Origin of the sequence: Stenotrophomonas sp. Sm2128 (genome assembly GCF_030985535.1) — a bacterium.
GTDB lineage: Bacteria > Pseudomonadota > Gammaproteobacteria > Xanthomonadales > Xanthomonadaceae > Stenotrophomonas > Stenotrophomonas maltophilia.
This window is the reverse complement of the sequence record NZ_JAPTFQ010000003.1, coordinates 56479-112396: the sequence shown is the minus strand read 5'-3', so window position 1 is coordinate 112396 and position 55918 is coordinate 56479. Positions and strand designations below refer to the sequence as shown.

General features: G+C 67.5%; 54 protein-coding genes and 2 riboswitches (2 of these 56 running past the window's edge). Of the genes, 27 read left to right on the top strand and 27 right to left on the bottom strand.

What is annotated here, in order from left to right; genetic code table 11:
- Nucleotides 1-1027, bottom strand: partial view of an RNA polymerase sigma factor RpoD gene (rpoD, locus tag O0K41_RS02190; protein ID WP_005411179.1) — the 5' portion only. 827 nt of this gene lie to the left of the window's left edge; only the first 1027 of its 1854 coding nucleotides appear in the window; it begins with the start codon at nucleotides 1025-1027; its stop codon lies off the left edge, out of view.
- An 89-nt stretch (nucleotides 1028-1116) separates the two neighbouring features.
- Nucleotides 1117-1557, bottom strand: coding sequence for a D-aminoacyl-tRNA deacylase (dtd, locus tag O0K41_RS02185; RefSeq protein WP_005411180.1), 441 nt, complete (start codon nucleotides 1555-1557; stop codon nucleotides 1117-1119).
- A gap of 61 nt (nucleotides 1558-1618) precedes the next feature.
- Between dtd and O0K41_RS02180 the strand changes: the two genes are divergently transcribed.
- The 4 genes from O0K41_RS02180 (at nucleotide 1619) to O0K41_RS02165 (ending at nucleotide 5852) form a co-directional block, all read left to right on the top strand.
- A complete protein-coding gene (locus tag O0K41_RS02180; protein WP_049450321.1) occupies nucleotides 1619-2539 on the top strand; it encodes a lauroyl acyltransferase in 921 nt (306 codons plus the stop codon).
- Nucleotides 2540-2604: 65 nt separating this feature from the next.
- A complete protein-coding gene (gene ribA, locus O0K41_RS02175) occupies nucleotides 2605-3741 on the top strand; it encodes a GTP cyclohydrolase II RibA (protein ID WP_012481360.1) in 1137 nt (378 codons plus the stop codon).
- A 75-nt stretch (nucleotides 3742-3816) separates the two neighbouring features.
- Nucleotides 3817-4317, top strand: a complete 501-nt coding sequence (locus O0K41_RS02170) for a PH domain-containing protein (RefSeq protein ID WP_164221807.1) — start codon at nucleotides 3817-3819, stop codon at nucleotides 4315-4317.
- Nucleotides 4314-5852 (top strand): PH domain-containing protein, encoded by a 1539-nt coding sequence (locus tag O0K41_RS02165; protein ID WP_308304426.1) that lies wholly within the window; start codon nucleotides 4314-4316, stop codon nucleotides 5850-5852. Before O0K41_RS02170 ends, O0K41_RS02165 begins: the two co-directional genes overlap by 4 nt.
- Nucleotides 5853-5902: 50 nt before the next feature.
- Here O0K41_RS02165 and O0K41_RS02160 read toward each other — a convergent pair whose 3' ends face one another.
- A complete protein-coding gene (locus O0K41_RS02160; protein ID WP_123959088.1) occupies nucleotides 5903-6961 on the bottom strand; it encodes a CDP-glycerol glycerophosphotransferase family protein in 1059 nt (352 codons plus the stop codon).
- On the opposite strand from O0K41_RS02160, the gene O0K41_RS02155 reads away from it, so the two are divergent.
- Together O0K41_RS02155 and O0K41_RS02150 are read left to right on the top strand one after the other, a co-directional pair.
- Nucleotides 6960-7778, top strand: coding sequence for a glycosyltransferase family 2 protein (locus O0K41_RS02155; RefSeq protein ID WP_088435846.1), 819 nt, complete (start codon nucleotides 6960-6962; stop codon nucleotides 7776-7778). The genes O0K41_RS02160 and O0K41_RS02155 overlap by 2 nt on opposite strands.
- 43 nt (nucleotides 7779-7821) lie before the next feature.
- Complete coding sequence (locus O0K41_RS02150) at nucleotides 7822-8943, top strand: glycosyltransferase family 4 protein (RefSeq protein ID WP_049450314.1); 1122 nt, start codon at nucleotides 7822-7824, stop codon at nucleotides 8941-8943.
- Nucleotides 8944-8961: 18 nt separating this feature from the next.
- Here the strand turns inward: O0K41_RS02150 and O0K41_RS02145 are convergent, their stop codons facing one another.
- The 4 genes from O0K41_RS02145 to def form a co-directional block, all read right to left on the bottom strand.
- Nucleotides 8962-10683: a glycosyltransferase family 39 protein gene (locus O0K41_RS02145; protein ID WP_049450312.1), complete on the bottom strand. Its 1722-nt coding sequence runs from the start codon at nucleotides 10681-10683 to the stop codon at nucleotides 8962-8964.
- 25 nt (nucleotides 10684-10708) lie between these two features.
- On the bottom strand, nucleotides 10709-12040 hold the full coding sequence (gene rsmB / locus O0K41_RS02140; RefSeq protein WP_005411190.1) for a 16S rRNA (cytosine(967)-C(5))-methyltransferase RsmB: 1332 nt from the start codon (nucleotides 12038-12040) through the stop codon (nucleotides 10709-10711).
- Between the two features lie 3 nt (nucleotides 12041-12043).
- A complete protein-coding gene (fmt, locus tag O0K41_RS02135) occupies nucleotides 12044-12967 on the bottom strand; it encodes a methionyl-tRNA formyltransferase (RefSeq protein ID WP_043034575.1) in 924 nt (307 codons plus the stop codon).
- 120 nt (nucleotides 12968-13087) lie between these two features.
- A complete protein-coding gene (gene def / locus O0K41_RS02130) occupies nucleotides 13088-13600 on the bottom strand; it encodes a peptide deformylase (RefSeq protein ID WP_005411192.1) in 513 nt (170 codons plus the stop codon).
- Between the two features lie 126 nt (nucleotides 13601-13726).
- Here def and O0K41_RS02125 point away from each other — a divergent pair, with 126 nt between their 5' ends.
- The 9 genes from O0K41_RS02125 to O0K41_RS02085 all read left to right on the top strand — a co-directional run bounded on the left by O0K41_RS02125 (nucleotide 13727) and on the right by O0K41_RS02085 (nucleotide 23315).
- Nucleotides 13727-14860 (top strand): LysM peptidoglycan-binding domain-containing protein, encoded by a 1134-nt coding sequence (locus O0K41_RS02125; protein ID WP_005414604.1) that lies wholly within the window; start codon nucleotides 13727-13729, stop codon nucleotides 14858-14860.
- Nucleotides 14861-15026: 166 nt separating this feature from the next.
- Nucleotides 15027-16154: a DNA-processing protein DprA gene (gene dprA / locus O0K41_RS02120; protein WP_005411194.1), complete on the top strand. Its 1128-nt coding sequence runs from the start codon at nucleotides 15027-15029 to the stop codon at nucleotides 16152-16154.
- Nucleotides 16155-16197: 43 nt separating this feature from the next.
- Nucleotides 16198-16671 carry a DUF494 family protein gene (locus O0K41_RS02115; RefSeq protein WP_005411195.1) on the top strand — a complete coding sequence of 158 codons (474 nt, stop codon included), beginning with the start codon at nucleotides 16198-16200 and terminating at the stop codon, nucleotides 16669-16671.
- Between the two features lie 39 nt (nucleotides 16672-16710).
- Nucleotides 16711-17463, top strand: coding sequence for a pilin (locus O0K41_RS02110; protein WP_099604889.1), 753 nt, complete (start codon nucleotides 16711-16713; stop codon nucleotides 17461-17463).
- A 49-nt stretch (nucleotides 17464-17512) separates the two neighbouring features.
- Complete coding sequence (locus tag O0K41_RS02105; RefSeq protein ID WP_005411197.1) at nucleotides 17513-18445, top strand: RDD family protein; 933 nt, start codon at nucleotides 17513-17515, stop codon at nucleotides 18443-18445.
- Nucleotides 18446-18638: 193 nt separating this feature from the next.
- Nucleotides 18639-21125: a DNA topoisomerase I gene (locus O0K41_RS02100; RefSeq protein ID WP_005414607.1), complete on the top strand. Its 2487-nt coding sequence runs from the start codon at nucleotides 18639-18641 to the stop codon at nucleotides 21123-21125.
- 97 nt (nucleotides 21126-21222) lie between these two features.
- Complete coding sequence (locus tag O0K41_RS02095) at nucleotides 21223-21813, top strand: Sua5/YciO/YrdC/YwlC family protein (RefSeq protein WP_005411199.1); 591 nt, start codon at nucleotides 21223-21225, stop codon at nucleotides 21811-21813.
- A gap of 43 nt (nucleotides 21814-21856) precedes the next feature.
- Nucleotides 21857-22546, top strand: a complete 690-nt coding sequence (locus tag O0K41_RS02090) for a DUF4124 domain-containing protein (protein ID WP_049450303.1) — start codon at nucleotides 21857-21859, stop codon at nucleotides 22544-22546.
- A 22-nt stretch (nucleotides 22547-22568) separates the two neighbouring features.
- Nucleotides 22569-23315, top strand: coding sequence for a hypothetical protein (locus O0K41_RS02085; RefSeq protein WP_308304425.1), 747 nt, complete (start codon nucleotides 22569-22571; stop codon nucleotides 23313-23315).
- 94 nt (nucleotides 23316-23409) lie between these two features.
- Here the strand turns inward: O0K41_RS02085 and O0K41_RS02080 are convergent, their stop codons facing one another.
- A complete protein-coding gene (locus O0K41_RS02080) occupies nucleotides 23410-24186 on the bottom strand; it encodes an SDR family oxidoreductase (protein WP_005411202.1) in 777 nt (258 codons plus the stop codon).
- 111 nt (nucleotides 24187-24297) lie between these two features.
- Between O0K41_RS02080 and O0K41_RS02075 the strand changes: the two genes are divergently transcribed.
- A complete protein-coding gene (locus O0K41_RS02075; protein WP_005414610.1) occupies nucleotides 24298-24510 on the top strand; it encodes a hypothetical protein in 213 nt (70 codons plus the stop codon).
- Nucleotides 24511-24608: 98 nt separating this feature from the next.
- On the opposite strand, the gene sppA is transcribed toward O0K41_RS02075, so the two are convergent.
- From sppA to O0K41_RS02055, 4 genes are all read right to left on the bottom strand, one after another.
- Entirely contained in the window at nucleotides 24609-26531 is a 1923-nt protein-coding gene (gene sppA, locus O0K41_RS02070) for a signal peptide peptidase SppA (RefSeq protein ID WP_049450300.1), read from the bottom strand.
- Between the two features lie 115 nt (nucleotides 26532-26646).
- The gene (locus O0K41_RS02065) at nucleotides 26647-28011 is read right to left on the bottom strand and encodes an MATE family efflux transporter (protein WP_049450298.1); all 1365 of its coding nucleotides are present in this window, start codon (nucleotides 28009-28011) and stop codon (nucleotides 26647-26649) included.
- A gap of 282 nt (nucleotides 28012-28293) precedes the next feature.
- A complete protein-coding gene (locus tag O0K41_RS02060; protein ID WP_164221809.1) occupies nucleotides 28294-28878 on the bottom strand; it encodes a DUF3106 domain-containing protein in 585 nt (194 codons plus the stop codon).
- Entirely contained in the window at nucleotides 28871-29875 is a 1005-nt protein-coding gene (locus tag O0K41_RS02055) for a hypothetical protein (protein WP_099527345.1), read from the bottom strand. The genes O0K41_RS02060 and O0K41_RS02055 overlap by 8 nt, the downstream gene beginning before the upstream one ends.
- Nucleotides 29876-30288: 413 nt before the next feature.
- Here O0K41_RS02055 and O0K41_RS02050 point away from each other — a divergent pair, with 413 nt between their 5' ends.
- Nucleotides 30289-32466: a primosomal protein N' gene (locus O0K41_RS02050; protein ID WP_164221824.1), complete on the top strand. Its 2178-nt coding sequence runs from the start codon at nucleotides 30289-30291 to the stop codon at nucleotides 32464-32466.
- 96 nt (nucleotides 32467-32562) lie between these two features.
- Here O0K41_RS02050 and O0K41_RS02045 read toward each other — a convergent pair whose 3' ends face one another.
- Together O0K41_RS02045 and O0K41_RS02040 are read right to left on the bottom strand one after the other, a co-directional pair.
- Nucleotides 32563-33183 carry a glutathione S-transferase gene (locus O0K41_RS02045; RefSeq protein WP_005414615.1) on the bottom strand — a complete coding sequence of 207 codons (621 nt, stop codon included), beginning with the start codon at nucleotides 33181-33183 and terminating at the stop codon, nucleotides 32563-32565.
- Between the two features lie 143 nt (nucleotides 33184-33326).
- On the bottom strand, nucleotides 33327-34106 hold the full coding sequence (locus O0K41_RS02040) for an NYN domain-containing protein (protein WP_099527346.1): 780 nt from the start codon (nucleotides 34104-34106) through the stop codon (nucleotides 33327-33329).
- Nucleotides 34107-34229: 123 nt separating this feature from the next.
- Here O0K41_RS02040 and O0K41_RS02035 point away from each other — a divergent pair, with 123 nt between their 5' ends.
- A complete protein-coding gene (locus O0K41_RS02035; protein ID WP_164221811.1) occupies nucleotides 34230-35510 on the top strand; it encodes an NAD(P)/FAD-dependent oxidoreductase in 1281 nt (426 codons plus the stop codon).
- Between the two features lie 130 nt (nucleotides 35511-35640).
- On the top strand, nucleotides 35641-36252 hold the full coding sequence (locus O0K41_RS02030) for a hypothetical protein (RefSeq protein ID WP_164221812.1): 612 nt from the start codon (nucleotides 35641-35643) through the stop codon (nucleotides 36250-36252).
- Between the two features lie 16 nt (nucleotides 36253-36268).
- Here O0K41_RS02030 and O0K41_RS02025 read toward each other — a convergent pair whose 3' ends face one another.
- Both O0K41_RS02025 and O0K41_RS02020 read right to left on the bottom strand, forming a co-directional pair.
- Entirely contained in the window at nucleotides 36269-36706 is a 438-nt protein-coding gene (locus tag O0K41_RS02025) for a nuclear transport factor 2 family protein (protein WP_164221814.1), read from the bottom strand.
- Nucleotides 36707-36777: 71 nt separating this feature from the next.
- Nucleotides 36778-37053 (bottom strand): GIY-YIG nuclease family protein, encoded by a 276-nt coding sequence (locus tag O0K41_RS02020; RefSeq protein ID WP_005411214.1) that lies wholly within the window; start codon nucleotides 37051-37053, stop codon nucleotides 36778-36780.
- Nucleotides 37054-37093: 40 nt separating this feature from the next.
- Nucleotides 37094-37183, top strand: a riboswitch (glycine riboswitch).
- 13 nt (nucleotides 37184-37196) lie between these two features.
- Nucleotides 37197-37300: riboswitch (glycine riboswitch) on the top strand.
- Between the two features lie 84 nt (nucleotides 37301-37384).
- On the opposite strand from O0K41_RS02020, the gene O0K41_RS02015 reads away from it, so the two are divergent.
- Entirely contained in the window at nucleotides 37385-38002 is a 618-nt protein-coding gene (locus O0K41_RS02015; protein WP_005411215.1) for a trimeric intracellular cation channel family protein, read from the top strand.
- A gap of 168 nt (nucleotides 38003-38170) precedes the next feature.
- On the opposite strand, the gene O0K41_RS02010 is transcribed toward O0K41_RS02015, so the two are convergent.
- From O0K41_RS02010 to O0K41_RS01975, 8 genes are all read right to left on the bottom strand, one after another.
- The gene (locus O0K41_RS02010; protein WP_057500834.1) at nucleotides 38171-39244 is read right to left on the bottom strand and encodes a 3-deoxy-7-phosphoheptulonate synthase; all 1074 of its coding nucleotides are present in this window, start codon (nucleotides 39242-39244) and stop codon (nucleotides 38171-38173) included.
- A 274-nt stretch (nucleotides 39245-39518) separates the two neighbouring features.
- The gene (locus O0K41_RS02005; protein ID WP_099605092.1) at nucleotides 39519-40361 is read right to left on the bottom strand and encodes a hypothetical protein; all 843 of its coding nucleotides are present in this window, start codon (nucleotides 40359-40361) and stop codon (nucleotides 39519-39521) included.
- Nucleotides 40362-40489: 128 nt separating this feature from the next.
- Nucleotides 40490-40747: a hypothetical protein gene (locus O0K41_RS02000; protein ID WP_099605091.1), complete on the bottom strand. Its 258-nt coding sequence runs from the start codon at nucleotides 40745-40747 to the stop codon at nucleotides 40490-40492.
- Nucleotides 40748-40859: 112 nt separating this feature from the next.
- Nucleotides 40860-41198, bottom strand: a complete 339-nt coding sequence (locus O0K41_RS01995; RefSeq protein WP_005411218.1) for a DUF6616 family protein — start codon at nucleotides 41196-41198, stop codon at nucleotides 40860-40862.
- 47 nt (nucleotides 41199-41245) lie between these two features.
- The gene (locus tag O0K41_RS01990; RefSeq protein WP_099605090.1) at nucleotides 41246-41986 is read right to left on the bottom strand and encodes a DNA alkylation repair protein; all 741 of its coding nucleotides are present in this window, start codon (nucleotides 41984-41986) and stop codon (nucleotides 41246-41248) included.
- Nucleotides 41983-42483 carry a MarR family transcriptional regulator gene (locus O0K41_RS01985; RefSeq protein ID WP_005414623.1) on the bottom strand — a complete coding sequence of 167 codons (501 nt, stop codon included), beginning with the start codon at nucleotides 42481-42483 and terminating at the stop codon, nucleotides 41983-41985. The genes O0K41_RS01990 and O0K41_RS01985 overlap by 4 nt, the downstream gene beginning before the upstream one ends.
- A 72-nt stretch (nucleotides 42484-42555) precedes the next feature.
- Nucleotides 42556-43854, bottom strand: coding sequence for a HAMP domain-containing sensor histidine kinase (locus O0K41_RS01980; RefSeq protein WP_164221826.1), 1299 nt, complete (start codon nucleotides 43852-43854; stop codon nucleotides 42556-42558).
- Between the two features lie 32 nt (nucleotides 43855-43886).
- Nucleotides 43887-44594, bottom strand: coding sequence for a response regulator transcription factor (locus tag O0K41_RS01975; protein ID WP_005411222.1), 708 nt, complete (start codon nucleotides 44592-44594; stop codon nucleotides 43887-43889).
- 106 nt (nucleotides 44595-44700) lie between these two features.
- On the opposite strand from O0K41_RS01975, the gene O0K41_RS01970 reads away from it, so the two are divergent.
- Nucleotides 44701-45630 carry a pepsin/retropepsin-like aspartic protease family protein gene (locus tag O0K41_RS01970; RefSeq protein WP_308304424.1) on the top strand — a complete coding sequence of 310 codons (930 nt, stop codon included), beginning with the start codon at nucleotides 44701-44703 and terminating at the stop codon, nucleotides 45628-45630.
- A gap of 67 nt (nucleotides 45631-45697) precedes the next feature.
- Nucleotides 45698-46861, top strand: a complete 1164-nt coding sequence (locus O0K41_RS01965) for a serine hydrolase domain-containing protein (RefSeq protein WP_164221816.1) — start codon at nucleotides 45698-45700, stop codon at nucleotides 46859-46861.
- A 28-nt stretch (nucleotides 46862-46889) separates the two neighbouring features.
- On the opposite strand, the gene O0K41_RS01960 is transcribed toward O0K41_RS01965, so the two are convergent.
- From O0K41_RS01960 to O0K41_RS01950, 3 genes are all read right to left on the bottom strand, one after another.
- Entirely contained in the window at nucleotides 46890-47501 is a 612-nt protein-coding gene (locus O0K41_RS01960; RefSeq protein WP_005411225.1) for a DUF6445 family protein, read from the bottom strand.
- Nucleotides 47502-47635: 134 nt separating this feature from the next.
- Nucleotides 47636-49285, bottom strand: coding sequence for a chaperonin GroEL (groL, locus tag O0K41_RS01955; protein ID WP_005411226.1), 1650 nt, complete (start codon nucleotides 49283-49285; stop codon nucleotides 47636-47638).
- A gap of 81 nt (nucleotides 49286-49366) precedes the next feature.
- On the bottom strand, nucleotides 49367-49654 hold the full coding sequence (locus tag O0K41_RS01950; RefSeq protein ID WP_005411227.1) for a co-chaperone GroES: 288 nt from the start codon (nucleotides 49652-49654) through the stop codon (nucleotides 49367-49369).
- A gap of 311 nt (nucleotides 49655-49965) precedes the next feature.
- Here O0K41_RS01950 and O0K41_RS01945 point away from each other — a divergent pair, with 311 nt between their 5' ends.
- The 5 genes from O0K41_RS01945 to O0K41_RS01925 form a co-directional block, all read left to right on the top strand.
- Nucleotides 49966-51756, top strand: a complete 1791-nt coding sequence (locus O0K41_RS01945; protein ID WP_005414629.1) for an endonuclease — start codon at nucleotides 49966-49968, stop codon at nucleotides 51754-51756.
- A 65-nt stretch (nucleotides 51757-51821) separates the two neighbouring features.
- Nucleotides 51822-52160, top strand: coding sequence for a divalent-cation tolerance protein CutA (gene cutA / locus O0K41_RS01940; protein WP_049396392.1), 339 nt, complete (start codon nucleotides 51822-51824; stop codon nucleotides 52158-52160).
- A complete protein-coding gene (locus O0K41_RS01935) occupies nucleotides 52157-54529 on the top strand; it encodes a protein-disulfide reductase DsbD (protein WP_088436221.1) in 2373 nt (790 codons plus the stop codon). Before cutA ends, O0K41_RS01935 begins: the two co-directional genes overlap by 4 nt.
- Complete coding sequence (locus tag O0K41_RS01930) at nucleotides 54526-55089, top strand: TlpA disulfide reductase family protein (protein ID WP_164221818.1); 564 nt, start codon at nucleotides 54526-54528, stop codon at nucleotides 55087-55089. Before O0K41_RS01935 ends, O0K41_RS01930 begins: the two co-directional genes overlap by 4 nt.
- Nucleotides 55090-55794: 705 nt before the next feature.
- Nucleotides 55795-55918, top strand: partial view of a sulfite reductase flavoprotein subunit alpha gene (locus O0K41_RS01925; protein ID WP_308304422.1) — the start only. 2396 nt of this gene lie beyond the right edge of the window; 124 of the gene's 2520 nt are visible here — the first part of the coding sequence; it begins with the start codon at nucleotides 55795-55797; its stop codon lies off the right edge, out of view.

Below are 55918 nucleotides of genomic sequence, written 5' to 3'. Positions count from 1 at the left end.
CGGCAATGATCTGGTCCTTCACTTCGCGCAGCGCCGAGGACCACTTCTGCTTGCGCTTCAGTGCGTCTTCCACCCACTCCAGGTTGGTCTGGTTGCCTTCCCAGGAACGGATGAAGTCCTTGCGCGGCATGCGGGCGGTAACGGTCGCCAGGTTCAGCACGCGACGCTCATGGGCCTTGATCGACGCCATGGTGTCGCGCAGCTGCTTGGTCAGCACATCGGTCAGCGGCAGCGGCAGCTTCAGGGTGACGAACACCGCCGACATTTCTTCGCGCAGGCGCGGCAGGTTCTTCTTGTCGCCCTTGGTCGCGGCCTTCTTGAAGGCGTTGAAGGCATCGCTCAGCGCCTGCATGCGCGCGGCGACTTCCTCCGGATCCGGACCGGTCGGTGCGGCTTCTTCATCGCCACCGTCGACATCGTCGTCCTCGTCCTCGTCGCCTTCGGCGTCCGCATCGGCGCTGTCATCGGCAGCGACCGCCGGCGGCGCCGGCTCTTCGTCGACCAGGTCGTTGAAGCCGACGATCACTTCGGCCAGGCGCTTCTTGCCTTCCTTGTGGGCTTCGTAGTCGTTCAGCAGCGACTCGACCGAAACCGGGAACTGGCCCAGGGCCGCCTGGACCTGCGAAAGGCCTTCCTCGATGCGCTTGGCGATGGCGATTTCGCCTTCGCGGGTCAGCAGCTCGACGGTGCCCATTTCGCGCATGTACATGCGCACCGGGTCGGTGGTACGGCCACCTTCGGTGTCGAGCGCGCTCAGCGCGGCGGCAGCTTCTTCAGCCGCGGTGTCATCGACTTCGCGGTTGCCGGTGTTGCCATCGTTGAGAAGCAGGGTTTCCACATCCGGCGCAACTTCATGGACATCGATGCCCATGCCGTTGATCATGCCGATGATGTCTTCGATCTGTTCCGGGTCGACCATGTCGTCCGGCAGATGGTCATTGACTTCGGCGTAGGTCAGGTAGCCCTGTTCCAGGCCCTTGCTGATCAGTTGCTTGATTTCGGATTGGGCAGGACGTTCGTTGGCCATGTAGTGCTCGCGCCACCGGCAGGGAGAAATAGGGAACGTAGCATTATACCAGCCCGGGGCCCTGCCTGCCGGGCGGTGGTCCCGCAGGCTCAGGGCCGGAGAAGGAAGGTCACGGGACCGTCATTGACCAGGCTGACGACCATATGGGCACCAAATCGGCCCGTTTCCACCCCTGGCGCGTGATTTTCACGACAGATCTCGACAAATCGATTGAACCCGCGTTCAGCCTCTTCCGGCGGCGCGGCCGTGGTGAAGCTCGGCCGCATGCCCGAACGGGTGTCGGCGGCCAGGGTGAACTGGCTGACCAGCAGCAGGCCGCCGCCGGTATCGCGCAGCGAGCGGTTCATCTTCCCGGCCTCGTCGGCGAATACCCGGTAGCCCAGCAGGCGCTCGGCCATCCGCCGCAACTGGGCCTCGGTATCGCCCGGCTCCATGCCGACCAGGGCCAACAGGCCAGGGCCGATCTGCCCCACGGCCTCATCGTCGACATGGACGGCGGCCTGGCTGACACGCTGGATCAGGACGAGCATCGTGGGCTTCCAATGAACAGGGCCGGCCACGATAGCAGCGCCCTTGGCTAAACTGGCGCCGATGAATCCGCAACGCAAAGCCCGGCTGGTCTACCGCGCCACCACCCTGTTCGCCCGCCTGCCCTGGCCGCTGCTGCGGGCGTTCGCGCGCGCCCTGGCGTGGGCGTGGATCGCCCTCAATGCCCGTGAGAGCCGCGTCACCCGGCGCAACCTGGAACTGGCCTACCCGGAACTGGATGGCGCCGCGCGCGACCGCCTGCACCGTGATCTGCTGCGCTCCACCGCGCTGCAGGCCATCGAAACCCTGCGGCTGTGGAGCCAGGCGCCGGCCGACAACCTGCGCCTGCACCTGAAGCAGCGCCATGGCGAGGCCCTGTACGACGCCGCCCTGGCCAGCGGCAAGGGCGTGATCGTGGCCGCGCCGCACTTCGGCAACTGGGAGCTGCTGAACCAGTGGCTGGCCTCGCGCGGGCAGATCGCCATCGTCTACAAGCCGCCGGAGGACGAGGCCAGCGATGCCTTCCTGCAGCTGGTGCGCGGCGGCCAGAACGTACAGCAGGTGCGCGCCGAAGGCCCGGCCGTGCGCCAGCTGTTCAAGGTGCTCAAGGACGGCGGCGCCACCGGCATCCTGCCCGACCAGCAGCCCAAGGCCGGCGATGGCGTGTTCGTGCCGTTCTTCGGCGTGCAGGCGCTGACCATGACCCTGGTCAACCGGCTGGCCGAACGCACGGGTGCCACCGTGCTCCATGGCTGGTGCGAACGCATCGGGCCGGACATGGAGTTCGCCCTGCACATCGAGCCGACCGACCCGGCCGTGGCCGATCCGGACCCGCTGGTGGCGGCCACCGCCCTCAACGCCGGCATCGAACGCATCGCCCGCCGCGACCCGGCGCAGTACCAGTGGACCTACAAGCGCTATACGCTGCGGCCACCGGGCAGTAGCGAGGAAGACCCGTACGCAACTGAGGAACACCCCCACTGACGGCCGCCTGCGACCACTGGCCGCACCACGTTGAATACGACGCCGGCGCCCCCATAGAGACTGCGATGTCCGCCTCCCCCGGTCCTGCCATGCCTGCTGCTTCTTCCCTGTTCGGCGATCCGGCCGCGATCCGCTGCGAACGCGCGGTGGCCGAACTGCGCGCCGGTCGTCCGGTGCTGCTCCACGATGGCCAGGGCCAGCGCCTGGCGGTGATCGCGCTGGACAGCGCCACGACCAGCAGCTTCGCCGCCTTCGCCGCTGCCGCCCGCGAGCGCCATTACCTGTTCCTGACCGCCACCCGCGCCCGCGTGCTCGGCGTGGAGGCACCACAGGGCGCGCGCCTGCCGCTGAGCGGCGTGGCCTTCGAGGCCCTGCCCTCGCTGGGCTACCTGCGCGAACCCGGGCCGATGCCCGAAAGCTGGAGCGCCGGCGACGCCTTCGATGCCGGCGCGGTGGAGCTTGCCCGCCTGGGTCTGCTGCTGCCAGCGATGGTCGCGGTGCGCCTGGACCTCGATGACCACACTTTCGACGGTGCGGCCGAGGTGGCACTGTGCGACCTGGCCGAAGGCGCAGCACATGCGGCCCACGACTACGAACTGGTGGCGCGTTCGCCGGTTCCGCTGCGCGACGTCGGCATGACCACCTTTGCAGTCTTCCGCGGCGGCGTGGCGCAGCGCGACCAGGTCGCGATCATCGTCGGCGAGCCGGACCTGTCGGCAGTGGTGCCGGTACGCGTGCATTCTTCGTGCCTGACCGGCGATCTGTTCGGTTCACTCAAGTGCGACTGCGGCGACCAGCTGCGGCGTGGCCTGCGCAAGCTGAAGGACCTGGGCGGTGGCGTGCTGCTGTACCTGGACCAGGAAGGCCGCGGCACCGGCATCGCCGCCAAGATGCGCGCCTATGGCTACCAGCACGACGGCCTGGATACCATCGACGCCGATGCGCAGCTGGGCTTCGGTGCCGACGAGCGGCGCTACGGCAGCGCGGTGGCGATGCTGCGTGGCCTGGGCATTTCGCGCGTGGCGCTGCTCAGCAACAACCCGACCAAGGCACAGCGCCTGCGCAATGCCGGCATCGAAGTGCTGGACTGCATTCCGGTCACCGGCGAGATCACTGCCGAGAACGAGAACTACCTGCGCACCAAGGCCGACCGTGCCGGCCACCTGCTGGATGTCGATGCGCTGATCCAGGCTGCCCAGTAACGCAGCCGACCTGCTACCGTCTGCGCGGTGCGGCCACGGCCGCTACCGCCCGCCCTGCTGCCTGACGGAGCCCGCGTGACCGACGCCACGATTCCTGCATCACCCGCCACCGACTGGCAGTCACTGCCGCAACGCGCAGCCCGCCTGGCCGCACTGGAAGGTGCCTTTGGCGGCCTGTTCGTCCCGGGCCTGCCACTGGCGGCGGCGGCGTGGTTCTTCGATCTGCCCGGTGGCCTGTGGACCGCTGCAGCCGGGCTGCTGATGGGTGTGGCTTTTGGTGCGTGGCTGGGCCGTCGACGCCTGGTCCGCACCCGTTGGCGGCTGGACGCACAGGGCCTGGGCCTGCGCCGCGACCTCATGTGGCAGCTGGAGACGCGCATTCCCCTGTCGCGAGTGCAGCATCTCGATCTGCGCCGGGGCCCGCTGGAGCGCCGTGCCGGCCTGGCCACGCTGATCGTGCACACCGCAGGCACCCGCATGAGCGCGGTGACCGTGAGCGGCCTGGACCAGGCGGACGCCGAGCGCCTGCGCGACACCCTGTCCCACCAGCTCGACCAGGACGCCGACGCCCTGTGAGCCTGCCGCCGCCCCTGCCTGCACCGCCGCCCGCCGGTACCGAGGACCACCGCCTGCACCCGTGGTCGTGGCTGTTCGTGCTGCTGATGCAGCTGCGCCACTACTTCCTGCCACTGGTCGCGCTGCTGGTGTTCGGCCAGCGCGGCGACCGCGATCCGATGTGGGCGCAGCTGATTCCGCTGACGGCAATTGCCGCCCTGGTCCTGGTGTCGGTGATGCAGTACCTCAGCTACCGCTACCGCATCGGCAGCGATGCGATCACCGTGCGCAGTGGCCTGTTGGCGCGCAACCGCCGCGAGATCCCGTTCGCCCGCATCCACAACGTGGAAGTGCGGCAGAACCCGCTGCACCGCCTGTTCGGCGTGGCCGAACTGCGCCTGGAATCGGCCGGCGGTGTGCGCCCTGAAGCGGAGATGCGGGTACTGAAGCTGGACCAGGCACTGGCGCTGGAACGGCTGGTCCGCCAGCGCGGGCAGGCGCGGCAGGCCAACGACGCCGTCGATGCGCCGCCCATTGCCGACGTCGACAGCGAACGCGTACTGCTGCGACTGTCCAGCTGGGACGTGGTGCGCATGGGACTGCTCTCCAACCGCGGCTGGGCACTGGCAGTGGCCGCGTTCGGCGTCCTGTTCCAGACCGTGCCACGGCCGGTGATGGACGATGCCATCCAGCGCGGCGGCCGCGAGGCCTTCGGCTATGCCAGCCACCTGCATCCCGGCGTGACCGGCGCGTTGCTGCTGGCGGCGGCGGCCCTGCTGCTGGGCTGGCTGGCGCTGCGCGTGCTGTCGGTGGTGCTGACCCTGTTGCGTTACCACGGCTTCACCCTCGTCGAGCAGGACCGCCGCCTGACGGTGTCGGCCGGGATGCTCAGCCGCACCCGCAGCAGCGTGGCACGTCGCCGCATCCAGGCCTGGACGCTGCGCGAAGGCACCCTGCCGCGCTGGTTCGGGCTGCGCCAGCTGCGCATCGACAGTGCCGCCGGTGGCCCTTCGCGTGATGAGGACCGCGCCCTGCGCGAACTGGCGCCGCTGGCAACCCGCGAGCATTGCACGCAACTGGTGCAGCACCTGCTCCCCCAGCTGCACTGGCCACCGGCGCAATGGCAGTCCATCCCGCAGCGTGGCTGGTGGCGGCTGTGCCTGGGCGCGCTGCTGCTGGTGCCGCTGCTGGCCGCCGCCGCGTACTGGCGCTGGGGCCGATGGGGCCTGGTCGTGCTGGCCTGGCTGCCGGTCGCGTTGCTGGTCGCACACCGGCAGATGGCACGCATGGGCTGGTATCTGGACGAGCACTATGTGGCCGTGCGCGGCGGCTGGTGGAAACGCTGGTGGCGCTGGGCCGAGCTGGACAAGGTGCAGGGCCTGCGCCTGCAGCGTTCACCACTGGACAAGGTGCTGGGCACCAGCAGCCTGCAACTGGATACCGCCGGTGCGCATGGCGACGTGGCACTCACCCTGCACCATCTGCCGCAGGCACAGGCACAGCAGGCGATGGATCAACTGGCGGCCGCGCTGGCGCGGCGCAAACTGCGCTGGTGATGCGGGGTCGGATCCCGGCCGGCACTACCGCGAGCAGGGTCAGCGAGGCATCATCGCTGCGAGGGGCCCCAATAGCCCAGGTCCCTTCGGATCTGCAGATCGCGCATCCAGCTGCCGAACGGCTTGCGCCGCAGCGCACCCATTTCACCGGACAGGAAATCCTCGGTGGCCGCGATCACCCGCTCGCTGGACAGGCCGTCGCGGTACGGATGGATGGCATCGGCGTAACGCACGATTTCCGCCTGCAGCGCGGCGTCCGGATGCAGCGCGCGCTGCAGCATCACCGGCAGCTGTGCCGGGTCGTCGAAATCAATCATGTGCGGCTTCGGCACGCGGTTGCGGAAGGTCACCACCGGCTTGTGCTGGACGATGAACTCCGAAACGATCGACGAGGTGTCCGACACCAGCACATCGGCGGCGCGCTGCGCGGCCATCACCTGCTCCGGCTCGATGAAGTGGGCATTGGCACCGGCCAGCGCGCGGTAGCGCTCGAACAGTTCCGGCGGACATTTGGGATGCAGGGTCAGCAGCCAGTAGCGCCCACCGGCAGCGATATCGGCGGCGATCTGCGCATGCAGGTGCGGTGCCGCACTCAGCCGCTCGGTGAAGGTGGAACCAAACAGGATCACCGGGCGATCGCCGGCCGGCGCGCGCAGTGCGGCGCTCTCGCCACCGTCATCGCGGAACAGCGGGTCCAGCTTCGGCCAGCCGGTCTCGGCCACCGCGAAGTGGCCCTGCTGGGCCGCGATCTCGCGGAACGGTGTGGTGGTGGCCGGCCCCTGCGTGCAGTACAGGTCGAACATGCCGCGCACCCGGAAGTGGCCGCGCGCGCTGTCGCGCTTTTCCACGTTGAAGCCATGGAACAGCTGCACCTTGGCCCCCGAAAGGAAGGTCGGCACCCAGTTGGCCGCGCTGAACACCGCCCGCGGGCGCATTGCCAGGGCCTGCTTCAGGCCGACGTTGGCCACCCCCGGCAGGCTGCTGCCGGCCGCGCCGCCTTCGAACCAGGCCACAACATCCTGCCCGGACGCGTGCAACGCCTGCGCCAACGGGGCGAGAATAGGCAGCGCATAGCGCTCCGTCGCAAACAACAGGTACCCGGCCATCATGTCCTCCACGACCGCTCCCATCGAACGGCCTCGCATCTCGGCGTGCATTATCGCGTTCAACGAGGCCGGGCGCATCGGCGACTGCCTGGCCTCGCTGGCCTTCTGCGATGAGATCGTGGTGGTGGACTCGCAGTCCACCGATGCGACCGTGGCCATCGCCGAGGCTGCCGGTGCCCGCGTGCTGCAGCATCGGTTCGAGGGCTTCCGCAGCCAGAAGGCGTTCTGCGTCGAGCAGGCCAGCCACGACTGGGTACTGTGCCTGGATGCCGACGAGCGCATCAGCCCCGAGCTGCGTGCGGCCATCGAACAGGCCCGTGACGGCGGCTTCGCCGGCCACGCCGGCTACCGCTTCGCCCGCCTGTCTGAGTACTTTGGCAGGTTCCTGCGCCACGGCAATGCCTACCCGGACCGGGTGATGCGCCTGTTCGACCGCCGTCAGGGCGGCTGGCGCGGCAAGCGCGAGATCCACGAGGCGGCCAGCGTCGATGGCAGCGTCGGCACCCTGCGCGGCGATCTCATCCACTATCCCTATCGATCGTTGCAGCAGCAGCTGGCCAAGACCGAGAAGTATGCGCGGATGATGGCCGAGCACGAGTTCGCGCGTGGCAAGCGCGCCACGCTGGGCAAGCTGGTGCTGGCGCCGGCCTGGCGGTTCTGGCGTGGCTTCCTGTTCCGCGGCGGCTTCCGCGACGGCTGGCACGGCCTGGTCTATGCCTATGTGCGTGCCAACTACGTACGGCAGAAGACCATCATGCTGTGGATGCTGGGCAACGGCCAGGCGGTGGCCGATCCTCCAGCCCCTGTGGAACGGCCCTGAGCCGGCTGTGTCACACTTGCCGCGCGTTGCCTGAAGATCCCCCATGAAAATCCTGTACACCAACTTCCACTATGGCGACGGTGGCGGCCACACCACGTACATCGTGTCCCTGGCGCGCGCCCTGCATGGACAGCACACGCTCCATGTCGCAGCCCCCGCCGACAGCCGCCTGCTGCGCACGGTGGCCGAGGAAGGAATCGCCACCCCGCTGCCGATGGCCTTTGGCAGCGGCCTGCCGACCTTGCCACGACAACTGGCCGAACAGCATGCGCTGCGCCGGCTGGTGCGGGACGAGGGCATCGACCTGGTCCACGTCAACGGCGCTCGTGATCACCGCTTCGTGATGCAGGGACTGCTCGGCATGCGCCGCCCGCCGATCATCCTGACCAAGCACAACAGCAAGCCCACCCGTACGCTTGGCAATGCCTTCAGGGCCCGCTGGGCCACCGACCGCGTGATTGCGGTTTCGGCACACACCGGGCGTCTGCTGGAGCAGGGCCCGTACCGGCGCTGCCCGATCGATGTGGTCCGCAACGGCGTCGACCTGGACCGCTTCGCGCCGCTGCCGGCCGACGCCGGCCAGGCAATGCGGCAGCAATGGACGCAGGATCCGGATGCGCTGCTGCTGGTCAGCAACGCCGGCACCGATGACTACAAGGGCTGGATCGACCTTGCGCAGGCCATTGCCCTGCTCCCCGACGCGATCCGGCCGCACGTACACATGGCGGTCGCGGGTCACCTGCCCAACGCGCAGCAACGCGCGCAGGTGCAGGCCCTCGGTGATGTCGCCACGCAGGTCCACTTCACCGGACTGCTGGCCGATACGCGCCCACTGATCGCCGCCGGCGACGTCGGCTTCGTGCTGTCCAACGACATCGAAACAATTTCCTTCGCCTGCCGCGAAATGATGGCCAGCGCCAGGCCGATGCTGGTCAGCGACTACGCGGGGCTGCCGGAAAACATCGAGCAGGGAGTCGACGGCTGGGTCGTGCCCACCCGCAACGTGGCCGCCATCGCCGCACAGGTGCAGGCGATGTATGAACAACGCCAGGCGCTGCCGGCGATGGGCATGGCCGCCCGCCGCCATGCAGAGCGTGAGTTCGGCCTGCAGACCTTCGCCGGGGCGACCTCGGCCACCTATCACGCCGCCTTGGCCAGCACCTGAGCCACATTGCCCGAACGCTTAATCGGTAAGGCCGGGCCCCTGCAGGCGGCGCTCGTGCTCGAGTTCCGCCGCCGACGGCCGACAGGTGCCGGCGACCGCATCGGCAGGCACAAGCCACCAGCGGCGACGATTGGAAATGCCTGCCATTTCGGCCTGCGCACGGTCAATGCAGGCCTGCATCGCATCTTCGTTCACCAGCAGCCAGCGGTGCTGCGGAACCAGCCGCTGCCAGCGCACGGCCGCCTGCAGCTGTTGATGCCAACGCGCTTCGAATCCAAAGGTGGCCGCCGCGCGATCGGCCATCAGCAGGTTCTGCTCTTTCCATGCCACCAATCCCAGCTCGGCCTGCGGACCGATGCGTGCGCTGACCTCACGCATCAGGCCACGGGCCGAGCTGGAATCGTTCAACACCGGATAACCGACCAGGCTATACAGCACCCATACCCCGGCCAGGGTAGAGACCAAGGCAACGTGCCGACGTCGGCGCCCGCACGCCCACAGGCTCAACGCCGACCAGATCGCCATCGCCAGCGCCGCCCACGCCAATGCATCGGTCGCGCCGGGCGGCAATCCGCGTCCATGGGCAAGGTTCACCTCGAAGCGCGGATCACCCAGCAACGCGAGCGCCCCGACCAGGCTCAAGCCCAGTGCCAGCAACGCGGCAAACCCTCCCAGCACGCGCTGCACATCGCGCCGCTTCAGCAGCCCGGGCAGCAGCGGCGCCAGCGCCAGGCAGAACATCGGCAGCGCCGGCAGGATGTAGACATCACGCTTGCCCTGGGGAATCGAGAAGAACAGCACGACCAGCAACCACCACGCCAGCGGCAGCAGGTAGCGTGGATCGCGGCGGCACAGGCGCCGCCGCCACGCCGGGATCGCCCATGGCAGCGCCAGGAATGCGGGTATCCACATCGTTGGCATGACACCGAAGAAGTACCACCACGGCTGGTGATGGTCCCAGGACTGCGTGTAGCGGCGGGCCGTCTGCCGCACCAGGATGTCGTTGATGTAGCCGCGGTACTCGTCCGATCCGGTGCCCAGCGCGGCCAGCAGCATCGGCGCCAGCCACAGCGATATCGCCAGCAGGAAGGCCAGCGGTGCCAGCCAGAAGCGGCCATCGCGTGCGTGCAGGGAAACACGGGGCCACTGCAGGGCTGCAGCGATGGCCGCCGGCACGATCATCAGCAGCGCCAGCATGCCCACGCCCTTGGTGATCACCCCGATACCGGCAAAGAACCAGCCCAGCCACCACCAGCGCCAGGCCGGGCCCAGCAGCAGGTGGCGCAGCAGGCCATAGTTGGCCAGAGTGATGAACAGCACCAGCAGCGGATCGATCTGCGCCTTCTTCGCCTGGAAGGTGAACTGCAGCGCGAACAGCAGTGCCCACCCCGCGCAGAGTCCGACCTGCCGCGTCCACAGCCGGCGCCCCAGATCGACCACGCACCACAGCGTGCCCAATGCGGCCAGCAGCGAGGGCAGCAGGAAGGCCACGCGCCAGTGGCCAACCAAGCCATACAGCGAGGCCTGCCACCACATCAGCATCGGCGGCTTGTCCGAATACAGCTCGGTACCGCGATGCGGGAACAACCAGTAACCGCTGTCGACCATCTGCCTGGCCACCAGCGCGAAGCGTGGTTCGTCAGAGGGCCACGGATCGCGGAGACCGAGCCCGGCCCCCAGCACCAGCAGGGCCACCACCACGAACAACCACGTCTGGCGCGACGCGTGGGTCTTCAGCATGGGACTCGAAACGGCAGCGGGGGGGTCAGGCTGCTTTTATCAGACGCGCGTAGAAGAAACCGTCAGCATCGTTGTCACCAGGCAGTCGCTGGCGTGCCACGCCTTCGCAATCCACGCCGAACGCATCGCCCAGCGGCTGCGCCACCGCGTCCGGATGCCACTTCAGGAACGCACGCACCTGATCGATGTTCTCGGCGCGCAGGATCGAGCAGGTGGCGTACAGCAGCACGCCGCCGGGGCGCAGCATCGACCAGCAGGCTTCCAGCAGGCGCGCCTGCACGCCCACCAGTGCATCGACGTCCTCGGCGCGACGGTGGAACATCACATCCGGCTGGCGGCGGATCACGCCCGTGGCCGAACATGGCGCATCCAGCAGGATCGCGTCGAACGGCACGCCGTCCCACCACGAACCGGGATCGCTGGCATCGGCGACCAGGGTCTGCGCATGCTCGCCCACACCGGTGCGGGTGTAAGTGTCACGTGCCCGGGCCAGACGGCGCGCGTCGATATCCAGCGCCAGCAGGCGCAGGCTCGGGTCACGCTCCAGCAGATGCGCCGATTTGCCGCCGGGTGCCGCGCAGGCATCCAGCACGCGGGCACCGGTCGCGGGTGCCAACGCATCGGCCGCGCATTGCGCCGACAGGTCCTGCACCGACAGTGCACCATCGCCGAAGCCCGGCAGCTGGTTCACGGCAACGGAGGTCGCCAGGCGCAACGCATCGGCGCACAGTGCAGTGGCTTCAGCGGCAATGCCGGCCTCGGCCAGCGTCGCCAGGGCCTTGTCGCGACCGCCGTGCTGGCGGTTGGCACGCAGCCACAAGGGCGCGGGTTGCAGGCTGGCGCTGAAGATCGCTTCGGCCTGCGCCGGCCAGTCGCGCTCGATCGCATCAGCCAACCATTCCGGGAAGGCGTCGCGCGCAGGCTGTTCGGGGAACCCCTCGCGCTGGGCGCGGCGCAGGATCGCGTTGACCAGGCCTGCCTGGCGCTCACGGCCCAGCGCGCGCGCCGCATCGACCGTAGCCGAAAGCGCTGCGTGCGCAGGCAGTTCGAGCACGTCCAGCTGGGCGAAACCGACCATCAGCAGCGTGCGCAGGTCGGCATCGCGCGCCGACAGCGGCTTCTGCATCCAGGCCTGCAAGGCCGCATCATAGGTGCTGCGACGGCGCAGCACAGCGAAACACAGGGCTTCCAGCAGCGCGCGGTCGCGGCTGTCGGCCAGCTTCGGCAGCGCCCAGGCCAGTTCGGCCTTCAGCGAACGGCCACGGGTGAACACCTGTGCCAGCACGCGTGCGGCCAGCATGCGCGTGGCCGCGCCCGGTGCCGCCTTGGCGACGGAGAAATCGTTCTGCTTGGACACCGCTTATGCCCCCACGCGCAGGTCGCGGCGAGCGTTGAGGTAATCGGCAGCGGTGATCGCCTTGCCGCCTTCACGCTGCAGCACGCGCAGGCGCAGCGCGCCCTGGCCACAGGCAATGTCGATGCCGTCGCGGCCGGCGGCCAGCACGGTGCCCGGTGCCTGGCCGTGGCCTGCCTCCAGTGCCACCGCGCCATGGATGCGCACGCGTTCGCCAGCCAGCGTTGCCTCGGCGATCGGCCACGGATTGAACGCGCGCACGGTACGCGCCAGCGCGTCGGCGTCCTGCGCCCAGTCCAGCCTGGCTTCGGCCTTGTCCAGCTTGTGCGCGTACGTCACGCCCTGTTCCGGCTGCGGTCGCGCGATCGGCTTGATGCCCGCGCGCAGCAGGCCCAGGCCATCGGACAACACCTGGGCACCAAGCTCGGCCAGCTTGTCGTGCAGCTGGCCGCCGGTATCGGTGGCGGCGATCGGCAGCTCCTGGTGCAGCAGCACCGGGCCGGTATCCAGGCCAGCCTCCATCTGCATCAGGCACACCCCGGTCTTCGCGTCACCAGCCTGGATCGCACGCTGGATCGGCGCAGCGCCGCGCCAGCGCGGCAGCAGCGATGCATGCACGTTCCAGCAACCATGGGTCGGGATGGCCAGTACTGCCTTGGGCAGGATCAGGCCATAGGCCACCACCACCATCAGGTCCGGCTGCAGGTCGCGCAACTGCTGTTGGGCGGCCGCGTCCTTCAGCGACTCCGGCTGGTAGACCGGAATGCCACGGGCCACGGCTTCGAGCTTGACCGGCGAAGGCGCCAGGCCACGGCCTCGGCCGGCCGGGCGATCAGGCTGGGTATAGACGGCCACGACCTCATGGTGGCGCGCAGCCGCGCGCAGCGACGACACCGCGAATTCCGGCGTACCGGCAAAGACAATCCTCATGGCTACCCCACTTGCAGGATGGATTCGTGCAGGAAAGAAAACGGCGCCGTCGGCCGGCGCCGTAGAGCCCGCGCGAGCCGCGCAGGCACGGGCCACCCGAAGGGTGGCCCGGATTGGCGATCACGCCACGTGCTTGCGCTGCTTGGCCAGCTTCTTGCGCACCATCTCGCGCTTGAGCGGCGACAGATAGTCGATGAACAGCTTGCCGTCCAGGTGATCCATCTCGTGCTGGATGCAGGTGGCCAGCACGTCACCAGCCTCCATCTGCTGTTCCTGGCCGTTGCGGTCCAGGTACTTCACGGTGATGGTGTCGGCACGGGTCACGTCGGCGAAGATGCCCGGAACCGACAGGCAGCCCTCCTGGTACACCCGGCCCCCGTCCTTGGCGACGATTTCCGGATTGATGAACACATGCGGTTCATTCTTTTCTTCGCTGACGTCGATGACCATGAAGCGCTTGTGCACGTCCACCTGGGTGGCGGCCAGGCCGATGCCCGGGGCGTCGTACATGGTCAGGAACATGTTGTCGATCAGTTCCTGGAAGGCCGGCGTGGTGACTTCGGCAGCTTCGATCAACGCGGCCTTGGTACGCAGGCGCGGATCGGGGAACTCGAGAATGGGGAGAAGGGCCATGGCTGTTTCCGGATAGGGGGCCGGCACGCCGGCATACGTCGCAGATTCTAGCTCCAACGCTTGCCTTGCGCCCCGGTTTCTGGACTATAGTGCGCGGACCTGTTGGGGAATCAGGGCTTCACACTTATGTTGCTTCGTTTTCGTACGGTCGTCGCCGCGGCGATGCTGACCGTGGCTGCCTATGCTACCGCCGTGGAAGTGAATGGCGGGCACCCGGACACCTATGTGGTCCGAAAAGGGGATACGTTGTGGGATATCGCCGCACGTTTCCTGCAGAAGCCGTGGCTGTGGCCGGAGATCTGGCAGGCCAATCCGCAGATCGCCAATCCGCACCTGATCTATCCCGGTGACGTCCTGAGCCTGGCCTACCTGGACCGGGTGACCGTGGCGGCCCGGCCCGGCCCACGCCAGGAGGCCCCGATCGACGCCATTCCGCTGGCCCAGGTCGAGCCGTTCCTGAAGCAGCTGAGCGTGGTCGACAGCATCGAGCAGCTGCCCTACGTGGCCGGCCTGGAAGAGGAACGCCTGCGTGCCACCAGCGGCCACGCCGTCTATGTGCGCCTGGCTGACGCCCAGGTAGGCCAGCGCTGGGCGGTTGTCCGCCCGACCGTGCGCTACGCCCAGCCCAAGCCGACCGAGGACCTGACCGCCAACGGCGACGTCACCCCGGGCAGCGGCAACCTGTGGCGCGCCTACAGCGCACCCAACCACCGCCGCGGCGTGCTCGGCTATGAGCTGGCCCAGGTCGCCACCGGCACCATCACCCATGTCGCCGGAGGCAAGGTCGAGGCGTCCACCCTGGTGCTGGACAAGAACGAAGGCGGCCGTGAGGTGCGTGCCGGCGACCGCCTGGTGCCGATCGAGGCCAGGCCGTACGACCTGCAGTTCGTGCCCCATGTCCCCGCCGCAGGCGTCGAGGGCGTCGACGTACGCGTGCTGGCCGTCACCGACATGTTCACTGCCGGCGGCCCCCGCGACGTGATCGCGATCTCGGCTGGTCGCACGCAGGGCGTGGACAATGGAACCGTGTTCTCGCTGTGGCGCCCGGGCCGCCATGTGGCGCACCGCATGAAGTACCCGAACTCGTCGCGCACGGACGATTCGCTCAGCACCGGCGCCGGCCGGGTCTCGCTGCCGGACGAGTACGCGGCGCATGCCATGGTGTTCCGCACCTTCGACAATGTCAGCTACGCGCTGGTGATGCAGGGCGTGAAGCCGGTGCGCGTGGGGTACAACGCCCTGCACCCGGACGCGCGGTAGAGTCGACTGTTGGTCGACTGCTCTTCACCGCCCCCCGAAAGCGCCCGCGCTGCGCGCGGTAGTCGAGTGACAGTCGACTCTACAGGGGCGGTCTCCGGCAAAGTCTGACAGCCACATGCGAAGGCGCCCTAGGGCGCCTTTGTTGCATGCGCTCGATAGTGGGGGAATGACCAAGCAAGCTGATGAGGCGCTGCTGCGCCTGGTGATGGCAGGCGGCGCGCTGGCGCCACGGCGGACCCTGCTGCAGGCCGCGGGCAGCGCGGAGACCGCAATCGCGCAGGGCGCCGCGACCTGGCGCGCGCACGGTTGCACGCCAGAGCAGTGCGCTGCACTGGAACGCCCCGACGCCCGCGCCTGGACCGTGGCGCGGCACTGGCTGGAAGACGACGACCACCATCTGCTGTCCTTTGCCGATGCGGCCTTTCCGCCGCCCCTGCTGGACGTCCCGAACCCGCCACTGGCGCTGTTCGTGGCGGGCGATCCGAGCCTGGCCTGGCGCCCCTCGGTGGCGCTGGTCGGCAGCCGCTCGCCAACCCCGGGAGGACGCGCGCTGGCCGCGCGCTTTGCCGGCTGCTTCGTCGAGGCCGGACTGGCCGTAACCAGTGGCCTGGCGGCCGGCATCGACGCGGCCGCCCATCTGGCCACATTGGAGGCAGGCGGCTGCACCGTGGCGGTGATCGGGACCGGCCCTGATCGGGCCTATCCGGACAGCCACCAACGGTTGCAGGGGCGGATCGCCGCCGAGGGCGCGGTGCTCAGCGAGTACCTGCCCGGCACACCGGCACGCCCGGGCCACTTCCCCGCGCGCAACCGCCTGGTGGCCGGGCTGGCGCTGGCGACGGTGGTGGTCGAGGCTGCGCAACGCTCCGGCGCCCTGATCACCGCACGGCTGGCTGCCGAGGCGGGCCGTGAAGTCTGTGCCCTGCCCGGCTCGGTACTCAACCCACGCGCAGCGGGCTGCCACCGGCTGATCCGTGAAGGGGCCGCACTGGTCGAGCGCCCCGAGGAAGTGCTGGAACTGCTGGCCCCTGCCCTTCGCCAGCAGCTGCCGGGCTTGCAATCACGGCTGGGCACCCCCACTGAACAGGCACCGCCGGCGCTCCTGCCGGCGCGTTGGGCCGACGACCCTGACTACCAGTGCTTGTGGCGGGCCCTGGACCACGACCCAAGCAGTATGGATTCACTGATCACACGCTGTGGATTGACGGCGCCCCAGGTGTCCTCCATGCTGCTGGCCATGGAACTGGCGGGAATCGTGGTGTGCGTACACGGCCGCTACTGTCGAACTCCCTAGTTTCTTCACCTCCACAGCGTCGCGCGACGCAGGCCGAGGGGCAATGAAAGAGAGCATCCTGGACGTACTGCTGTACCTGTTTGAACACTATTTCAGCGAAGACGCGGACCTGATCCGTGACCGCGATTCGCTCCAGAACGGCCTGATCCAGGCCGGTTTCAGCCCAACCGAGATCAACAAGGCGTTCGACTGGCTCGACGCCCTGGCCGCGCAGCGGCCGAGCGTGGCCCAGGCACGGGTCGACGGCCCCGTGCGCGTCTACCACGGCCCCGAGCTGGACAAGCTGGACGTGGAATGCCGCGGCTTCCTGCTGTACCTGGAACAGCACGGCATCCTCGACGCCGACCAGCGCGAACTGGTGCTGGACCGGGCGATGGCTCTGGACCAGGACGAACTGGACCTGGACGACCTGAAATGGGTCGTACTGATGGTGCTGTTCAACCAGCCTGGCTCCGAAGCGGCCTATGCCTGGATGGAGACGCAGATGTTCATGGACGAGCCAGAACCCCTGCACTGACCGTACACTTGGGGGCATAGCGCATTCAGGAGCGTCCCCGTGAGCGAGTGGTTCCATGCAGAAGGCAACCGGCAGCAAGGTCCGCTGCCGGCGGAACAGTTGGTCGAGCTGTTCCGAAACAACCAGATCACCCTGGACACCCTGGTCTGGCGCGACGGACTGCCGCAATGGCAGCCGTTGCGCACCGTCGTGGACGAACTCGGCCTGATCGTGCCGGCGCTGGACGCCGCCGTACCGCCGGTCGAACCCGAACCGGAACGCGTCGCACCGCCTCCGCCGCAGCCGCCGGTACTGCCGCCGTCCACGCCCTACGCCGCCAGTGCATCGGCCACCGTCCTGCCGGCACCGAAAAAGAAGCTGTCCGGCTGTGCGCTGACCGCCATCATCGGTGGTGCCCTGTTGCTGGTACTGGTCCCGATCGTGGCCATTCTGGCCGCCATCGCGCTGCCGGCCTACAACGACTACACCGTGCGCAGCAAAGTCGCCGGCGCCGTGGCCGCGCTGCAGCCGCTGAAGGACCAGGTGCAGCATTTCGCCGATGACGAAGGCCGCTGCCCGGGTGCCAATGACGCCGGCTTCCCGGCCCCGGGCGACTTCGCCAACGCGGGCCTGTCGGCGGTGAACATCGGCCGCTTCAACAACGGTCACTGCGGCATCGAAGCAACGCTGGCGGTACCAGGCAAGGGCATCGACGGCGACCTGCTGTGGCTGGAATATGATCGCGACAGCGGCCGCTGGGAATGCAGTGGCGAAAGCAACGACAAGTACCTGCCGCCGACGTGCCGCGGCTGAGCCACGCGCATGCCAGCACCTCCAAGGATGATTCAACAGGGAACATGCAATGACTGAGTGGTACTACGCCGAAGGACAGCAACGCCAGGGCCCGCTGCCGGTCCAGGAGATCCGCCAGCGCTTCCAGCGCGGCCAGTTGAACCTGGACACCCTGGTCTGGCGCGAGGGCATGGCCCAGTGGGCTGCACTGCGCCAGGTGGTCGACGAGCTCGGCCTGCAGACGCTGGCCGATGCCAGCACTGCCACCAGCAGCGGCGGGTTCGACCTGCGCAGCGACTATGCCGCCATCGATAGCGGCACCGCACCGTTGCCCGGCACCGGCGCGCTCAGCAGCTCGCCATACAGCGCTCCAGCCGCCGTCGGCAGCGGTGGCCACGCACAACCTGTGGTGGGCGGTGAAGTGGTCTACGCAGGCTTCTGGAAGCGCGTGGCGGCCTACATGATCGACTACTTCGTGCTGGTCATCCCCGGCAGCATCATCGGGGCCATCCTCGGTGCGATCCTGGGCGCCAGCATGGGCGCGGTGGGCAGTGGCGAATCGGCCATCGAGATCGTGGCCCAGCTGGCCAGTGCCCTGATCAACCTCTGCATCGGCATGGCGTACTACACCTGGTTCCATGCCTCGAAGGGCGGCGCCACGCTGGGCAAGATGGCGGTCGGCATCAAGGTCGTCCGCGGCAACGGCGAGCGCCTGACCAAGGCCCGCGCGTTCGGTCGTTACTGGGCCATGCTGCTGAGCAGCTTCACCCTCGGCATCGGCTTCCTGATGGCGGCCTTCACCGAACGCAAGCAGGGCCTGCACGACATGATCTGCGACACTCTGGTGGTCGACCGCTGGGCCTACACCGACCAGCCCCACCTGCAGCGCCGCGAGCTGGGCACCGTCACCGTGCTGGTACTGGTGTTGACCGCGGTACTGTCGCTGGTGGGCCTGGCGCTGCTGGTGTTCGCGGTCGGCTTCATCGCCAAGATGGCCTCCTGAACGGCCATCCTCACGGCTGGCTGCTTGACACGGGCTGGCCGGGCGTGATTCCTCTAATAAGGTGAAACCTGAACGCCCGGCACATTACCGGGCGTTCAGTTTATGGATTTGCGCCTGGCCGCTTCACTAATGCGGCCATTTGCTCCACCCTAGCGGCCCCTTCCCCACGGTTCGCCCCACAGACCCTGCTGCCATGCCCAAGCACCTGCTCATCGTCGAATCGCCGGCCAAGGCCAAGACGATCAACAAATACCTCGGCAAGGACTACACCGTCCTGGCCTCGTATGGGCATGTGCGTGACCTGATTCCGAAGGAAGGCGCGGTCGACCCGGACAACGGGTTCGCCATGCACTATGACGTGATCGACAAGAACGAGAAGCACGTCGATGCGATCGCCAAGGCCGCCAAGGGCGCCGACGACATCCTGCTGGCGACCGACCCGGATCGCGAGGGTGAAGCGATCAGCTGGCATATCGCCGAGATCCTGAAGGAACGCGGGCTGGTCAAGGACAAGCCGATGCAGCGCGTGGTGTTCACCGAGATCACCCCGCGCGCCATCAAGGAAGCCATCAGCCAGCCGCGCGCGATCGCCAGCGACCTGGTCGATGCCCAGCAGGCGCGCCGCGCGCTGGATTACCTGGTCGGTTTCAACCTGTCGCCGGTGCTGTGGCGCAAGGTCCAGCGCGGCCTGTCCGCCGGCCGCGTGCAGAGCCCGGCGCTGCGCATGATCGTCGAGCGCGAGGAAGAGATCGAAGCCTTCATCGCCCGCGAGTACTGGTCGATCGCCGCCGAGTGCGCGCACCCGTCGCAGCACTTCAACGCCAAGCTGATCAAGCTGGACGGGCAGAAGTTCGAGCAGTTCACCATCACCGATGGCGACACCGCTGAAGCGGCGCGGATGCGCATCCAGCAGGCCGCGCAGGGCTCGCTGCACGTCACCGACGTGGCCAGCAAGGAGCGCAAGCGCCGCCCGGCGCCGCCGTTCACCACCTCCACCCTGCAGCAGGAAGCCTCGCGCAAGCTCGGCTTCACCACCCGCAAGACCATGCAGGTGGCGCAGAAGCTGTATGAAGGCGTGGCGATTGGTGACGAAGGCACCGTCGGCCTGATCTCGTACATGCGTACCGACTCGGTGAACCTGTCGCAGGATGCGCTGGCCGAGATCCGCGACGTGATCGCCCGTGATTACGGCATCGCCTCGCTGCCCGACCAGCCCAACACCTACCAGACCAAGTCGAAGAACGCCCAGGAAGCGCACGAAGCGGTACGCCCGACCTCGGCCCTGCGCACCCCGGCCCAGGTCGCACGCTTCCTCACCGACGACGAGCGCCGCCTGTACGAGCTGATCTGGAAGCGTGCAGTGGCCTGCCAGATGATTCCGGCCACGCTCAACACGGTCAGCGTCGACCTGTCGGCCGGCAGCGAACACGTGTTCCGCGCCAGCGGCACCACCGTGGTCGTGCCCGGCTTCCTGGCCGTGTACGAGGAAGGCAAGGACAACAAGAGTGCCGAGGACGAGGACGAAGGCCGCAAGCTGCCGGCGATGAAGCCCGGCGACCGCGTACCGCTGGAACGCATCCAGGCCGAACAGCATTTCACCCAGCCGCCACCGCGCTACACCGAAGCGGCGCTGGTGAAGGCGCTGGAAGAGTACGGCATCGGCCGTCCCTCGACCTACGCCTCGATCATCCAGACCCTGTTGTTCCGCAAGTACGTGGAAATGGAAGGGCGCAGCTTCCGCCCGTCCGATGTGGGCCGCGCGGTTTCCAAGTTCCTGTCCAGCCACTTCACCCAGTACGTGGATTACGACTTCACCGCCAAGCTTGAAGACGAGCTCGATGCCGTCTCGCGTGGCGAAGAAGACTGGATCCCGCTGATGTCGCGCTTCTGGGAACCGTTCAAGGAACTGGTCGAAGACAAGAAGGAATCGGTCGACCGCGCAGAGGCCAGTGGCGCGCGCGAGCTCGGCACCGACCCCAAGACCGGCAAGCCGGTCAGCGTGCGGCTGGGCCGTTTCGGGCCCTATGCCGCCATCGGCAGCACCGCCGAAGATGCCGAGGAGAAGCCGAAGTTCGCTTCGCTGCGCCCCGGCCAGTCGATGCACACCATTTCCCTGGAAGACGCGCTGGAGCTGTTCCTGATGCCGCGCGCACTGGGCGAGGACAACGGCGAGCCGGTCAGCGTCGGCATCGGCCGCTTCGGCCCGTTCGCCAAGCGCGGCAGCACCTATGCCTCGCTGAAGAAGGAGGACGACCCGTACACCATCGACCTGGCGCGCGCCGTGTTCCTGATCGAAGAGAAGGAAGAGATCGCGCGCAACCGGATCATCAAGGAGTTCGAGGGCAGCGACATCCAGGTGTTGAACGGCCGCTTCGGCCCGTACATCAGCGACGGCAGGATGAACGGCAAGATCCCCAAGGATCGCGAACCGGCGTCGCTGACCCTAGCTGAAGTGCAGCAGTTGATGGAAGAAACCGGCAAGCCGGTGCGCAAGGGCTTCGGTGCCAAGAAGGCCGCCGCGAAGAAAGCCCCGGCCAAGAAGGCGGCAGTGAAGAAGGAAGCCGCGCCGAAGAAGGCCGCTGCAAAGAAAGCGCCTGCCAAGAAGGCCGCGGCCAAGAAAGCAGTAAAGAAGGCCGCCGCGAAGAAGGCCCCGGCGAAGAAGGCCGCCGCAAAGAAGTAGATCCACGCCATGCGTGGATGAGGGGCAAGGTGTGCGGACCAACGGTCCGCACCTACCGTCCGCGCCGACCACCCCTTCTGCACGCAGCAGGGGGATAATGAAGGCCCACGCCGGGCCGGTCGCCGCCATGAAAGAACTCACCCTGGACTCTGCTGTCGCCACGCTCCGTGCGGGCGGCGTGATCGCCTACCCGACCGAAGCGGTCTGGGGCCTGGGCTGTGACCCTTCGCACGAGGCGGCGGTGCACATGGTGCTGCGACTGAAACAACGCCCGATCGAAAAAGGCATGATTCTGGTCGCGGCCGATCTGGCGCAGCTGGAAGGCTGGGTGCGCCTGCAGGCCCTGCCGGACGCACGCCAGCGCGCGGTGCTGGCCAGCTGGCCCGGCGCCAACACCTGGATCCTGCCGGCCGGACCCCGTGCCCAGCCGTGGGTCACCGGGGAGCACAGCGGCATCGCCGTGCGCATCAGCGCCCACCCGCTGGTGGCCGAACTCTGCCGTGCCTGGGGAGGCCCGCTGGTCTCCACCAGCGCCAACCTGGCCGGCGAACCACCGGCGCGCCGCCGCGAAGAACTGGATCCACGCCTGCTGCGCCTGCTTGATGGCATCCTGGATGGCGAAACCGGCGGCCTGGCCCAGCCCACCCCGATCCGCGACGCGCTCAGCGGCAACGTGCTGCGCTCCTGAGCGGCCGATTGCGCTGCCCCGGACAATCGCGCACCCTGCCGTCATGAACCTGCTGCGCACCGCTTTGGGCCTGTGCCTGCTGCTGCCATCGACGGCACCGGCGGCCGAGGATGTGCGGGTCTACCGCTGCGTCGCCAGCAACGGCGCCGTGGCCCTGCAGGACAGGCCCTGCAACAGCGGCCGCCAGGAAGTCCGCGACCTGCAGCGCCCGCGCGATCCAGCGCCGCGGGTGGTGCGCAGCGATGCGGCCCCCGCACCGCCGGACGAATCTCCGGTGATGCGTGACCGCGAGGTCCGCCACGTCTACATCCAGCCGCCGCAGCCGCTGTACGAATGCGTGCGCGACGATGGCCAGCGCTATACCAGCGACAGCAACGAGGGCAATCCGCGTTGGGTGCCGTTGTGGACCAGCGTCTGGCTGCCACACGGGCATCGGGGCCCATCGTACCCGGGTCCGCGCCCGGCCATCGGCACACCGATCGGTCCGCCCGTCGGCGAGGGTGCAGGTTACCGGCCGCCCGCCGTCGGCGTAGGCGTGCAGGTCCCGGCCGGCAGCGTGCTGGTGCGCGACAGCTGCCACGCGCTGCCGCCACAGGAGGTCTGTGCGCGCCTGCGCGACCGCCGCTGGGAACTGGACCGTCGCTACAACAGCGCTTTGCAGAGCGAGCGCACCGCCATCAGCAACGAACAGCGTGGCATCGACGCGCGCCTGTCACGCGACTGCCAGCGTTGAGCGCAGCCTGTACGCTGTGAGCATGAACAGACTGATCTGGTCGCTTCTGGCGCTGCTGCCCGGAAGCGCGTTGGCCGAAGAGGGCGTGATCTACCGCTGTACCTCCAGCAGTAGTGACGTCCCTACCCTGCAGCGCACGCCGTGCCCCACCCGCAGCAAGCAGCAGGTGCTGCGCGTGCCCGGCCCGGCCAACCCGCAGCCGGCTGCCGCTGCACCTGTGGCTGCGGAACCTGCACCCGCCCCCGTCGAAACACCCGCGCCGGTGCCGGCCGGACCGGCCGTTGCCCCTGCGGCCCCAGCGAAACCACGACGCGCGGACGAAGGACGCACCATCATGGAAGCGGGAATGGTTGAACGCGAAGGTGCCAACCAGATTCTCGACAGTGCGACCCTGCGCCGTGATGCCGATGCCCGTGCCGAAGCAGGCAACGGTCCACCGAAGCCGCCGCTTCCCCCGATCTTCCAGTGCACCGACGGACAGGGCGGTGGTTATCTGCACGAGTACGAGGCATCACCTGGTCGCTGCGAACCGATGACGGTGCAGGGCCTGGGCGGGGTCACGCCGATGAACGCGGCCGGCTGCGAAGTCGTGCGCGACCGCTGCGAGGAACTTCCCGAAGCACAGCGATGCGGCAGCTGGCAGCAGCGCTTCCGCGATGCCCGCGGCCGTGAACGCTTCGCCGCACCGGAAAACCGCGATACCGCGCGCGGTGAACGCGAGCGGCTGCAGGCGGTGTTGGAGGCCAGCAACTGCCCGGTACCGGGGTGACCGCCACCCGGTAGTGCCGGCCACTGGCCGGCAACCACAGGATCTTCAGATGATTGCAGTTGCCGGCCAGCGGCCGGCACTACCCGCTGAAAGATCAGAACCCGTAGCGCAGGAAGCCGCCATCCACCGCGATGCACTCACCGGTGACATAGCTGGCTGCCGGCAGGCAGAGGAAGCCCACCGCGGCGGCCACTTCCTCCGGCTCGCCGATACGACGCATCGGCGTGCGGTTGATCACTTCCTCGTAGTAATCCGGGTCCGACAACGGACCGGAGGTCCGCCGCGTGCGGATGTACCACGGCGCCACTGCATTGACCCGGATGCCATCCTCGGCCCACTCGACGGCCAGGTTGCGGGTCATCTGGTGCATCGCGGCCTTGCTCATGCCGTAGACCACGCCGCTGCGCACATGGGTCAGGCCGGACACGCTGCCGACGTTGACGATCGACGACGATGCGTGGCGAGCCAGCAGCGGATGCGCGTAGCGCGACAGCTCGAACGCCGAGAACAGGTTGGTCTCGAAGATCTTCCGCCATTCGTCCTCTGAATACTCCGTGGCCGCCTTGGTGACGTTGCCGCCAGCGTTGTTGACCAGGATGTGCAGGCCATCACTGTGGTCTTCCACCCAGTCCAGGATCTGCCGGCGGTCCTCGTCGTCGGAGACATCGGCGGCCAGCGCGTGCACCTGCATCTGCGGATACACATCCAGCAGCTCGTCGCGCGCGGTCTCCAGCATGTCGATATCGCGCCCGACGATCATCAGGTCCGCGCCGAAGCCGGCCAGTTCGTGCGCGATGGCCAGGCCGATACCGGCGCTGGCACCGGTGATCAGGGCGGTCTGCCCGTCCAGGCGCCACCGTTGCTGGGTCATGTTTCCTCCGGGGCCGCGCCCGCTGCATTTCGATGCGGCAAGGATACGCGCTCACGGCGGCCCTCTGCCGAGGATGCGACACTGCACGTACGCCCACTGCGGAGAGCCGCCATGCGCATCCTGACCCTGTTCTCGTCCCTGCTGGCCGGCGTGCTGCTGGTGGCCTGCCAGCGGCCGCCGACGCCGAACCCGGAGAAGCCACCGGTGCCCAAAGCGATGTCGCGTGCGATGCAGGAACCGCTGGACCGCGCCAAGGGCGCGCAGAAAGCGGTGGAAGAGGCCGCCGCACGCGAACGCAAGGCCGAGGCCGACGCGACGCAGTGACCTGTGGGGTCAGAGCCCTTTGCGGGGCAAAGGGATCCGACCCCACCAATGAAAACGCCCGGCCAGGGCCGGGCGTTTTCATTCGTCACCGCTGCCGATCAGAACCCGCAGAAGCAGTAGGCCAGCGCCTTCACCGGCGTGCCGTTGCCCTTCTCGCGCGCCGCGTTCTCGACAAAGCGCAGCTGCGTATCCACTTCCGGCATCGCGCGCGCCAGCACCATCCGCGCCATGCCCGAGTCGGACAGCATCCAGGCGCCGGCGCGGCTGCCGGCGAAACCGCTGACGAACTGCGCGAACGGCGTCGCCGCCTTCTCGATGTAGCGCACGCGGTAGGCATCAGCCTTGCCCAGCTTGGCACGGCTGGCGGCATCGGCCACGGCATCCTTCAGGCCACCGAAGGCATCGACCAGGCCACGTTCCTTGGCCTGCGCACCGCTCCACACGCGGCCACGCGCCACTTCGTCGACGGCCTCGACCGGCTTCTTGCGGGCGTCGGCGACGCGACCGGTGAAGTCGGCGTAACCCTTGTTGATCACCGACTGGATGACCTGGCCCACGGCCGGATCCATCGGGCGGGTGACATCGAACGCACCCGCGAAACGGGTGGTGCCGACACCATCGGTGTGCACGCCGATCTTGTCCAGCGCGCGGCTGAAGTTCGGCACCATGCCGAAGATGCCGATCGAACCAGTGATGGTCGACGGATCGGCATAGATGCGATCGGCATTCATGCTGATCCAGTAGCCACCGGAGGCGGCCAGGTCGCCCATCGACACCACCACCGGCTTGCCGGCGGCCTGCAGGGCCACCACTTCGCGGCGGATCTGCTCGGAGGCGAACACTTCACCGCCCGGCGAATCCACGCGCAGCACCACCGCCTTCACGTTCTCGTCGTCACGCGCGGCACGCAGCAGCGCCGAGGTCGATTCGCCACCGATGCGGCCGGCCGGGAGATCGCCGCCGCTGATTTCGCCGGCGGCCACAACCACCGCTACCTGCGGACGGTTGTCCACCGGGTTGCGGCGCGCATCGAGCTGGCCCAGGTAGGTGCCGAAGTCGACGTTGCGGAAACCACCGTCGGCATCGTCATCGGCCACGCCGCGCTCGATCATCAGATCCTCGAACTCCTCGCGGGTCTTCAGCGCGGTCACCAGCTTCTGCTGCAGGGCGAACTTGGCCAGGTCGCCACCGGCGGCGGCGATGCCTTCCGGCAGCGTGTCGATGCCGGCGGCCAGCTGTGCCGGGTCCAGGCGACGCGCCTTGGCGATGTCCGCCAGATAGCGCTGCCACACGTCGTTCATCCAGAACAGGTCGGCTTCCTTGGAGGCCGGCGAGGCCGCATCGAGCACGTACGGCTCGGCCGCGGACTTGTACTCGCCCACCTTGAACAGGTGCACGTCCACGCCCAGCTTGTCCTGCAGGCCGGTGCGGAAGTACTGGCGGTAGCGGCCCAGGCCCTCGAGCACCACCGACCCCATCGGGTCCAGGTAGACCTCGTCGGCCTGTGCGGCCAGCAGGTACTGCGACTGGCCCATGCTCTCGCTGTAGGCCACCAGCTGCTTGCCGGAGGCACGCAGGTCCTGCAGCGCGGTGGCCACTTCACGCAGCGAAGCGAAGCCGGACGGCTGCAGCTTGTCCAGCTCCAGCACCACGCGCTCGATCTTCTTGTCTTCCTTGGCCGACTCGATCACCCGCAGCAGGTCGCGCAGCTGGATCTCTTCGGCGCCGTTGTCGCCCACCGCCTTGGCCAGTGCACGGCTGACCGGGTCGGCGCTGAACTGCTCGACCAGGCGACCTTCCGGGGCGATCACCAGGGTGGTGCGATCCTGCAGTGACTTGCTGGCACCGGCACCCATGCCCGCCGCGATGACGAACATCACCAGCAGCAGGAACAGCAGGCCGAAGAACAGCAGGTTGAGGATCAACCGGCGGGTGAAGTTCATGACGTCCCACAGCCCGATGAAGAAACTGGCGACGGGGTTGCGACGCGCCGGGGGCAGCGGGGGCACGGGTTGATTCATGGAACGCTCCGGATGGCTTCTTGCCGTGGTACCAGCATAGCCGGTGCCGCGTGATGCAGCATCGGACACAAGTCAGGGGATCGCCCGCCATGGGTCGGCATGGCGGGCGCAAAGGTCAGGACAACATCGACTGGCCGATGCGCAGGCTGCTGCGGCGCAGGCGCCAGCCCATCAGGATGGCAGCGGCGGTCAGGCCAACGATCAGGCCGATCCACATGCCCTGCGGGCCCATGCCCATGCCCAGGCCGAGCCCGGCGCCGAGCGGCATGCCCAGGCCCCAGTACGCGAACATGGCGATGAACATCGGCACGCGGGTGTCTTTCAGGCCGCGCAGCGCGCCGGCCGACAGTACCTGGATGCCATCCGGGAACTGGAAGGTGGCCGCGTACAGCAGCAGCGTCGAGGCCAGGCCGGCCACCGCCAGGTCGTTGGTGTAGACACCGACGATGGCATCGTGGCCGAACAGCAGCACCGCCGCCGACAGCGTCTGCGTGCCCATGATGATCGCGTAGCCGGCCCAGGCCGCACGCCGTACGCCGAAGCCATCGCCACGGCCAACCGCATGGCCGACGCGCACGGTGGTGGCCTCGGCCACGCCCATCGGGATCATGAAGCACAGCTGCGCCACGTTGATCGCGATCTGGTGCGCGGCCGCTTCATTCGCACCCAGACGGCCGATCAGCAGCGCGGTGACGATGAACAGGCCGCCTTCCATCAGCACGGTAATGCCGATCGGCAGGCCGGTGCGCAGCAGGTCCCAGATCGCCTTCCAGCGCGGTCCTTCGAAGTGCGAGAACAGCTGCAGGTGGGCGAAGCGCTTGGTGCGCCACAGGTAGAGGGCAAACGCCGTGGCCTGCAGCCACATCATCACCGCCGAAGCGATGCCCAGGCCTTCCGCACCCAGTTCCGGGAAACCGAGCTTGCCGTTGGCCAGCACGTAGCCCATCGGCGCCAGCACCAGCAGGCCGCCGAAGCCGAGCAGCATGGTCGGCAACGTCCAGTGCATGCCTTCGCTCAGGTAACGCATGCAGAAGTACAGGGTCAGCGCGGGCCCGCCCCAGCGCACCGCGTGCAGGAACGCGGTCGCCCCCGGCACGATGTCCGGCGCGATGCCGAACGATGGCAGCAGCGGCGGCACCACCGTGAGGAAGGTGAACATGATCAGCCCCAGCCCCAGCGCCAGCCACAGTGCCTGGCGGAACAGCGGGCCGATCTCGCGCTCGCGGCCGGCGCCGTGCAGCTGCGATACCGAGGCGGTGAGCGAGATCAGGGTGCCGATCGGGATCAGCATCGGCAGCCACAACAGCGCCGTGCCGATGGTCACCGCGGCCAGGGTCGCGGTGGCGTGGTGGCCGGCAATGACGTTGTCGACGAAGGAGATCAGACCGGTGGACACATGCCCGAGCACAAGCGGCAGGGCGAGCAGACCGGTGGCGCCGACTTCCTTGCTGAAGCGCGGCGTGGAGGTTGCAGTAGACATAAGGTGCTTGACGCGAACTACGGTTGCGCGCGAAGGGCACAGGCACCGGGTTGCGGCCGGTCATCTTACGCGCGCAGCGCGCGCATTCCCATGACATGGCGTGAATGCTGGGTTCCGGCAGGCCCCGGCATCACGCGTTGCGATCGCGTTACCGGGAAAATCGCCCGCCCTGTAGAGTCGACTGTCAGTCGACTTCCGCGCGCAGCGCGGGTTTTTCGCGGATCAGTATGAAGAGCAGTCGACCAACAGTCGACGCTACCCCTGGACGCTACGCCTTCCGGTTTACTGACCCGCCTGGCGCTTGAGCCAGGCATCGCGCTCGGCGGCCGGCACGGCGAGGAACGCGCCTCGCACCGTGTCACGCTCCTGCGGTGGCGTGCGCTGCGCGACCAGGGTCAGCTGGGCCAGCTGCGCCGGGCTGAGCTGGCGCAGCACGGCCAGCGCGGCCTCGCGCTGTTCCGGTGGCACGAAGCCGAACAGGCCGTGCAGCTTGGGGAACTCCAGTCCCAGCTGCGGGCCCAGCCGCCAGCCCTCGCGGAAGGCCTGGTCCTGCGCCTGGAACTGCTCGCGCAGGCGCTGCTGCTGGTCCGCCGGCAGCGCATTGAACCGCGACGCAGCCTGCCGGATGCGCTCCCGCTCGCTCTCCGGCAGGGCGCGCCAGGCCGCGTAGTCGGCACGGCGCTGACGCTGCTGCTGGGCATCGAGCTGGGTGAACGCAGCGGGCGTCGTGTTTGTGGTGGCCGGAGCGGGAGCCGCCGGTGAACTGCCCGGCACTGGCGGCGGCAGCGGCACGCTCAAGGTCTGCGGCGCGGCGGACAGCGCCAACGGCAGGGCCAGCAGCAGGCTGGCGAACAGGGTCTTATTCATCGGCGGCAGCGGTTTCCAGCGTGGCGCTGGCCGGCTCGGGCCGGCTCGGCCTGGATTGCGATTCGTCCACCGGCAACGGGCCGCCGGCGGCGGTCCAGGCATACAGATCGGCATCGGCCACCAGCGGATAGTCGCGGTCGGCCAGCATCATGGCGTCGTCGGAGGCTTGGGCCGGGGTCGCATCCGGCGTGGCATTGACCTTGCTCGGCGGAAGCGCTTCCACCGTGACCGGGCCAGCTTCGCCCACTACCCCTTCCGGCAGTGGAGCGTCGCTACCGGATGAATGTCCTTGCCAGTAGCGCCAGCCCAGTGCCGCGGCCAACAGCACCGCCACCGTCACCAGCAGGATCACCGGGCCGCGCCAGCGCGGCCTGGCATTGGGACGCCGCCGCTTGCCCTGGGCGGCCGCACGATCATCGCGCTGCGGTGCGCGCCAGCTGGTCGCGGGAGCTTCATTGCTGGCGGCCGGCGCAGCCGGCTGCTGAAGCTGCTGCAGGCGCTTGGCCGGCAGGTCGCGGATGCGCAGCTGCACCTGTTCGGCCAGCTGGCGCCATGCCGACGCATCGGGCTGGCCGAGCGCATCACGGGGGCAGGCATCGGCCAGCAGGTGCTGGTAGCCCGCTTCGTCCTGGTCGAGCACGCGCATGGCGATACCCTCGTCCAGACTGCCGCCCACCCGCAGCAGGAGCGCCAAGCGCGGCAGCGGCCCCATTTCGCCCAGCGCGGCCAACGGCGGCAGCCACTGGCCGCCCACCGGCTCGCGCAGCGCCTGGCGCTGGCCCAGCAGGGTCCAGAAGCGGATCGGCCACTGCGCCATCGGCAGGTCGCTGGCGACCGCGGCGAAGGCGCGCATCACCGCCACCAGGGTCTGCTCGGCTCGCGCGGCATCGCCGCACTGCAGCTCAGCCACCACCAGGGCGCGGCGCTCGACGCCGCGCAGGAACGCCGACAGCGCGCCGGCCGCGGTCGAGGAAACAGGGGCGGGCACAGCCGTCATCGGTCACTCCAAAGGTCTGCCGGCATGATAGCGGCAGCCCATCGGCACCCGTAGGACTTGCGCGCGCAGGCACTTCGTGCTGCAGGTTGTGCACAGCACCACGCCCGCCTCGGGGAAAACTGCGGCATCCAGCTGAATTCACTCTGTTTCAGCAATGTTTCACACTCAAGTTGTTGATTTTGAATGACTTTGAAGTGTGGCGATTTTTTGACCAACCCAAGCGTGAGCTCGTCGCCATCGGCCTCCTGCGTTCCCGTCGACCGGTAACGCACAACGTTATCCACAGAACATGTGGATAAGACTGAATCTCCAATGGACACCGATATTTAGGTGACATTTATGATTCGACGGAGGCCCCCCGGCAGTCTCTGGCCCCTGCCATCCGCGCGCGCATGGCCCGTTACACTGGCCCGATGCTTTCACCCATTCCGACCCTGCAGGTCGCCCTGCCCGTCCCGCTGCCGCGCCTGTTCGACTACGTGTCACCAGAGGGCGATGGCCCCACGGTCGCGGTCGGCTGCCGCCTGAAGGTGCCGTTCGGCAACCGCGAGCTGGTCGGCGTAGTGGTGGGGCACGGCCAGACCGATGACGGCCAGGGACTGCGCCAGGCCTTGGCCTGGTGCGACCCGCAACCGCTGCTCCAGGGCGAGCTGTGGCACAGCCTGCAGTGGCTGGCGCGCTACACCCATGCGCCACTGGGCGAGGTGCTGAGCACCGCCCTGCCGGGCCCGCTGCGCCATGGCGACGCCCTGCCCGACACCCATCACTGGGGCTGGCAGCTGACCGCCGAAGGCCGCGCCCAGCGCGAAAAACTGCGCGCCGGCAGCCGCCCCCGGCAGCTGGCCGAGCTGCTGGCCGACGCCATCGTCGATGAGGACGTGCTGGGCGAACGCATGGACGACTGGCGCACCGCCGCGCGCAGCCTGGCCAAGCGCGAGCTGGCCGAACGCGTGGCGCTGCGCGTCGCTCCGCAGCACGCGCAGCCACTGCCTGGCCCCACCCTCAACACGGAGCAGGCAGAGGCCGTGGCGGCGATCAACGCAATCGAGGGCTTCCAACCGTTCCTGCTGGATGGCGTAACCGGCAGCGGCAAGACCGAGGTCTACCTGCAGGCCATCATCCACTGCCTGGCCCAAGGCAAGCAGGCGCTGGTGCTGGTGCCGGAAATCGGCCTCACCCCGCAGACCCTGGCACGCTTCCGCGGCCGCCTCGGCATCGCCGTGCATGCACTGCATTCGGGGTTGAACGACAACGAGCGCGCCCGGGTCTGGGCGGCGGCTTCGCGCGGCGAGGCACGGGTGATCGTCGGCACCCGCTCGGCGGTGTTCACGCCGCTGCCGCAGGCCGGCCTGCTGATCGTCGACGAGGAGCATGACGGCAGCTACAAGCAGCAGGACGGCATCCGCTACCACGCACGCGATTTCGCTCTGGTCCGGGGCAAGGCGCTGGGCGTTCCGGTGCTGCTGGGCAGCGCTACGCCTTCACTGGAGACGCTGCACAACGCCTATGCCGGGCGCTACACCCACCTGCGCCTGAAGCAGCGTGCCGGTGATGCGCGGCCACCGCGCGTGCGCATCCTTGATGTGCGCAAGCGACCATTGCATGACGGCCTCTCGGCCGACGTGCTGGCCGGCATCGGCGAGCACCTGCAGCGCGGCCAGCAGGTGCTGGTGTTCAAGAACCGCCGTGGCTATGCGCCGGTACTGCTGTGCCACGACTGCGGCTGGACCGCGCCATGCAACCGCTGCGATGCACCGATGACCGTGCATGGCGGCGGTCGTCGCCTGCAGTGCCATCACTGCGGTGCGCGGCAACCGGCGCCGCTGGCATGCCCCGCGTGCGGGAGTCTGGCGCTGCAACCGCAGGGCATCGGCACCGAGCGCCTGGAAGAACATCTCACCGCCGCCTTCGCCGACTTCCCGGTGGTGCGCATCGACCGCAGCACCACCTCGCGACGCGATGCACTGGAACAACAGCTGGCGAAACTGGGCGACCAGCCCGGCATCCTGGTCGGCACGCAGATCCTGGCCAAGGGCCACGACCTGCCCAAGCTGACCCTGGTGGTGGTGGTCGGCATCGACGAGGGCCTGTTCTCGGCCGACTTCCGCGCCAGCGAGAAACTGGCGCAGCAGCTGATCCAGGTCGCCGGTCGCGCCGGACGCGCGCGCGACCCGGGCGAAGTCTGGCTGCAGACGCATCACCCGGGGCACCCACTGCTGGAGACCCTGGTCAGCGGTGGCTACCACCCGTTCGCGCAGGCCGAGTTGAACCAGCGCCAGGCCGCAGGATTCCCGCCGTTCGCGCATCTGGCGCTGATGCGCGCCGAAGCGCAGCAGGTGGAGCATGCCAATGCATTCCTGCTGGCAGCGCGACAGCTGCTGGGCGAGCAGGACGTGGTGGAAGCCTATGGACCCATGCCGGCGCCGATGCCACGGCGCGCAGGTTACCAGCGCGCCCAGCTGCTGCTGTCTGCCGCGCAGCGGCCACCGCTGCACGGGGTGCTTTCGCAACTGGTACCGCAGCTGTATGCGCTGCCGGAAGCACGCAAGGTGCGCTGGTCGCTGGATGTGGATCCGACGGATCTTTATTGAGGGGTCAGAGCCCACCCGTCGGGTGGGATCCGACCCCGATGCCCTGGGGTCGGATCCCTTTTCGCAGAAAAGGGCTCTGACCCCGGACGCTTTCGCTTACGTCAGCGGCGACATCACGCCGCGCTGGTAGGCGGGGCGCTCGCGAAGACGGGCGTACCAGTCGGCCAGGTGCGGCAGTTCCGGACGCTGGATCGGCAGTTCGAACCAGGCATAGATCAGCGAGCCCAGCGGGATGTCACCCATCGCGAATGTCTCGCCGGACAGCCACGGCTGCTTGGCCAGGGTGGCATCGGCCATCGCCAGGTAGTCGCCGGCGCGCACGATGGCGGCATTGATCCGCGCTTCGTCGCGGTCGGCCGGGGCGGTGCGCATGATGCCCCAGATCAGGTCGGTGTACAGCGGCGCCATGCGCGAGGTGCTCCAGTCCATCCACTTCTCGGCCTGGGCGCGTTCCATCGGGTCTTCGGCGTACAGCGTGCCCAGCGCGTAGCGCGCACTCAGGTAGCGCACGATGGCGTTCGATTCCCACAGCGGCAGGCCGTGGTCTTCGATCACCGGTACCAGGCCATTGGGATTCATCGCCTGGTATTCCGGCGTCTGCGTGCCGCCGTGGCTGCCACCGACCTCGATGGACTCGTACGGCAGGCCGATTTCCTCGGCACACCACAGCACCTTGCGGACGTTGCTGGAATTGCGACGGCCCCAGATCTTCAACATGCGGGTATTCCTTGCTGGCAATGCGAGCGGCAACGATACCCCTGATCGGGCGGGGTGTGTGCATACCGGATGCGGGATCTGGCGTCAGGGAATTGCCGGCCAGCGGCCGGCACTACCGGTTCCTCGCTGGCCAGCGGCCGGCATTACCGGTTCTTTTTCGGCAGCGCGCGCACGTAGGACGACTTGCCATCCTTCTTCAGTTCGAACAGGCCGATCGCTGCCAGCAGATCGCTGAGCTTGCCGTAGCCGTAGTTGCGCGGGTCGAACGACGCCTGGTTGCCGATCTGGCTGCCGACCGGGCCGAGGTGCGACCAGCCATCCTCGCCCTCGGCCGCGGACACCGCGCGGCGCAGCATCTTCACCAGCCGCGTGTCGCTGCGCATTTCCGCACCGCTCTTGCGCGGGCGCGCATCGTCGTTGCCCACCGGCTCGTTCGAGGCCTGTTCGCTGGATGCCTGTTCGGTATCCGGCACGCTGGCGTGGGTCTGGCCCAGTGCTTCCAGGTAGGTGAATTTCGAGCACGCGTTGACGAACGGCTCGGGTGTTTTCTTCTCGCCGAAACCGTACACCTTCACGCCATCGGTCAGCAGGCGCATCACCATCGGGGTGAAGTCCGCATCGCTGGAGACGATGGCAAAGCCATCCAGGTTGCGCGCGTACAGCAGGTCCATGGCATCGATCACCATCGCCATGTCCGAGGCATTCTTGCCCTTGCTGTAGGCGAACTGCTGGATGGGACGGATCGCATACTCATGCAGCACCGCTTCCCACCCCTTCAGTCGCGGGCTCTTCCAGTTGCCATAGGCGCGGCGCACGTTGGCCACCCCATAGCGGGCCACTTCGGCCAACACCTCGTCGATCTTCGAGGCCGGCGCATTGTCGGCGTCGATCAACAGGGCGATGCGCTTTTCCGGTTCGCTCATGGACTCCTCGCGGGCGGTTGCCTGAACCCGAGTATCGCCGATCCACGCGGGCGCTGACGTGACAGGCAGTCGCCGTGCGAAGATGCCAGGCGCTTCCCCCAATGCCCCCACTGGAGTGAGTCGATGAGTCGCGAGCGCGTTCCCCACCTGGTTGTTGTCGGCGGCGGTTTTGCCGGTCTCTGGGCCACCCGTGCCCTGGCCCGCGAGCGCATACGCATCACCCTGGTCGACCGCCGCAACCATCATCTGTTCCAGCCGCTGCTGTACCAGGTGGCCACCGCCGGCCTGTCCGCCCCGGATATCGCCGCACCGCTGCGCCACATCCTCGGCCACCAGCGCAACGTGGAAGTCCGCCTCGGCGAAGTGGTCGCCATCGACAAGCAGGCCCGGCAGATCCGCATGGCCGATGGCAGCACGCTGGACTACGACAGCCTGCTGCTGGCCACCGGCGCCACCCACGCCTACTTCGGCAACGACCAGTGGGCCGATGATGCGCCTGGCCTGAAGACGCTGGACGATGCGATCGCGCTGCGCCGCAAGCTGCTGCTGGCGTTCGAGCGCGCCGAGGCGGAACCGGACCCGGCGAAGAAGGCCGCATGGCTGAGCTTCGCGGTGGTCGGTGGCGGTCCCACCGGTGTTGAACTGGCCGGCACCCTGGCCGAGATCGCGCGGCATACGTTGCGCAACGAATTCCGCCACATCGACCCGGCCAGCGCCAAGGTGCGGCTGGTCGAGGCCGGCCCGCGCGTGCTGTCCTCGTTCCCGGAAGTACTTTCGCTGAAAGCACGCCGCCAGCTGGAAAAGCTGGGCGTGGAAGTGCTGACCGGTACCCCGGTGAGCGACATCGACAGCCAGGGCTTCACGCTCGGTGACCAGTTCATACCGGCCCGCACCGTGGTCTGGGCCGCCGGCGTGGCCGCTTCACCGCTGGCGCGCACGCTGGACGTGCCGCTGGACCGCGCCGGCCGCGTGCCGGTGCAACCGGACCTGACCCTGCCCGATCACCCGGAGCTGTTCGTGGCCGGTGACCTGGCCGCACTGAGCCAGGCCGACGGCAAGTCGGTACCCGGCGTGGCACCCGCTGCCAAGCAGATGGGCAAATACGTGGCCGAGGTGATCCGCGCACGCCTGCACGGCAAGCCCGAGCCCGGCCCGTTCAAGTACGCCGACTACGGCAACCTGGCCACCATCGGTCGCATGGCCGCGATCGTGCACCTGGGGCGCCTGCAGCTGTCGGGCGTGCTGGCCTGGTGGTTCTGGCTGGCCGCGCACGTGTTCTTCCTGATCGGCTTCCGCAACCGCATCGTAGTGCTGCTGAACTGGGCCGTGGCGTACTGGAGCTACCAGCGCAGCGCGCGCATCATCTTCGGTGATGACCAGGAAGACCGGCGACCGAGGCGGTAGGGTCTGCACTTGTGGCGGCCATCACCGGCCCGTAGATGGAATGACATGTTCTTCTGACATGTCGTCTCAGAGTCGATCCAATCGAAGCACGAGGCACTGAGCAACTGATGAATCACTGAAGAGGATAGATATGGAAGCCACATCATCAGACAAGTACGTCGAAGTCGGGGGTGATTTCGCGGAAATATTTGATCAAGCCACTCTGCTTTCGATGCTCAATTCTCACGATGAAGCGGCGGTGGCTTTGAAATTCCATTTGATCATGGAGGAGTTCATCAACATCTGGTGTTCAAAGCGCACCTACACAGATGACTTATTTGCAGGCATAGACTTCGTTCCATTCAAAACGAAGCTAGCGATTGCCAGGAATCTCGGCCTTGAGATCGGAATCTTCAAAGCCTTGGACAAGTTAAATACTGCAAGAAACAGATACTCCCATCGACTCAAGTACAACATGGCGGCCAATGACGTTGAGTCGCTTTCAGCTCTGATCGATAACGCAGCACCAGAACATCCTGTCAACAGCTGCTCTAGTTTCGTCATTGAGAGCTCCGGCATCGATCCGCAAGGTCGCTTGGCGAAGCAGACTCACAGTTGGAACTCCGGCAATCCAAAAAAGCTATTCATCATGTGCGTTACATTGACAATGAAGACAACTCTTTGGATTCAGAAGGAGTTCGACGATCGTGGAATCAGTTACACACTTACGACAGGGTTGCCGAAGAATATAAATCTGTCGTGAACTTAACTATCAACGGCTAGCGAACGTCTGCCTTCGGTTTCGGGTACCACAGCGCGTTGACGATGACCCAGCGCTGGTCGAAGCGCCCCATGTGGAAGTAATCGACGAACCACGGCGTTTCCAATCGCACCGAGGCGGCATTGCCGGTCACGTCCAGCACCGTGCAGCGGCGGTCCCATTGATCCTTCGGGGTTTTCAGCGCGCCCTGCTTCGTCAGCGCGACCAGTTCTTCCTTCGACATGCGGCGCAGGCCCAGCCGCTCGTCGGGCGTATCGCCGAGGACCGCGCGCTTGGCCAGGTCCGGGTGCAGGGAGCGGGCGACGCGCTGCGGGTCGGCCTCCAGCTGGCCGTCGACGTAGTCATGGCAGGTGGCTTCGATGGCCGCGAGGGTGGCCGGGTCGGCAGCGGGACTGGTTGACGCGGAGAGAGCGAACAACAGGGCGACGGTGGACATCCGGGTCTCCAGCGCTGAGGGCTGGGCGATCATCGCATGGCGGCACAGAGGCATCCATGTATGCCATGGATCTACAGGGACCCAGCATCCACCGCCTGCAGCCAGGCCAGCTTGCGTTCCCGCGGCTGCTGCTTGAGCTGCCATTCGGCCCGCGAGGCGGCGGCCCGGTCCGGGTACTCGCGCACGGCCAGCACCCGCAGCGGCGGCCGGGCCCGGGTGTAGCGCGCGCCCTTGCCAGCCTGATGGGCGGCGAAACGCGCGTCCACGTCGGTACTGATGCCGGCGTAATAGCTGCCATCGCGACATTCGAGCAGGTACAGGAACCACGGGCGGAGGGACGGGGCCATGCCCGGATTATGCCGTGCTGCACTGCAGCGGATATACTGGCGCCCGAATGCAGGAGAGAGGCGCCGCGCTGGCGCCCGCCGAAGGCGCAGGCTCCCATGATCGCTCAGGCCGGTGGGCTGGAATCCCACCAACCATGCATTCGACTCGCCGAGCTGGAGAGAGGTCACCGGGCATGCCCGGGACGATCCGCCGAAGGGGCACGCGGCCCATGCCGCTGAACTCTCAGGCAAAAGGACAGCGGGAGCGGCACCGGTCATCGTCATTCCGTCATTGCGCAGGCAATGGCGGCGTCCGCGCATGGCCGGCCCCACCGCGCCCGGAGCCTGCCCCATGTTGCTGTCCATCATCTACCTGATCGCCATTTCCGCCGAAGCCATGACCGGCGCGCTGTCCGCCGGCCGCCGCCGCATGGACCTGTTCGGCGTGGTCATGATCGCCTGCGTCACCGCACTCGGCGGTGGTTCACTGCGCGACATCCTGCTCGGCCACTACCCGCTGGGCTGGGTGAAGCATCCCGAGTACCTGGGCTTCACCGTGTGCGCGGCGCTGATCGCCACCTGGGTGGCGCGCTGGATGCACCACTTCCGCCGCACCTTCCTGGTGCTCGATGGCCTGGGCCTGATCGCCTTCACCCTGATCGGCTGCTCGATTGCGCGCGAAGCCGGCCATGCGATGCCGATCGTGCTGATCGCCGGCATGCTGACCGGCGCGTTCGGCGGCGTGCTGCGCGACATCCTCTGCAACGAGGTGCCGCTGATCTTCCAGAAGGAGCTGTACGCGATCATCGCGCTGCTGACCGGCGCGGCCTACCTGTTGCTGCTGCACTGGGGCGTGGCCGACGCCACCGCGATCCTGTGCTGCCTCGGCGGCGGCTTCGCGCTGCGCCTGCTGGCGATCCACTACCGCTGGGAAATGCCGAAGTTCGTGTACCACGACGAAGTGCATTGAGGTTCGCGCGGCGGAATCCGCACCACCCCGGCGATGTACCTGGCGCTGTCGCTCATGCGCAGCGCCAGGCGCATCGCCGGTGCAGATGGGCCGGTCTCCAACTCCGACCGGCCCTGATCGCGGCCGCACCCCCGCAGGCGCTGGCCGCCATCCACACACGTGCCGCACTCAAGCGGCTTCGGACACCTTCACGTCGCGACGGGCGCGCACGGCCGCGGCCAGTCGCTCCAGCACCGTCACGGTGGTGTCCCAGTCGATGCAGCCATCGGTGATGCTCTGCCCGTAGACCAGCGGTTGGCCTTCCACCAGTTCCTGGCGACCACCGACCAGATGGCTCTCGATCATCACACCGACGATGCGCTGTTCACCGTCTTCCAACTGAACGGCGATGTCCTCGATCACCTTCGGCTGGTTCTCCGGGTTCTTCAGGCTGTTGGCATGGCTGGCGTCGATCATCAGGCGCGTCGGCAGCTTGGCCTTGGCCAGCACCTGGCAGGCCTCGGCGACACTGGTCGCGTCGTAGTTCGGCTGCTTGCCGCCGCGCAGGATCACGTGGCAGTCCGGGTTGCCGGTGGTCGACACGATGGCGGTGCCACCCTGCTTGGTGACCGACAGGAAGTGATGCGGATTGGACGCCGCACCCACCGCGTCAGCGGCGATCTTCACGTTGCCATCGGTGCCGTTCTTGAAGCCGACCGGGCACGACAGCCCCGAGGCCAGTTCGCGGTGCACCTGGCTTTCGGTGGTGCGCGCACCAATGGCGCCCCAGGCCACCAGATCGGCGATGTACTGCGGCGAGATCACGTCGAGGAACTCGACACCGGCCGGCAGGCCGAGCTTGTTGATGTCGCGCAGCAGGCCACGGGCAATGCGCAGGCCCTTGTCGATCCTGAAGCTGCCATCCAGGTCCGGATCGTTGATCAGGCCCTTCCAGCCCACCGTGGTGCGCGGCTTCTCGAAGTACACGCGCATGACGATTTCCAGTTCGCCGGCCAGCGCGTCGCGCAGCGGCTTCAGGCGCTGGGCGTACTCGATGGCGGCCTTCGGGTCATGGATCGAGCACGGGCCGACCACCACCGCCAGGCGGTCGTCGCGGCCGTGCAGGATCTGGTGCAGGGCCGCGCGCGAGGCGCTGACGGTGTCGGAGGCTTCATCGTCACAGGGCAGCATCGCCAGCAGCTGGGCAGGCGGTGTCAGCGGTTCGATGGTGCGGATACGCAGGTCGTCGGTGTGCGGGGGCATCGCGGGAGATCTCCGGAACGTTGGGGGTCCCCAGCGTGGCGGCATGAAAAAAGCCGCCAGGTTCGCTGGCGGCTTTCGGGAATGCGTCTGAAGCTTTCTTCAGGGTGAGCGCAGTCCTTCCTCCGCCAGTGGCTTCGGAAAGTAATACCAGTAAAAGCTGGTGGGGGCTGCGTTCATGGGATCTATTGATAGCACAGCTTTTGCGCAGTGCAAAATGTTTCATCCGCAACTGGGGGAGCTGTTCAGGCGGTACCGAGCGTCCACGCGCGTCCGTTCAGCCGTGGGCTCTCACAGGACTACCGCCCGCGAGGATCCGATCGTCATAGCCGCTCGGGTACCAGTATCGATAGGGCCGCCCGTCCTCAGTCTCCGCGTCATGTTGTTCGATCAGCCCAGGATCCACCCAGAACGGCAATCGATCACGGTCGGACCGGTGCACGAAGTCAGGGCAGCTCACCTCTCCCCTCACCTCAATCTCGTTCTGCACCATCGCCAGATGGGTCGCCTCGAAGTCTCCAGCCACATGTACATACTGACCGGTCTCAAGGAAGGTGGCGACCTTCATGTTGCCGCCGACAAAAAGCCCTCCATCGTTGAGTGACGATGCGTATGCATGCGTGCACGTCAAATTGTCACGGATAAAGACCCACCCGCCACAGACGAAGTTCTGCGTGGTGACACTCCCAAGTACCACCACACACCGGAGTTCGTCCAAATCGTTGAGGTGCAGTGTGCCATCTACGCTGACATCACCTTCGATGATCAGGCAATCGGTTGCCCAATCCGAAACTGCATCTGCGTTCCACACGAATCCGGGCATCCTGCTGAATGCAAGCGGAGGCTCCGGCTCTTCTTCGGGCGTTGGTCCCTTGATTCTGTCGCGCATCCTTCGCAGAACCATGGCGCCGTCTGAGTCACCTGCTGCCTCGATCAGTCCGTCAAGAAGATGATCCGTGCTGCCATCCAGACTCGGATCTGGCTCGAATTTCGCCTCGAGTGTCTCAGTTGCCATCCTCGCAATCGGGCTGGCGTCTCGCTCGAGTGAGGCCTTCGCTTCATCGGCCGAAATGGATTCCGAGCCCAGCCGCGGAGTGTTTCCGTCGGGGAACACTTGCATATCATGATCTCAACGAGAGGTAGGCCATGATCCTGATTCAGCTGCAGCGCATCCATGCAAGAAATCCGAAAAGCGGGATTCCTTGCATTGCATTGACCACGGCAGCGTGGAGAAGCGCCATGACGGCTCTACTTCGCGTGTACTTCCACGTCCAGCAGCAGACCCTCATGGATGTCGGCCCAGCGTTCCAGCACGCGATCCAGTTCCTGCCGGGCCTCGTCCAGCTGCTCGGGGTTGAGCAGGGAACGCGCGGTGTAGAGATCGGAAACCAAGCGCCGCAGGGCCGATTCCTGGATGGCCACCGACGGCCCCTCCAGCCCCGGCAACTGCAACGCCGGGCTGTCGCCAAGAGGGCCGAACAGCGTGACCTGGAGCGTACTCTGCATGATCGACCTTCCTGCGGATGGACATGGGCAATGTCCTGTTTACCGCGTCTGGGTGACAGGCGCATGTGCCACCCATGCCCAGCACCGGGATCTGCCGGCGTCTGCCGCCCCGCTACAAGGCGGCCAGGTCGGCAAGGTGCTGGGCCATGCTGTCCATCGCGCCTACCGCCTGGGTGGTGGTGAAGTACTCATGCCAGCCGGTAGCGGCAATGCCGGCCATCAACGCATCGACCTCCTCGCGGCTTGCGCAGCGCCAGACCGCATAGAACTGCTCATCGCTGCCGTGCGGTACGCCCGAGGCAATGCGGCCCATCGCCAGCGGCGTGATGCGGACCGGATCGAACTGCTGCATGCCGGCGCCGATACGGGCGAAGAAGGCATTCCGCTGCTCGGGCGGAAGTGTGGTCCAGGCAGGGGTGGCGGTGTAGAGCTCGATGAAGGTGTGCGACATGGTGGTTCTTCCTTGAGGGTTCGGGGGTTGCCGGCCAGCGACCGGCACTACCGGAGCGAGCGCAGCGCGCGTTTGCGGATGTAGGCGTTGGCGTCGCTGTGACGCTCATGCTGCCAACGCGTACACAGCTGGCGCAGCCACTGCGGCTGGGTCTTGCCGGCATCATTGAGCCAGTTGCCGACGGAATCCTGCACATAGCGTTCCGGGTCGTCAGCCAGTGCTTCCAGCAGCGGCAATGCATGTTCCGGGTGCCGCTTGAACAGCGCGATATGCGTGGCCCAGACACCGCGCGGACGCAGCGCTTCGCAGGCGAAGCGGCGCAGGTACGGCGATGTTTCCTGTGTCCACGGTTGCAGGTACTCAAGCGCCTGCACCGGCGCGGCAACGATGTCCGTGCGTAGCGCCAGCCACGCCCATTCGCGCACACCGAAGTGTGGATCATCGGCCAGCGTGCGCATCTGCTGCAGCTTCTCTGCCAACGTTGCGCGGGCATCGCTGCCGATCAGGTAGCAGGCCCAACCGCGCACGGTATCGGCGCGGTGATGCTGCCAGAGCGCAGGCACGCCCTGCCCCGCCTCACGCAGCAGTTGCGCAGCCAGGGCCATGCGCAGGGTGATGCCCTTGCCTGAGGCGACCCGCATGCGTTGCAGCGCCTCCGGTGCAAGCGCAGGCGCCGCCACCTGCAGAAGCGCGGCAAAATCCACTGCCAGGCATTCGGCCAGATGGGTGGCGGGGGCGCGGCCGGTGTTGAGTGCTTGCCGGCGTTCCGCAGGAATGGCCGTGCTCATGCTGCGGATTCCCGCCCGGCGTCCGTGTGCTGCCAGACCTTGTGCAGCAGCTGTGACAGCTGCTGCTGTTCATCAGCATCCAGGCCGTTGAACAGCCCACCGATCCATTGCGTGTGCTGCTCGAACAGCGATTCGGCCAAACGCTTTCCCGGTGCGGTCAGCACGATCTGCAGGCGGCGGCCATCCCCGTCATCGTTGCGACGCTGCAGCAGGCCTTCGCGCTGCAGGCCGTCGAGCAGGCCGCTGATGGTGGCGCGGGTCACGCCGGCGCGTTCGGCCAGCACATGCGGCGGCAGTGCGCCACCGGCCCCGTGCAACAGGAACAGCACGATGAAGCGACCCTCGCTGAGCCCATGCGGTGCCAGCCGCGCGGCGCAGTCGCGATCGATCGACGAGGACAGCGAGAGCAGCTGGAAACACAGGCGCAGCGGCGCGATGTTGGCGTGACCGCGTCGCTGCGCTTCCTCGATCAGGGCATGGTGCTTGGCTTCGATCATCTCACGCACGCGATATGGTTAGGCGCCTAATCATACAGCCGAACAGCCGCTGCCTGTAAACCACAGCCGATATCAGGTGAACTTTCCCAGCAGCAGGCACGCAACCAGCCCGCCGCCCTCCCGGTGCAGCAGCTGCAGTTCGCCCGCGTGCCGCCTCGCCACATTGGCGGCCACTGCCAGCCCAAGTCCCGCTCCACCGGTGGTGCGACTACGAGAACGCTCGCTGCGCTGGAACGGTTGCAGCAGGCGTACTCGGTCGCCCTCGGCGATACCTGGGCCCCGATCCATCACCTCCAGCTGGACCCCTCGCTCAACCACGGCAAGCCGCAGTTCCACCGCCCCGGCATAGCGATCGGCATTCTCGATAAGGTTGTCGAACGCGCGCCGAAGCAGCAACGCGTCGCCGTGCCAGGGCAGACTGTCCGGCCCCTGGATGGAGATCTCGACACCGCGCAGCAACGCTGCCTGCACGCACTCCTCCAGCAGCGCGGCCAGATCCAGCGGGCGCATCTGCAACGGCTGCAGTTCGCCGCGTGCGTAGTCGAGCACCTGCTCGATCATCGTGTCCATGCGCTCGATGTCCGCCACCATCCGGGCCGCCTGTGGTGTGGGCGCGAACTCGGCGCGCAGTCGCAGGCCGGTCAATGGTGTGCGCAGGTCGTGCGCCACTGCAGCCAGCATATGGGTCATGTCCTGGGCCTGCGCACGCAGGCGCTCTCGACCGGTGCCGATCGCGGCGGCCAGCATCTGTACCTCGCGCGGGCCATCATCCGGCAGGGGCGTGTCGGCTTGCAGGTCCACACGTGCACTGGCATCGGCCAAGCGTCGTAGTGGACGCCCCAGCCGGATCGATGCCCACGCCGCCAGCGGCGCCAGCAACACGGCACCGCCCAGCAGCGCCAGTATCACCTGTCGCCGCCAAGCTGCCAGATCACTGTGATCGCTGCCGACCACCCGCCAGCGGCCATCGGCCTGGCGCACGCCCAGTTCAAACGGCGGCCATTGCATCGCGGTCAGCAGCGCGGCCTGCGCCTTCAGTACACCGACCCGCGCCGTGCCGTCGAGCACCGCGCCGCCTTCGATGACCTGCACATCAGGCGCCTTGCCCTGTCCGCTCCAGACCAGGCGCACCTCCTTCGCCGGCAAACCCAGCTGCAGCGCCGCCAACTGGGTGAGCCAGTCACTGGCACTGCCCTGTGGTGGCGCATCCTGCGTCGCCAGATGCAGGCCCAGTGGTGCCGCGGCCCGTTCCCCTCGCAGCACCTGCACGGTCTGGTCCAACCGCATCGGTGGCGGCGCGGGCCGAGGCATCCAGCCAACCACGGCCACGCTGACCAGTGTCGCCAGCAGCAGGCTGGCCAGGGCCAGCATCGTGATCCAACGCGCGGTCGGCCACCGGCTGCTCACAGCACCTGTACCTCGGCGTGGAAGCGATAGCCTTCGCCACGCGATGTCTGCACCAGGGCTTCCGCACCGGGTGAGGCCTGCCCGAGCTTGCGGCGCAGGCGGCTGATCGCCAGGTCGACCGCGCGGTCGACGCTGTCACTCGGCTCGCCACGGCTCAGCTGCAGCAGCTGCTCGCGCCCCAGTACCCGCCCGGGGCGTTCGGCCAGCGCCAGCAACAGGCTGAATTCACCACGGCTGAGCACCAGCTCGTTCCCATCCGGCGCCAGCAGGCGACGTTGTTCCGGCAGCAACCGCCAACCAGAAAAGCGCAGTTCACTGGCTACCTGCGCGCGCAGCTTGTCCTGCCGGCGCAGCAGCGCGCGTACCCGCGCCAGCAGCTCGCGCGGGTCGAACGGCTTGGCCAGGTAGTCGTCCGCACCCATCTCCAGGCCGATCACCCTGTCCGGTGCGCTGCCCATCGCCGACAGCATCAGGATCGGAATGGCCCGTGCCTGCAGCCGGCGGCAGACCGACAGGCCATCCTCACCGGGCATCATCCAGTCGAGGATGATCACGTCCGGGCGATCGACCTGCAGCAGCACGTCCAGCGCCGTCGCGTCCGCTGCCACCCGTACCTGGTAGCCATGCAGCAACAGGCAATCGGCGATGGCATCACGGATGCTGGCGTCGTCATCGACAACGATGACACGGGCGGGAGTCGTCATGCAGGCAGTATCAGGCAGGTCTGTATCAGGACGGTATCAACGCCGATATTCCCGCGATACGCCGCTGCGCGCCAATGGTCACCCATGATCACTGCGGAGACCTGCCTTGCGCCTCATCCCATTCGTCCTGCTTGCTGCCCCGCTGGCTGCGCTGGCGTCCGATTCCCCCGAACACATCCTGCCGATGTGGATGCAGGGCGGTCATCCGGCCGTGGCCGTGTCGCTGGACGGGCGTGCCGAACCGCTGCGCTTCGTGGTCGACAGCGCGGCAGGCGCCACGCTGGTCGATGACCGCGTCGTGCGGCGCTACGGTCTGGGAGATGCGGATGCGGAGGTATCACAGGCCCAAGGGGCAAGTGCAGCCTCCGCGCGGCTGCAGCGCATACGCAGAACGTCCTGGCAGCTGGGCAGTTGGCAGCTGCAGGCCCAAGCCATGAAGGTCGATCTGTCGTCGTTGCCGAAGGACGATGATCCGGCCATTGACGGCTTGATCGGCAACGATCTGACCGGACGCTGGGACACCCGTTGGGACTTCGGCCGCAATCAACTGGCGCTGTGGACACCTGGCGGATTGAACCTGGAAGGACCGGGTTGCCAGCCCAATGCGCTGCCCGGACGCACTGACGACCTGCGCCAGTTCGGCTTCATCATGCTTGCACTGGGCGCGCCCGCGGTGGACGCCATCGCCGTGGTCGACACCGGTGCCGCGCAGACCGTCCTCAACGCCGAAGCAGCCCGCGCACTGGGGCTGCGCACCGACGGCAGCGACGCACGGGTGCGGGTGCGTGAAAAGGGCACCGAAGGCCTGGGCGGCGGAAAGCAGGCAACCTGGCTGTACACCCTGCCCGGCATGGCCGGCAACGGCTGGCAGCACCCCTCGATGGAGGTCCGCATCAGCGAACTGCCAGTGTTCAAGGCGATCGGCCTGGAGGGCCGGCCGGCGCTGATCCTTGGTGCGGATGCAATGCGCGGCTGCCAGGTGGACATCGGTGCCGGCGCGTCCCGGATCTGCCTGCGCCGGCCGCAGGCCAGCTGACATCCGGCAATGACGCCAGCGGCAGCCTGGCGTAGCATCACCGTGCGCCCCACCAGGAGTTCCACGCATGTGCCGTGCTGCCCTGATGTTGCTGACGCTGTTCCCGCTGGCCGTGCTGGCTGCACCTCCCCCGGTACCCTCGCCGGTCCGCATCGATGCCGAAGCGCAGCGGTTGATGCAGGCCGCACAGGCGCGCGGCATGGCACTGGCGGTGATCGACGGCGGCAAGGTGGTGCACGTCGCCGCCTACGGCGAGCGCAATACCGCAGGCGAACCACTGCGCACCGATACGGTGATGTACGCCGCCTCGCTGACCAAGATGGCATTCGGCCATCTGGTCGCGCAGCTGGCGCAGGACCGCAGGATCGATCTGGATGCCAGCATCGCCACAGCGCTGGACAAGCCGTTGCCGGACTATCCGCCCGAAACGAAGAAGTACGCCGACTACAGCGTGCTGGCCGATGATGCGCGCTGGCGCCAGCTAACCCCTCGCCTGCTGCTCAACCACGCCAGTGGTTTTGCCAACTTCGCGTTTCTGGAACCGGACGGCCGGCTGAAGTTCCACTTCGATCCAGGCAGCCGCTACGGCTATTCCGGCGAAGGGCTGATCCTGCTGCAGTTCGTGATCGAACGCGGACGGCTGGGCGAGGATGTGGGTGCGTTGATGCAGCAGCGGGTATTCGACCGCTTCGGCATGACCCGCACCAGCATGATGTGGCGCGGGGACTTCGCCACCAACCTGGCCGACGGCTGGACCATGGAGGGCACCGCCGAGCCGCACGATGAGCGCAGCCGCGTGCGCGCGGCCGGTTCGATGGATACCACCATCGCCGACATGGCCCGTTTCGCCGCCGGCTACGTGCGCGGCGATGGGCTGTCAGCGACGATGCGCAAGGAGCTGGTGCGGCCGCAGCTGCCGATCACCACCGCCAGCCAGTTCCCCACCCTGCAGCCGGAGCTGCCGAAGGCGCTGCAGCGCAAGGACCTGGCGGCCGGCCTGGGGGTGGTGACTTTCCGTGGCCCGCAAGGCGCGGGCTTCTACAAGGGCGGCCACGATGATGCGGTCGGTAATACGCTGGTGTGCGTCGAGCAGCAGCAGCGCTGCGTGGTGATCCTGGGCAACGATGTGCGCGCCGAGGCGACCTTCCCGGCGCTGGTGGCCTTCGTGCTCGGCGACATCGGCGTACCGTGGCAGTGGGAGTACGGCGCAGCGAAGGCATTCGTGAAGTAGATCCACGCCATGCGTGGATGACCTCCCTTCAACGCGCCTGCTCGAAGAACATCAGGTAGACCAGCCGCCCATTCTCCGGCCGGTCGCCGAAGGCCGGGCCGGCGGTATGCCAGAACCACGGGCGCAGCAGCACCAGGCGGTTGAAGCGCATCGGGATGCGCATGGTCATTTCCCACTGGCTGTCGTCGACGCTGTCGCGCTCGATGATGTCCCGATGCATGTCGCCGCCGTTGGCGTAGCCCAGCGCAGCCAGCTCGTGGGCGTTCAGCGCCATGCGCTCGGTGTTGGTGCGGCGATGGCGGAAGAACTCGGTACCCCCTTCGCAGTGCTCCGGGGCGCTGAGGTAGAGGATGCCGGACCAGTGCGAATGGTCGGTGTGCACCTTGGCGCGACCCACATCGCTGGCCAGGGTCAGCCGGAACTTGCCGTGCGACTGCAACGGATTGACCGGCCGCAGCGGCTCGTTGACCAACCGCGACGCGGCCTCGGACAGGCCGTCCAGCTCCAGCCGTTCGAGCGAATTACGCCCGGGGAATGCCCCCTCCTGCGCCGGGTAGGTCAGGCCCAGCCCGGCCTGGCGCAGGCCGTGTGCATCGGCTGGAGAGAGGAAGTCGTCGACGACGATGAACGAGGTAGGCATGGTCTGCGAGCGTAGCGACGCGGCGCCATGGCGGCAACCGGGCAACAAAAAAACCCCGCCTCGCGGCGGGGTTTTTCCTTGCATCGGGGAGACGCGCCGACCAGGGCCGGCAACGTCCGACGCGGGCGTGGGCCTTAGAAGTCCATGCCGCCCATGCCACCCATGCCGCCCATGCCACCGGCGCCGCCCATGGCCGGCTCGTCCTTCTTCGGAGCTTCGGCAACCATGGCTTCGGTGGTGATCATCAGGCCAGCGATCGAGGCCGCGTTCTGCAGCGCCGAACGGGTCACCTTGGTCGGGTCCAGGATGCCGAACTGCAGCATGTCGCCGAACTCGCCGGTAGCGGCGTTGTAGCCGAAGCTGCCGGTGCCTTCCTTGACCTTGTTGATGATGACCGACGGCTCGTCACCGGCGTTGGCAACGATCTCGCGCAGCGGGGCTTCCATCGCACGCAGGGCGATCTGGATGCCGTGGTTCTGGTCTTCGTTGGCGCCCTTCAGGCCGGCCAGCGCGGTGATCGCGCGGACCAGGGCAACGCCGCCGCCCGGAACCACGCCTTCTTCAACGGCCGCACGGGTGGCGTGCAGGGCGTCGTCGACGCGATCCTTCTTTTCCTTCATTTCGATTTCGGTCGAGGCGCCGACCTTGATCACGGCAACACCGCCGGCCAGCTTGGCCACGCGTTCCTGCAGCTTCTCGCGGTCGTAATCCGAGGAGGTGTCCTGGATCTGGGTCTTGATCTGCGCCACGCGTGCATCAACGTTGGCCTTGTCGCCGACGCCGTCGATGATGGTGGTGTTCTCCTTGGAGACCTGCACCTTCTTGGCGCGGCCCAGGTCCTTGATGGTGGCCTTCTCCAGCGACAGGCCGACTTCTTCGGAGATCACGGTGCCGCCGGTCAGCACGGCCATGTCTTCCAGCATCGCCTTGCGACGGTCGCCGAAGCCCGGGGCCTTGACGGCCACGACCTTGACGATGCCACGGATGGTGTTGACGACCAGGGTGGCCAGCGCTTCGCCTTCAACTTCCTCGGCCACGATCAGCAGCGGCTTGCCGGCCTTGGCGACGCCTTCCAGCACCGGCAGCAGGTCACGGACGTTGGAGATCTTCTTGTCGTGCAGCAGGATGAACGGGTCATCCAGGTCAGCGGTCTGCGACTGCTGGTTGTTGATGAAGTACGGCGACAGGTAGCCGCGGTCGAACTGCATGCCCTTGACCACGTCCAGCTCGTTGTCCAGGCCCGAGCCTTCTTCAACGGTGATGACGCCTTCCTTGCCGACTTCCTTCATCGCGTCAGCGATGATCTGGCCGATCGACTCGTCCGAGTTGGCCGAGATGGTACCGACCTGGGCGATCGCCTTGTCGTCGGCGGTCGGCTTGGAGATGTTCTTCAGCTCGGCGACGGCGGCCGAAACGGCCTTGTCGATACCGCGCTTGAGGTCCATCGGGTTCATGCCGGCGGCAACGGCCTTGGCGCCTTCGCGGATCAGGGCCTGGGCCAGCACGGTGGCGGTGGTGGTGCCGTCGCCGGCATCGTCGTTGGTGCGCGAAGCAACTTCCTTCACCATCTGCGCGCCCATGTTCTCGAACTTGTCAGCCAGTTCGATTTCCTTGGCGACGGAGACGCCGTCCTTGGTGATGGTCGGGGCGCCGAAGCTCTTTTCCAGCACGACGTTGCGGCCCTTCGGGCCCAGGGTGGCCTTGACGGCATTGGCGAGAACGTTGACGCCGCGCACCATGCGCGAACGGGCGTCTTCACCGAAACGAATATCCTTGGCAGCCATTGCATTTACCTCATTGGTAGCGCCGGACGGTGCCCGGCGGCTGGGAGTTTGGGATCAGGTTGAAACAGGTCGCGCCGAGGCTCAGCCGATGACGGCGAGCACGTCGTCTTCGCGCAGGACCTTGTATTCGACGCCTTCGCTCTTGTACGAGCTGCCGGCGTACTGGCCATAGATGACCTTGTCGCCGACCTTCAGCGACGGCGCGCGCACGTTGCCGTTGTCCAGCGGCTTGCCCGGGCCGACGGCCACGACCTCACCCTTGGTGGACTTTTCCTTGGCCGAGTCGGGGATGACGATGCCACCGGCGGAGATTTCGTCGGCTTCGATCGGCTTGACCACAACGCGGTCGTGCAGCGGCTTGATGCTCATAGGAGACCTCTTAAGTGATTGATTGGTCTAAAAAAGTCCGGCGATGTTAGCACTCACCCCAGGCGAGTGCCAGAACCGCACGTGAAGAAACCCGACAACGTCGGGAGCAGGGCAGAGATGGAGCCCCGCCGCCCCCTTTCAAGGGCGGAATGAAAAAATTTTTCCACCCGCGCGCCTCGGCCAAGGCGTCGGTCCTGGACAATTTCGGTGACAAGCGTCGCACTGTCAGATATCTGACGTTCATTTACGACAAAGTGTCACTGGATCAGCCTTAGGCTCGGTCAGGCATTCCCAATCACAAGGAGTAGTCGATGCGATTGCTGTCCCCGCTTGCCGCCGCCTGCCTGCTGGCACTGGCCGCGGCGCCGGCCCAGGCCGAGGTCTTCATCAACGAACTGCACTACGACGACAGCACCGCCGCCGGTGACGTCGGCGAAGCCATCGAAGTGGTCGCTACCGCAGGTGAAGACCTGTCCGGCTACCGCCTCTACCTCTACAACGGCAGCAATCCTTCGGCCGCCACGGTCTACGCCAACAACCCGGTCCCGGCCGGCACCGCCGCCGGTTGCGGCAGCGCCAGCATCGCCGTGGTCAACTACCCGACCAACGGCATCCAGAACGGCCCGAACGACGGCATCGCCCTGGTCGACGCCAGCGGCAAGGTGGTCCAGTTCCTCAGCTACGAGGGCGCCATCACCGCCTCCGGTGGCCCTGCCGCCGGCATGACCAGCCAGAACATTCCGGTGGCCGAGACCAACAGCACGGCGCCGGGCACCTCGCTGCAGCTGACCGGCAGCGGCAGCCAGTACGCCCACTTCACCTGGGCCGAGTCGGCCAGGCAGACCTTCGGCAGCTGCAACAACGGCCAGACCTTCAGTGGCGGCGGCACCCCGGGCCCGAACACGCCGCCGTCGGTGTCCACCACCACCCCGGCGCAGGGCAGCAGCACCTTCCCGGCCGCGGCCGATCTGGAAGTGGTGTTCAGCGAGACGGTGAACCTGGCCAGCGGCGCGTTCGCGCTGAGCTGCGGTACCTCCGGCAGCGTGCCGCTGACCTTCCCGGCCAGCGGACGCAGCGTGAAGCTGTCCACCAACACCGCGCTGGTGGCCGGTGAAGCCTGCCGCTTCGACATCCGCGCCGCGCGCATCACCGACCTGCAGGGCGCACACCCGGCGGCCGACAGCCGCATCGCCTTCACCGTGGCCAGCACCGGCGGCAATCCGGACCCGGGCAACCCGGGTGTGCCGGCCGGCTACTACTCCAAGGTCAACACCTCCAGCCCGAGCCAGCTGCGCTGCTCGCTGCACGCGACAATCAAGGGCCACACCGCCTACCCGTACAGCGGCTCGGGCACCAGTACCTGGACCATCCTGGAGATCGCAGACGAGGACCCGAACAACCCGAACCGCATCCTTGACGCGTATCGCAACCGCAGCTACGCCAAGGTGACCGATCGCGCCGGCAGCGGCAGTGGCCTGAAGTACAACCGCGAGCACACCTGGCCGAACTCGCTGGGTTTTGCCACCACCACGGGTGACAAGGGCCTGCCGTACGCGCCGTATACCGACACCCACATGCTGTACCTGACCGATGCACAGTGGAACGCCGACCGTGGCAACAAGCCGTTCGGCAAGTGCGACGCCAGCTGCGGCGAGCGCGCCACCGAGGCCAACAACGGCCAGGGTGGCGGCAGTGGTGGCTATCCGGGCAACTCCAACTGGGTGCGCACGCCGGACGGCAACACCGGCACGTTCGAGGTGTGGGGCAAGCGCAAGGGCGACATGGCGCGTGCGGTAATGTACATGGCGATCCGCTACGAGGGCGGCAAGGATGCAGCCACTGGCCAGTCCGAGCCGGACCTGGAGCTGACCGACGACCGCAGCAGGATCGTCAAGACCAGCAGCTCACCGGCCTACATGGGCCTGCTGTCGACGCTGATCGACTGGCACCTGTCCGACCCGCCGGATGATGCCGAGCGCGCGCGCAATGACGTGATCTACAGCTTCCAGGGCAACCGCAACCCGTTCATCGACCACCCCGAGTGGGCGACCCCTGGCCTGTTCACCTCGGCCAAGCCGGCCACCTGCCAGCTGGCCAACTGACCGCGCAACGCAGCGGTCCACGGCCGCCGGGTCCTGACCCGGCGGCGGCCCTATACTCGACGGTCATGTCGACCGTCGATCCCGTCCTGCTGCTGTTGACCACCTGCCCGGACCGGGCCAGTGCCGAGCGCATCGCGCACGCGCTGGTTGGCGAGCGCCTGGCCGCGTGCGTGACCCGCCTCGATGGCGCGCAGTCGACCTACCGCTGGCAGGGCGAGGTGACCACCGACGCCGAGCTGCAGCTGCTGGTGAAGACCACCGCGAGTCGCGTCAATGACGCAATCGCCCGGATCGTCGAACTGCATCCGTATGAACTCCCGGAGTGCATCGCGGTCGAAACCCGGGCCGGCCTGCCGGCGTATCTGGACTGGATCCGGGCACAGACCCGGGAGGACACTGATTGAAGACTCTGTTTGCGCGTGGCGCCGCCCTGTGCGCCCTGTTGTGGCTCTCGCTGCCGGCGTTCGCCCTGGATGAGAAAGACCTGCTGCCGGTGGACCAGGCGTTCGCGCTGACCGCCACCGCCCCCGAACGTGGCCAGGTGCAACTGCAGTTCAAGATCGCGCCCGGCTATTACCTGTATCGCCACCGCACCAGCGTCAAGGCCGACCCGGCCTTCAATGCCGGCGCGCTGCAGATGCCCAAGGGCGACAAGCACCACGACGATTTCTTCGGCGAGGTCGAAACCTATCGCGAGCGCCTGCAGGCCAGCCTGCCCGGCACGCCGACCGAGGCCGCCGGTACCATCAGTCTGGAAGTGCGTTACCAGGGCTGCGCCGATGCCGGTGTCTGCTACCCGCCGCAGAAGCGCGTGGTGCAGGTCACCCTGCCCGGCAGCGGTGCACAGGCGGCGGCCCCGGCCAGCCGCGCCGGTGCGGCCAGTCCGTTCAACAACCCACTGGCCGGTGCCGGCAACAGCGGCGGCCTGCGCCTGCCGGGTGCGGCCAGCAACAGCCAGGCGCTGCCGCTGCCGTCGGAACAGGCGTTCGGCTTCGATGCCATCGCCAGCGACGGCAACACCCTGCTGCTGCGCTTCAGCCCGGCACCGGGCTACTACCTGTATCGCGACCGCACCTCGCTGAAGCTGGAAGGCAGCACCGGCGTGCAGGCCGGCACGCCGCGTTGGCCAGCCGCGCAATCGCATCGCGACGAGCACTTCGGCGATGTCTCGGTGTACTTCAACCAGGTGGAAGTGCCGCTGCCGTTGCGGCGCACGGTTGCCGACGCGGTTGACGGCACCCTCGTGGTGACCTTCCAGGGCTGCCAGACCGATGGCATCTGCTACCCGCCAATGACCCGCCGGGTGAAGCTGTCGATCCCGGCCGGCAAGGTCAGCGCCAGCGCCGACCAGGCACCGCCGCGCAACGAGGTAATCAGCCCGTTGGCTGTGGCGCCACGCGAAGGCGCCAACGGCGCCCCCCTGCGCCTGCTGCCGACGGTGCCCAATACGGATGCCGCCCCCCCGGCCGTCGCAGGCACCGTGGACGGCAATGAATTCGCCGCCGATGCGCGCGGTGACAACGCGCTGCGTACGCGCCCGCCGGCGACCACACCGAACCCGGACCGTTCGTTCGTCTGGGTGCTGCTGCTGGCGCTGGCCGGCGGCCTGGTGTTGAACCTGATGCCCTGCGTGCTGCCGATCCTGTCGCTGAAGGTCCTGAGCCTGGCACAGAGTGGCGAAAGCCCGCAGCGCGCACGCAGCCACGCGCTCTGGTACACCTTGGGCGTGCTGGTCGCATTCGCGGTGATCGGTGCGTTGATGGTGGGCCTGCGCGCAATCGGCAACGCCGTCGGCATCGGCTTCCAGCTGCAGCACCCGGGCGTGGTGGCGGCGCTGGCCTACATCATGTTCGCGGTAGGCCTGAGCCTGTCCGGCGTGTTCACCCTGGGCGGCGGCATCGGCAACCTGGGCCAGTCGCTGGCCAGCCGCAGCGGCCCGGCCGGTGACTTCTTCACCGGTGCGCTGGCCTGCGTGGTCGGCAGTGCCTGCGTCGGCCCGTTCATGGGTGGCGCGATCGCCTACGCGTTCATTGCCCCGCCGCTGAAGGCGATGACCGTGTTCCTGTTCCTCGGCCTGGGCCTGGCGCTGCCGTTCCTGCTGATCGGCTTCGTGCCGGCGCTGGCGCGCCGCCTGCCCAAGCCCGGCCCGTGGATGGAAACGCTCAAGCACGTGCTGGCCTTCCCGATGTACGCCACCGCGCTGTGGCTGCTGTGGGTGCTGGGCAAGCAACGCGGCGTGGACGGCATGGCGCTGGTGCTGGGTGGCCTGTTGCTGTTCGCCTTCGGCCTGTGGCTGTTCGAGCGCAACCGCTGGACCGGCTCGCGTGCGGTGACCCTGCTCGGCGTGCTGCTGGCGATCGGCGCATTGGTACCGGCCTGGGGCGTGACCCAGCTGGCAGCGCCGGCACGCGCCGCACAGGCCGCCAGCGACAACGTGGTGGAGTATTCGCCGCAGTTGCTGGACCGCCTGCGCGCCGACAACCGCGTGGTGTTCGTCAACATGACCGCCGACTGGTGCGTGAGCTGCAAGGCCAACGAGCGCGCCGTGCTGTCGCGGCCGGAGTTCAAGGACCTGCTCAAGCGCACCAACGCGGTGTACATGCGCGGTGACTACACCAACGTCGATCCGCAGATCACCACGTTCCTGGAAGAGCACAAGGCCGTCGGCGTGCCGCTGTACGTGGTGTACGGCCCCGGCGCACCGCCGACCGTGCTGCCGACCCTGCTGACCCAGGCGGTGGTGGAGGAAGCGCTGCTGCGCACCGCACGATGAAGTGGCAACGGCCAGCGCTGCTGTGGACAGCGGTGCTGGCCGCCGGCCTTGGCCTGTGGGCCGGGCATCGATTGGCTCCTGCGCCGGTTGCGCCTGAGGCCATGCCAGCGGCGCCTGCTGTGGCGGCTGCGGCACCTGCCCTGCAGGTCGGCGACAGCCTGCCCGCGCTGTCGCTGCCCGATTTTGAAGGCCGGCCGCTGGACCTGCGCCAGCACGCTGGCGGTCGCCCGCTGTTGATCAATGTCTGGGCCAGCTGGTGCGCGCCCTGCGTTGAAGAAATGCCCGAACTGGCGCGTTTCGCACATGTCCAGGGCGAGCACGGTGTACAGGTGCTGGGACTGGCGCTGGATACGCCGGAAGACGTGCGCGGTTTCCTGCAGCGGGTACCGGTGGATTATCCGATCGTGATCGAGACCCCGGGGCCGCGCGATGCCAGCGTGCAGCTGGGCAATACACAGGGCCTGCTGCCCTACAGCGTGCTGTTCGATGCGCAGGGGCGGCTGGTGAAGGCAAAGCTGGGACCGTTCGCCCACGGCGAGATCGACAGCTGGGTGAAGTGAGGGTGTTTTTTCAGGGCTTGCAGCCCTGCACCCTGCTCAATGCAACGGCAACAGCCAAAGCCAAAGCGGGCATTCCGTGGGATGGCGGGGCGGTGTCGGAGTGCGGGGACGCTGCAAGTACGTCCCTGTAAGCTTGGCAGCCGCATCCATGCGGCTGACACCCCGCACTCCGACACCGCCCCGCCTCTGACAGATCTTCGCGGCTGTTGGTAGGTGTCGACCTTGGTCGACACATCTGTCAGATATCGATATTCAGAACGGAATCAGACCCCGTGCCGACCAACGGTCGGCACCTACCAAAGCAGAACGCCGTTCCGACAGATCGCAGGAAACTGTCGAAGGCGGGGTGGGTCCGGCTGAGGGGGCGTGAGCCGCATGGATGCGGCGACCGAGCTTACATGGGTGAGGGCGCTTTGCTTGCGAAGCACTGCTTCGCAAGCGCCCGAACGCACAGCCGCCAGCGGCTGGGCCGGGCCCCGGAGGGGGACTTGCAGCGTCCCCCTCAACCGGACCCACCCCGCCAACCCACGGAAAGCCAGCTTTTGACGTTGACGTTGCTCCGGCTTGTAGCGGGTGCAGGGCTGCAAAGCCCTGCAACAAAACCCTCCTTGACCGTAGCCCGTCCGCCACGGAAAATTCCGCGACTAATTCTCATTTGCTGTTGCGCAGGATGCGGGCGGCAGCCTTCCAGGCCCTCCTCCTTCCATGTTCAAGAACGTCCTGTTCCAACTGCACTGGCTGCTGGGCATCACCGCCGGTGCCGTATTGGCCGTGATGGGCCTCAGCGGCGCCGTGCTGTCCTTCGAGGACGAACTGCTGCGCGCGGCCA

Excerpts from the sequence above, each read along its gene's own strand:
- dtd (WP_005411180.1), bottom strand. The coding sequence starts at position 1,557 with ATGCTCGTCCTGATCCAGCGTGTCAGCCAGGCCGCCGTCCATGTCGAC.
- O0K41_RS02180 (WP_049450321.1), top strand. The coding sequence starts at position 1,619 with ATGAATCCGCAACGCAAAGCCCGGCTGGTCTACCGCGCCACCACCCTG.
- ribA (WP_012481360.1), top strand. The coding sequence starts at position 2,605 with ATGTCCGCCTCCCCCGGTCCTGCCATGCCTGCTGCTTCTTCCCTGTTC.
- O0K41_RS02155 (WP_088435846.1), top strand. The coding sequence starts at position 6,960 with ATGTCCTCCACGACCGCTCCCATCGAACGGCCTCGCATCTCGGCGTGC.
- O0K41_RS02160 (WP_123959088.1), bottom strand. The coding sequence starts at position 6,961 with ATGATGGCCGGGTACCTGTTGTTTGCGACGGAGCGCTATGCGCTGCCT.
- O0K41_RS02150 (WP_049450314.1), top strand. The coding sequence starts at position 7,822 with ATGAAAATCCTGTACACCAACTTCCACTATGGCGACGGTGGCGGCCAC.
- O0K41_RS02145 (WP_049450312.1), bottom strand. The coding sequence starts at position 10,683 with ATGCTGAAGACCCACGCGTCGCGCCAGACGTGGTTGTTCGTGGTGGTG.
- fmt (WP_043034575.1), bottom strand. The coding sequence starts at position 12,967 with ATGAGGATTGTCTTTGCCGGTACGCCGGAATTCGCGGTGTCGTCGCTG.
- def (WP_005411192.1), bottom strand. The coding sequence starts at position 13,600 with ATGGCCCTTCTCCCCATTCTCGAGTTCCCCGATCCGCGCCTGCGTACC.
- O0K41_RS02125 (WP_005414604.1), top strand. The coding sequence starts at position 13,727 with ATGTTGCTTCGTTTTCGTACGGTCGTCGCCGCGGCGATGCTGACCGTG.
- dprA (WP_005411194.1), top strand. The coding sequence starts at position 15,027 with ATGACCAAGCAAGCTGATGAGGCGCTGCTGCGCCTGGTGATGGCAGGC.
- O0K41_RS02115 (WP_005411195.1), top strand. The coding sequence starts at position 16,198 with ATGAAAGAGAGCATCCTGGACGTACTGCTGTACCTGTTTGAACACTAT.
- O0K41_RS02105 (WP_005411197.1), top strand. The coding sequence starts at position 17,513 with ATGACTGAGTGGTACTACGCCGAAGGACAGCAACGCCAGGGCCCGCTG.
- O0K41_RS02100 (WP_005414607.1), top strand. The coding sequence starts at position 18,639 with ATGCCCAAGCACCTGCTCATCGTCGAATCGCCGGCCAAGGCCAAGACG.
- O0K41_RS02095 (WP_005411199.1), top strand. The coding sequence starts at position 21,223 with ATGAAGGCCCACGCCGGGCCGGTCGCCGCCATGAAAGAACTCACCCTG.
- O0K41_RS02090 (WP_049450303.1), top strand. The coding sequence starts at position 21,857 with ATGAACCTGCTGCGCACCGCTTTGGGCCTGTGCCTGCTGCTGCCATCG.
- O0K41_RS02085 (WP_308304425.1), top strand. The coding sequence starts at position 22,569 with ATGAACAGACTGATCTGGTCGCTTCTGGCGCTGCTGCCCGGAAGCGCG.
- O0K41_RS02080 (WP_005411202.1), bottom strand. The coding sequence starts at position 24,186 with ATGACCCAGCAACGGTGGCGCCTGGACGGGCAGACCGCCCTGATCACC.
- O0K41_RS02075 (WP_005414610.1), top strand. The coding sequence starts at position 24,298 with ATGCGCATCCTGACCCTGTTCTCGTCCCTGCTGGCCGGCGTGCTGCTG.
- sppA (WP_049450300.1), bottom strand. The coding sequence starts at position 26,531 with ATGAATCAACCCGTGCCCCCGCTGCCCCCGGCGCGTCGCAACCCCGTC.
- O0K41_RS02065 (WP_049450298.1), bottom strand. The coding sequence starts at position 28,011 with ATGTCTACTGCAACCTCCACGCCGCGCTTCAGCAAGGAAGTCGGCGCC.
- O0K41_RS02060 (WP_164221809.1), bottom strand. The coding sequence starts at position 28,878 with ATGAATAAGACCCTGTTCGCCAGCCTGCTGCTGGCCCTGCCGTTGGCG.
- O0K41_RS02055 (WP_099527345.1), bottom strand. The coding sequence starts at position 29,875 with ATGACGGCTGTGCCCGCCCCTGTTTCCTCGACCGCGGCCGGCGCGCTG.
- O0K41_RS02050 (WP_164221824.1), top strand. The coding sequence starts at position 30,289 with ATGCTTTCACCCATTCCGACCCTGCAGGTCGCCCTGCCCGTCCCGCTG.
- O0K41_RS02045 (WP_005414615.1), bottom strand. The coding sequence starts at position 33,183 with ATGTTGAAGATCTGGGGCCGTCGCAATTCCAGCAACGTCCGCAAGGTG.
- O0K41_RS02040 (WP_099527346.1), bottom strand. The coding sequence starts at position 34,106 with ATGAGCGAACCGGAAAAGCGCATCGCCCTGTTGATCGACGCCGACAAT.
- O0K41_RS02035 (WP_164221811.1), top strand. The coding sequence starts at position 34,230 with ATGAGTCGCGAGCGCGTTCCCCACCTGGTTGTTGTCGGCGGCGGTTTT.
- O0K41_RS02030 (WP_164221812.1), top strand. The coding sequence starts at position 35,641 with ATGGAAGCCACATCATCAGACAAGTACGTCGAAGTCGGGGGTGATTTC.
- O0K41_RS02025 (WP_164221814.1), bottom strand. The coding sequence starts at position 36,706 with ATGTCCACCGTCGCCCTGTTGTTCGCTCTCTCCGCGTCAACCAGTCCC.
- O0K41_RS02020 (WP_005411214.1), bottom strand. The coding sequence starts at position 37,053 with ATGGCCCCGTCCCTCCGCCCGTGGTTCCTGTACCTGCTCGAATGTCGC.
- O0K41_RS02015 (WP_005411215.1), top strand. The coding sequence starts at position 37,385 with ATGTTGCTGTCCATCATCTACCTGATCGCCATTTCCGCCGAAGCCATG.
- O0K41_RS02010 (WP_057500834.1), bottom strand. The coding sequence starts at position 39,244 with ATGCCCCCGCACACCGACGACCTGCGTATCCGCACCATCGAACCGCTG.
- O0K41_RS02005 (WP_099605092.1), bottom strand. The coding sequence starts at position 40,361 with ATGCAAGTGTTCCCCGACGGAAACACTCCGCGGCTGGGCTCGGAATCC.
- O0K41_RS02000 (WP_099605091.1), bottom strand. The coding sequence starts at position 40,747 with ATGCAGAGTACGCTCCAGGTCACGCTGTTCGGCCCTCTTGGCGACAGC.
- O0K41_RS01995 (WP_005411218.1), bottom strand. The coding sequence starts at position 41,198 with ATGTCGCACACCTTCATCGAGCTCTACACCGCCACCCCTGCCTGGACC.
- O0K41_RS01990 (WP_099605090.1), bottom strand. The coding sequence starts at position 41,986 with ATGAGCACGGCCATTCCTGCGGAACGCCGGCAAGCACTCAACACCGGC.
- O0K41_RS01985 (WP_005414623.1), bottom strand. The coding sequence starts at position 42,483 with ATGATCGAAGCCAAGCACCATGCCCTGATCGAGGAAGCGCAGCGACGC.
- O0K41_RS01980 (WP_164221826.1), bottom strand. The coding sequence starts at position 43,854 with ATGCTGGCCCTGGCCAGCCTGCTGCTGGCGACACTGGTCAGCGTGGCC.
- O0K41_RS01975 (WP_005411222.1), bottom strand. The coding sequence starts at position 44,594 with ATGACGACTCCCGCCCGTGTCATCGTTGTCGATGACGACGCCAGCATC.
- O0K41_RS01965 (WP_164221816.1), top strand. The coding sequence starts at position 45,698 with ATGTGCCGTGCTGCCCTGATGTTGCTGACGCTGTTCCCGCTGGCCGTG.
- O0K41_RS01960 (WP_005411225.1), bottom strand. The coding sequence starts at position 47,501 with ATGCCTACCTCGTTCATCGTCGTCGACGACTTCCTCTCTCCAGCCGAT.
- groL (WP_005411226.1), bottom strand. The coding sequence starts at position 49,285 with ATGGCTGCCAAGGATATTCGTTTCGGTGAAGACGCCCGTTCGCGCATG.
- O0K41_RS01950 (WP_005411227.1), bottom strand. The coding sequence starts at position 49,654 with ATGAGCATCAAGCCGCTGCACGACCGCGTTGTGGTCAAGCCGATCGAA.
- O0K41_RS01945 (WP_005414629.1), top strand. The coding sequence starts at position 49,966 with ATGCGATTGCTGTCCCCGCTTGCCGCCGCCTGCCTGCTGGCACTGGCC.
- cutA (WP_049396392.1), top strand. The coding sequence starts at position 51,822 with ATGTCGACCGTCGATCCCGTCCTGCTGCTGTTGACCACCTGCCCGGAC.
- O0K41_RS01930 (WP_164221818.1), top strand. The coding sequence starts at position 54,526 with ATGAAGTGGCAACGGCCAGCGCTGCTGTGGACAGCGGTGCTGGCCGCC.